The organism is Actinoplanes solisilvae (genome assembly GCF_003999975.1).
GTDB classification, from domain to species: domain Bacteria; phylum Actinomycetota; class Actinomycetes; order Mycobacteriales; family Micromonosporaceae; genus Actinoplanes; species Actinoplanes solisilvae.
The window spans coordinates 54,583-95,623 of sequence record NZ_RJAC01000027.1; the positions used below are offsets into that span (position 1 = coordinate 54,583).

Consider the following 41,041-nt stretch of genomic DNA (forward strand, 5'->3'; position numbering starts at 1 on the left):
CTGGATGAAGTCCCAGCGTGGCTCGATGCGGACGTACACGTGGGCTCCTCGCCCGCCCGAGGTCTTGGGGAAGCCCACCCATCCCAGATCGTCCAGCACCTCGTGCAGCACCGCCGCCGTGGTCGTCACGTCCGTGAACGAGTTCTTCGGCTGGGGGTCCAGGTCGATGCGCAGTTCGTCCGGGTTGTCGGGCGCGCCACCGCGCACCGGCCACGGGTGGAAAACCACCGTGCCCATCTGCGCTGCCCACGCCACGTGGGCCAGATCGGCCGGGCACAGTTCCTCCGCCGTACGCATGCTGGGGAACTTGATCGTCGCCGTCTGCACCCAGTCGGGGACGCCTCGGGTGGGGATGCGCTTCTGGTAGAACGCCTCGCCCTCGATGCCGTCGGGGAAGCGTTGCAGCGTCGTCGGGCGGTCATGGAGTGCGCGCATGATGCCGTCGCCGACGGACAGGTAGTAGTCGAAGACGTCCCGCTTGGTGTAGCCCCGCTCGGGGAACATCACCTTGTCGGGGCTGGTCAGGCGCACCTGGTGGCCGGCGATCTCGATCTCTTCCGCTGCGGGCTTGGGCATGGGACGACCATAAGCCCGGCGGGGATCTATTTGCGGACGCGATTGTCGAGCGGCTGGGGCTGGGTCGCCCACCATTCCGAGGGGACCTGGGCGTAGATCTCGTCGGCCAGTGCTTTCAGACGGTCGGCGGTGGGCTGGCCGTGGTGGGCGTCGGCGAGGCCTTTGATCCGCATGTACCACTCGGCGAGCTGTTCACAGTTGACCGATACCTGGTAGTCCATAGGGCCGACGGTAGGCCGCTCGGGTGCTGAACGCACTCGGAAACGCTCACCGGCACCCGCTTGGGCGGTGCCGGTGAGACTTTCGGGTCAGGCCGTCTTCGGGTCGAGCTTGATCGAGAGGCTGTTGACGCAGTGGCGGGTGTTCTTCGCCGTCATGTGTTCGCCGCGAAAGACGTGGCCGAGGTGGGAGTCGCAGCGGGCGCAGCGGATCTCGGTGCGGACCATGCCGTGGGCGTAGTCGTCGATCTCTTTGACGGCGCCGGGGATGGCGTCGTCGAAGGACGGCCAGCCGCAGTGCGAGTCGAACTTGTAGTCGCTCGGGTAGAGGGCGGCGCCGCAGGCACGGCACTCGTACATGCCCTCGGTCTTCGTGTCGACGTACTCGCCGGACCAGGGCGCTTCGGTGCCGGCCTGGCGCAGCACCCGGAACTCGTCGGGGGAGAGGCGGACCCGCCACTCTTGCTCGGTGGTGGGCAGGGTGGTCTCGTTCGTTGCCATGCATTAAAGGTACGTCGCACGGCGCGTGCGTCCGGGTCTTGCCGGCGGTCCGTTGAACCGGGGCATGGACCATGCATCTTTCCGGCCGACCTGGCAGCAGGCATTCGCGCACGGGCTCTATCTCGGTGGGATCGCCGCGATCGGGGTGTTGCTTCTCACCGCGCTGCTGGCCCTGGCCGGCGCGTTCGAACCGCCCGGTGAGCTGTGGCTGGCGGCGACTGTGGGGCTGCCGGTGGCGGGAGCGGTCCTCGGGTTGCTCGTGGGGCGGGTGACCGGGACGCAGATCAGCGCGCGCGGCATTCGTACGGGCTCGGTCGTCGCTCCTTGGGATGAGGTCGTCGACCTGCGGGCGGAGCGGCGTGGCGGGCGGACGGTGGTGTCCGTTTATCTCGACTCGGGGGCGAGTGTGCAGCTCCAGGCCCCGTACAGCGGTGAACTCTTCGCAGTTGACCCGAAGTTCGAGGGGAAAATGTTCACTTTGTCCCATCTGTGGCGTAGTCACCGTTTCGGTGGTCTTCCGGGATGATGACCCGCCGACGCCGCTTAACGGGTAAATCGGGCATTTGCCGCTAAGCTCCCTTCCTGACCTGGAACACCGGAACAGGAATGGATAACTCCTCATGAGCTCAATTCGCCGGATTGTCGCCGTCGGGCTGCCCGTCGCCGGCTTCACCGCCGCTCTCGCGCTGGGCGTCTCCCCGGCGCTGGCCACGGAGGCCACCGTCGACCAGGCCGCGCGCCCGGTCGTCGCCGCGACCGGATACGGAACGCCGGACGCCACCGAGCCGGACGCCACCGAGCCGGTCACCACCACGGACGACGAGGCCCCGACCCGCGGACAGGGTGGCTACGGCACCCCGACCCCGGCCGGTGAGTCGCCGGACACCGACACGCCGACCCGGGGGAACCCCGGCTACGCGCCGTCCACGCCGGCCCCGTCGGTCAGCGTCGCCACCGTCCCGACGACCACCCCGGGCACGGCTCCGGCCACGACGGCTCCGGGCGTCAAGGACGCGACGCTGCCGGTGACCGGTTCGCCGATGACCGCCGTCATGACGGCCGGCGGCCTGCTGGTCGCGGCCGGCGCGGCGTCGGTCTGGTACACGCGTCGCCGCCGCGGCGCCTGACCTCAGCGCACGTGACAATGGCCGCCCCCACAAGGGGCGGCCATTTCGTGTGTCAGAGAACGAACGCGTCGGTCCAGAGCTGGCGTGACTTGCCCGACAGGGCCTGCATCAGCCCGACCGCCTGGTTGTCGGTCAGCCCGGCCACGAAGTCGACCACCGCACGGCCGCGGGCCCGGTCGAGGCGCTCGGGCGTGCCGTCGGGCAGCTCGGCCTCGGCCAGCTCGACCAGGTCGCGCAGCCGGCTCGGAATGCGCTCCTCCTCGTCGGGGTCGACCAGCCAGGCGATCAGCGCCTCGACCAGCGAGGCGACCAGCCGGCCCTGGCCGCGCTGGTGCAGCGCCAGGTCGGGGCGGGCCAGCACGAACCGGTTCTGCACGAACTTGAGCACCTGCACCTCGTGCCACTGGGCCTGAGCGAGCTGCACGTGGCCCGAGCGCACGGCCGGGTCGGCGATCGTCTCGACCGACTCGACCAGGCGCCGCGTCCACGTCGCCGCGAACGCCGCGACCTGGGCCTCGGCCTCGAGCGAGCCGTCGAACGGCCGGGCCAGCAGGCCGTCGACCAGTTCGGCCCGCACCAGCTCGACCGCGGCGGCGAACGCGTCGTCGTCGGCCATCCAGCCGTCCTTGCGGTGCAGCTGCCGGCGCAGCGACTCGATCGCGCCGCCCGCCCGGGTCAGATCGGTCGACGGGCCCCAGCGCTGCCACGCCATCAGCTCGGTGGCCACCGCGCCCTGCTGCAGCACGCCGACCCGGTGCACGTCCTCCAGATCGTGGATCGCGTACGCGATGTCGTCGGCCGTGTCCATGACCGAGGCCTCGACGGTCTGCTGCCAGTCGGCGACCCGCCCGGCGAACGGCGCGCGGGCGGCGTGCATGTCGGCCGCTTCGGTCGAATAGGCCCCGAACTTCAGCGAACCACCCTCGGGGTCGTCGGGCGGCGGGGCGGCGCCGCGCGGTGCCGGGTCCATGAAGCGCTGCGGGTCGCGCCGGGTCCACGGGTATTTCAGGATCGCGGCCCGCACGGCGTTGGTCAGGTTGAGCCCGATCGTGTGCTGGCCGCGAATCTCGGTGCTGGTCACGATGCGATAGGACTGGGCGTTGCCCTCGAAGCCGTCGCGCAGCTTCAACCGCTGGCGGGCGACCCGGTCGAGCACGCGTTCGCCCAGGTGGCCGAAGGGCGGATGACCCAGGTCGTGGGCGAGGGCGGCCGCCTCGACCACGTCGGGGTCGCAGCCGCCCAGCTTGTCGGCCAGGCCGTGGTCGACGCGCTCGGCGATGGCCCGGGCCACCTGGGCGACCTTGAGGCTGTGGGTCATGCGGTTGTGCACCAGCAGGCCGGCGCCCCCAGGACTGATCACCTGGGTGACGCCGGCGAGCCGGGCGAAGAACGGCGACGCCACGATGCGATCGCGGTCGACGCGGAACGGGCTGGTGGCGAGGTCGCCGGGGGCGACCAGCCGATCGCCGAAAAGGCGCTGAGCCCGGGGATCTTCCATCCCGGAAAGGCTACCGGGCCTGCAGGGCGTCCAGCGCGACGGACATGGCGGCGACCAGGCGGCGGTCGACGCGCGGGTCGTGGATGGTCACGACGTAACGGTCGCGCAGGCCCCACTTCTTCACCACGGAGAACACCGGACGCTCGTCCATCACGAAGTCGAAGTGGTAGGGCAGCCACGACAGCGACTCGACGAAGCGGCGCAGCACGGCCACCCACACGTTGGTCTCGCGGCCGATCATCTCGCCGAAGCCGGGCTGCTCCAGGTGCCAGGTGGAGCGGATCAGCGACTCCTTGAAGTTCTTGCGGAACAGCCCGATCGGGGCGCCGGCGGCGTCGGTGACGTCGTAGGTGGCGCCCAGGTCGATCACCTGGCGGGCCTTGAAGCCCAGCACGGGGGTGGTCTTCTGGTCGTCGGTGTAGAGCGTGACCTGCTCCTTGAACGCCATCCGCTTCTGCTGAGCGAAGGCGAGGAGCTCGGCCTCGCTGCCGTCGGGGGCGACGGCGTGGATCTCGTATTGGTTGACCATGAGCCGCACGCGCTGACGCACGATGAGCTGCTGCTGGGTTTGAAGAACATCGACAGTCACGGCGATGGAGTGTGTCACACCTGGCAACCGGTGGCGGGACCCCTGTCCGGGCCGTCAGACTGGTCGAATGGCGAAGCGAGGACGTACCGGATCATTGATCGCGCTGGCCCTCGGGGCGGTGGCGGTCTGGGCCGCGCGGGACATCCCGCGCCAGATGGGCGCCCGGGCCAAGGGCGAGCGGCTCGAGCGCATGCTGGCGTCGCCCCAGTTCGCAGACGGCAAGTTCCACAACAGCGTCCCGGCCACCATGCTCGCGGCCTCGTCGATGCCGAAGATCTTCGCCGAGACGCTGCGCGACCGCGAGCGCCGCCACCCGCGTCTGCCGATCCCGGTGATCACTCCCGACCCGGGCGCACCGGCCGACGGGCTGCACGTCACGTGGTACGGGCACTCCTCCGCGATGATCGAGATCGAGGGCCGGCGGGTGCTGCTCGACCCGGTCTGGAGCGAGCGCTGCTCACCGTCGCGGCTGTCCGGCCCGCGCCGCCTGCACGAGCCGCCGGTCGCCCTGCGCGACCTGCCCCCGCTCGACGCCGTGCTGATCTCCCACGACCACTACGACCACCTCGACATGGAGACCATCCAGAACCTGGTCGACCTGCAGGCCGCGCCGTTCCTGGTGCCGCTGGGCGTGGGCGCCCACCTCGAACGCTGGGGCGTCCCGGCGACCCGCATCGTCGAGATGGACTGGAACGACACCCACCGCATCGGCGGCCTCGAGTTCATCTCCACCGCCGCGCGGCACTTCAGCGGGCGCGGGTTCGGCCGCGACGGCACGCTCTGGACCAGTTGGGTGATCAACGGGCCGGGCCGCAAGGTCTTCTACTCCGGCGACACCGGCTACTTCCCGGGCTTCGCCGAGGTGGGCCAGGAACACGGACCGTTCGACGTGACGCTGGTGCAGATCGGCGCCTACAACGAGGCCTGGCCCGACATCCACATGTTCCCCGAGGACGGCGTCGCCACCCACGTCGACGTGCGCGGCGGCCTGATGATCCCGGTCCACTGGGCGACGTTCAACCTGGCCCTGCACGACTGGTCCGAGCCGGCCGACCGCACGTGGCGCGAGGCCAAGGCCCGAGACGTACGCCTGGCCGTCCCGCGCCCGGGCGAGCGCGTCGACGTCGACAACCCGCCCGCGGTGGACGGCTGGTGGCAGCAGATCGCGTAGCGGCCGCGCTCCTGGTCCTCGGCAACGGCCTGACCCCGGGCCCCGCGCTCTCGGCGGGGAGCCTGGCCCGGGTGCGAGCCGCCGTCGACTACGCCCCGACCGGCCGGGTCGTCTTCACCGGTGGCTGGGAGCAGGTCCGGACCGGCGCGCCCGAACCGCCGCACGGCTGCCGTGAGGCCGACCTGATGCGCCGCGCGGCTCTCGACCTGGGGCTCGACGCCGATCTGCGGATCGAAAGCCGCTCGCGCAGCACGCTCGAGAACTTCCTGCACGTCGCGGCGGACGGGTTGCTCGACGGGCTCGTCTTCACCCCGTCGCGGCCGCTCGGGCTGGTCACGCATCGCTGGCATCTGCCGCGGGCCCGCTACCTCGCCGGCAAGGTTCTCGGCCTGAGAAGCGAGGCGCTGCTCGATGTGCCGGCGGGTGGTCCGGTCCGCCTCTCCGAGTACGCCGTGAGGGCCGCGTCCCGGCTGGCCTTCCTCGGCGCCCGTGATCCGGCGACGCTGCTGAGGCGGGAGCGTCGCGTGGTAACGATGTTGCGACGCGGGGTATAGCAGGCGGCATGGTGCTGCTTTTGCCGGTTTTCCAACCGGGTGACGGGTTGCCGCGGCTGGTCGCCGACGTGCGGAAGGCCGGCTTCGACGACGCGATCGTGGTGGTCGACGACGGCAGCGATCACCCGGTCGACGTGCCCGGCTGCACGGTGCTGCGGCATCCGGCCAATCGCGGCAAGGGTGCGGCGTTGAAGACCGGCTTCGCGTACGTCACCACGGCGCACCCGGGTCACGAGGTGGTCTGCGCCGACGCGGACGGGCAGCACAGCGTCGACGACATCCTGCGGGTCGCCACCCGGGTACGAGACTCGGGCGCGACCGTGCTCGGAGTTCGGCGGGTGCGGCGCATGCCGCCGCGCAGCCAGGTCGGCAACGCGATCACCCGCGTGCTCTTCCGGGCCGCGACCGGGCGCTGGGTCGGCGACACCCAGACCGGGCTGCGCGGTTACCCGTCCACCTTGCTGTCCTGGCTGGTCACGGTGCCCGGCGAGCGGTTCGAGTACGAGATGAACGTGCTGCTCGCGGCGGCCCGCGCCGGCCACGCGATCGAGCAGGTCGAGATCGCCACGACCTATTTGGACGGCAACGCGTCGTCGCACTTCGGCTCGGTGCGCGATGCCGTCCGGATCTATCGCGCGCTGCTGAGGTTCGTCGTGCTCGACCGTTGAGCCGGCACGAGGATCTTCACGGCGCCCGGCGCGACCTTGGCCGTGAACGACTTCGTCCGCGTACGGGCTCCGCCGTCCAGTTCGTACTCCATCTTGGACTTGAGCTTGACCTCGATGCGGCGGGCGCGCGTGGTGCGTACGAAGGGGGAACTGTCGCTTCTTCCGACGGCCATCGTGCCTAGCGCCCGCGCCCATTGCAGCGCGCCCTGGGCCGTGGCCACCCCGACGTCGAGCCAGCCGTCGTCGGGTTTCGCGTCGTCGAACGCCTTGATGCCGCCGGTGATGCGGCCGACGTTGCCGATCAGCACGCAGCTCGCCTCGTCCTCGAACCACTTGGTGCCGTCGATCGTGATCGTCGCGGTGGCCGCTTCGCCGTTCACGTGCCGAAGGCCGGCCCAGACGTACGCCAGCTTGCCGAGCCGGTCCTTCATGTTGCGGTCGGCGTCGTTGATCATCGCGCCGTCGAAGCCGATGCCGGCCATCACGCCGAAGTATTCGCCGGCGAGTTTGCCCAGGTCGACGCGGTGCGGTTCGCCGTGCAGCGCGACCTCGACCGACTCCTCCAGCGTGGTGGGGATGCCCAGGTTGGTGGCGAGCAGGTTGCCGGTCCCGGCCGGGATGATGCCCAGCGGCACCTGGCTCTTGGAGTGGGCCAGCACGTCGAGCGCGCGCTGCACCATGCCGTCGCCGCCCCAGACGATCAGCCGGTCGACCTTCGCGTCGATCGCCTTCCGCACTTCCTTCGGCGCCTTCTTGCTCTTCGGCACCTCGAACCAGAGCAGGTCGTCGATGCCCGCGTCGGTCAGGCGGCGGCGCAGTTCGTCCAGGCCGCCGCCCAGCGACTTCTTCTGATGCGCGACTACGGCGATTTTGCGGGGGGTTCGCATGGACAGCGGACTACCCGAATCGATGGAACGATAATCAGCTGACCGTCTCGCGCATGCGCTGCTCGGCGGCCGCGCTGCGGATCACCATGAGGCGCAGCTCCAACTCGTCGGAGACCATCGCGGCCAGGTTCTCCAGGGCCTTGAGCTGGCGTTTGGTGGCCTCGCGGGGCCGGTTGTCGATCACGTTGACGGTGCCGAGGCGGTACCCGTCGTGGGTGCGGATCGGCGCGGCCGCATAGAAGCGCAGGCCCAGTTCGCCGCGGACGAGCGGGTGCTCCAGCGTGCGCGGGTCGACGGCGGCGTTGTTGATCACGTAGACGTCGTCCTGGGCGATGACCGACGCGCAGAGGCCCGGCTCCTTGCCGACCTCGCGTACCCCGCTGAGGCCCTGGCAGGCGGCGAGCCAGACCCGGTCCTGCTCGACCAGCGACACCGTCGCGATCGGAGTGTCGAAGATGGCGCCGGCGACGAACGCGATCCGGTCGTACGCGTCCTCAACCGGCTGATCGACCAGCCGGTAGCGGCGGACGGCCTCGAGCCGCGCCTGCTCCTCGGGGCCGACGTTGTCCAGATACTCGTACGCGTTCGACGACACGGGATTGCTGTTCGTCATTTCGAGTGATCCCCCTCACAGTGGCAACCGTGCATGCGAGCCTAGGAAGGGCATCGGTGTCCTGCAATGCTCTTGATGGGCGAATTCGGTTCACAGCGAAGCCTCAGGGGTGAAAATCGCACAAGCAGTCAGTCGCTGGGTAAGAGAGCGACGTGCGACAACCGACCGCGGCCGTGATCGGCCCACCCGAGCCCTGGGCTGTCCGCGAGCGCGGCGCCCCCGTCGAGGAGGACGGCGCTCTCCGCCAGGGAGAGTCGATCTTCGCGCTCGCCAACGGCCACATCGGACTGCGGGCCAACCTCGAGGAACCCCACCCCGGAGGCATGCCGGGCACGTTCCTCAACTCGCTCTTCGAGGAGCGCGACCTGCACTACCCCGAGGAGGCGTACGGCTTCCCGCAGCGCACGCAGACGATCGTGAACGGCCCCAACGGCAAGCGAATCGCGCTCTTCGTCGACGGCGAGCACTGATGGACGACAATATCTACACCAACCTGATGGCCCAGCGGAACCTGCGCGCTGCGCCCAATGGCTTCTCGAAGCTGGCCGACTGCCTCAACATTCCGTACGACGAGGGCCGCGGGGTTCACGAGCAGTCCGCCGGATTCACCCGGCTGCCCGAGTGGGACTTCGGCGATCAGGACTATCCGCTGATGCTGGGCCACCACTACCTCAACCTCTATCGCAAACAGGTCGTGAAGCAGGCCGACCTGGTGCTGGCCATGATGACCAACGGCGACGCGTTCACCCTCGACGAGAAACGCCGCAACTTCGCCTACTACGAGGCCCGTACGGTGCGCGACTCTTCACTGTCGGCGCCGATCCAGGCAGTGCTCGCGGCCGAGCTGGGACACCTGTCGCTGGCCCACGACTACCTGGCCGAGGCGGCGCTGCTCGACCTGCGGCGCGGCGGCGAGTCCGGCGGCGACGGCCTGCACATCGCGGCGTGCGCGGGCGCGTGGATCGCCCTGGTCATGGGCTTCGGCGGCCTGCGCGACCACGACGGTGAGCTGTCCTTCGCCCCGCGCCTGCCCCCGCTCCTGACCCGCCTGGCCTTCCGCCTGCACTGGCGAGGCGCCGACCTGCGGGTCACGATCACCCGAGGCTCGGTGACCTACGCGTCCGACGGCGACATCACCTTCCGCCACGAGGGCAAAGAGATTCACGTACGAGCCGATGAGCAGACGAGGTTCACAGTGGACCCGATCGGCGACGCCCCCGCCCCGCCGTCACCGCGGCCCCCGAAGCGCCACACGGTCTGACCGCTGTCACTGCGGGCCCGCGTAATGGGCGACGGTCAGCAACAGGCCGAGGGCCGCGGCGAAAGCGCCCCCGGCGGTGAGGATGGCGGTGGGGACGTTGTTCTCCCCCGCGAGAGACAGCAGGGCCGCAGCTCCACTGACGACCGCGGCCACGGCCACCATGAGCAAGACCTTGGCACGACGCGGCACCCTAGGCTGCGGCGAAGGGAGGGGCGGCGTCTCGGTCGTGGGAAGCGGGGTGTGTGAGGCCCTGTCGATCATAGCTACCACCAGAGTGTCTAGTTGACTACCCTGAGTGTTGATTCAAGGTTCGCGAATTTTCCACGTGTATTCACATGGCGTGAAAGAATCACGCTCCACTTACCGGCTATATGGCAGATTGATAGGCTGCAGACTGCCAGTTGGATGCCTGACATCTACCACCAAAGGCCGGTGTCTGATGTCCGGCTTGTCATCATTCAGACACGGATTTTCTCACCAAAACGGGCAACCCAGACTCCGTCTAAATTATTCTTTCGGTTGTGAATAATGGAGGTCAAGAGATCGACGCTAACGAAGCGGCCGAACACGCTAAGTCGTTCGGCGCCCTGCGAACGATCGCCAACCAATGCGCCAGCGGATCGTGTCCCACCGTCTTTTACGCGACCGGTTCCGGCACCCTGATCGTGCAGGGCTACCGGGTGTGGGCCGATCAGGCCGGCGTCGAAGTGCCCGAGGGGGAGTCGCTGGTGGAAATCCCCCTCGACCTGCTGGCCGAGGCCGTGCGCAACCTGCCCTGAGAACCGCTCGTCGTTTCACGTCGTGGGGAGGTGTCCAGATGCCACCGGATCCGGACACCCCTGATCTCGAGGGTGAGCCGGTCGGCGCCGCCCTGGCCCGGATGCGCCGGCAGAAGCGGCTGACGGGCGCCAAACTCGCTGCCATCGTGCGGATGAGTCAACCCAAAATTTCCCGCATCGAGCGAGGAATAGGCCTGGCTGACCCGGAAGACATCGGGGCCATCGCTCGTGCCCTCGGCGCCGATGAGAACAACGTGGCCGAGTTGATGGCCCGGGCCGAGCGGTCCCAGGATCGGATGACCGACTGGCGGCCGGCGACACCGAGCCTCGCCGGTCGGCAGAAGACCATGATGGACTGGGAGTTGACCGCCCAGTCCTTACGCGCCTTCGAACCGGTCCTCGTGCCCGGTCCGCTGCAGACCAGTGGCTATGCGAAGCTCGTGCTCCGGACCTTCCAGCGCCTGGCGCCGATGACCGCCGGCGATCTAACCGAGCCCGCGCTGCTGGCCGCCGTCTCGGCCCGGCTACGGAGGCAGGAGGTGCTGGCCGACCGGTCCAAGACGTTCCACTTCATCATCGGTGAGGCTGTCCTGAAACGCCGGCTCTACCCGCCGATCGAGATGCTGGCTCAGATCCATCACCTTCGCGAGGTCATCGCACGGAGCGACAACGTTCGCATCGGGATCGTTCCCGAAGAGGCACCGATCGACATTCCCCTGATGCACAACTTCTTCCTCTACGACGATGATCTCGTCGTGGTCGATCTCTACAACACCGGGCTCATCTCGCGCAGTCATCGCGACGTCGAAAGTTATCGCGGTGTTTTTGACGCACTTGACGCGGAGTCGACCGAGGTCGCACCGTTCCTCGCCCGATATGAGCAGAGCTACATCAAGCAGCTTCAATCGCCGGGTTAGTGGTGGCCCTCGCCGAACTCCTCGGCCCAGACGCGCCAGTTGTCGAGGACGCCGTAGAGGGCCGGGGTCAGCCAGCCCGGCGCTGAGCGGCGGAAGACGCCCGGGTCCATCGCGCCGGCGCCGTCGGGGAGGGCGCCGATCAGGTGGGGCACGAGCTCGCTGAGGTTGGCCCAGTGGACCAGTTCGGGGTCGGCGGGCCAGGCGCCGATGACAACCCCGGCCGGTACGCCCCGGCGGGCGAGCGCTTCGAGGGTGAGCGCGGTGTGGTTGAGGGTGCCGAGGCCGGCGCGGGCGACCACGATGGTGCTGATGCCCAGCGTGGTGGCCAGGTCGGCGACGGTCCACGACTCGCCCGAGGGCCGCACGCCCATCGGCACGAGCAGACCGCCGGCGCCCTCGACCAGCACGAGGTCGTGCTTGTCGGCCTCGGCCCGGATGGCATCGACCACCTCGTAGAGCTCGAGCGGCGGCAGCGAGGCCACGGTGGCGGCGGCCAAGGGGGCCATCGGTTCGGGATATTCGGCCAGCGTGCGGGTGGTGTCCGGCGCGGCCAGGCGGGTGATGGTCTCGATGTCGGTGGGGGCGCCGGTTGCGATGCCGGTCTGCCCCGGCTTGATCACCGCGACGCGCAGCCCGGAAGCCTGCGCCGCCGCGGCCACGGCGGCGGTGACGATGGTCTTGCCGACGTCGGTGTCGGTGCCCGTGACGAGCACGACGCCCCGCCACTCCCCGGCCTCGGGCCGCCGCGGCTGGGGCTGGGCCTGGGCGGAGAGTTCAGCCGCGATCTCGGCGCCGAGTTCTTCGCCGCTGGGAAGCACCTCGTCAGCCAGCGCCGAGCCGGGAGCCTCCGGCGCGGGGGAAACGGGAGCGGGCGAAGCGGGCTCGGGCCCGACAGGCGCAGGGCTGACGGGCGCGGGGCTGACGGGCGCCGGCGTGTCGGGGGCGGGGCTGACAGGGGCGGGGCTGACAGGGGCGGGGCTGACAGGGGCGGGGCTGACGGGCGCCGGTGCATCGGGTGCGGGGGAGACCGGCGCGGGAGAAACCGGCACAGGAAGATCTGGCACAGGATGGCCCGGGGAAGGAGAAGCGGGCGGCGCTTGCTCGGGGGCGAGCGGCTCGGGCTCGATCGGCGGGGCCGTGCTCGTCGGAGCGACGGGCTCGGGGACGACGACCAGCTCGGGGAGCTCGTGGCCGTTGCCGCGCTGAAGAGGGAGCGGCGCCGCGGTGACAGCGGATGGCTCGGCCGGGGCGACGAGGGCCTCCAGATCGATCGGGGTGAGGAGCAACTCGGGACCGACCAGGGCGATCGGGGCGGAGCGGCCGAGGGTAAAGCCCTTCGGGCAGGCCGAGAGGATCACATTCGCGGCCGGGAGGCGGGTCAGCACCTCGCGGAGGTCGGCGGAGGCGGCGGCGGAGCGATGGGGGCGGGTCACGGTGAGCACTCCACGATCACGTCCAGGGCGCGGGCGAAATCGCCGTCGGGGATGCCCGCGTTCAGGGTGAGGCGCAGGCGGGAACTGCCGTCGGGGGTGGACGGCGGGCGGAAGCAGCCGACGGCGATGCCGTGGTCGCGGCAGTCCTCGGCCCAGGCGAGCGCCGCCTCGGGGCCGGGGGCCATGACCGACAGGACACCCGCGGCCGGCTCGGAGACCTGCAGCCCGGCCTCGCGCAACCGCGAGACGGTCAGGGCGCCGCGGGAGGTCAGGAGGGCACGGCGGTCGTCGGCGGCACGGGCGACGTTGACCGCCTCGAGCACCCCGGCGGCGACGGCGGGCGGTAACGCGGTGTCGTAGATGAACGTGCGGCCGCTGTCGACCAGGTGTTGCACGAACGGGGCGGGACCGGCGACGACGCCGCCCGCGCCACCCAGCGATTTGGACAGCGTGGCGGTGATGATCACGTCGTTGCGGCCGGCCAGCCCCGCCGCGACCACGCCGCCGGCGCCGGACGGGCCGAGCAGGCCGAGGGCGTGGGCGTCGTCGACCAGCAGCAGCGCGCCGCGGGACGACGTCACCTCGTGGAGCGACGCGAGTGGGGCCAGGTCGCCGTCGACCGAGAAGATCGACTCGGTGATGACGAGCGCACGGCCGGGGTGGGTGTCGAGGATCTCAGCGACGCCGGCCGGGGAGTTGTGGGGCGCGACCACGGTGCGTACGCCGGAGATCTTGCAGCCGTCGATCAGCGAGGCGTGGTTGTAGGCGTCGGAGACGATCAGGTCACACACGCCGGCGAGGCTGCGCACGGCCGCGAGGTTGGCCAGGTAGCCCGACGAGAAGACCAGCGCGGACGGCGAGCCCAGCCAGTCGGCCAGCGCACACTCGAGCTCGGCATGGGACGTCGTCGATCCGCGGACGAGGCGGGAACCGGTGGCGCCCAGCCCGTACGCGGAAAGACCTTGGACTGAGGCGTCGATCACCCGAGGGTGGGTGGCCAGGCCGAGATAGTCGTTGCCGGCCAGATCGACGACGGGGTCGCCGGCCGGACGCGGGCGCAGCCGACGGGTCAGCCCGGCCTTGGCCCTGCTTGCGGCCAGGCCTTCCAGGGCCTCCAACCAGTCAGCCAAGGCGCCCTCCAGCGATCACGAGAATGGAAAACTACCACCCACCACCGACACTGTTTCCGGCCCCGAAGCCCCCGGCCCACCCCAGAAGAACCGCCTGAGCGCTTCCATCCAACCGCCCCGCCCACCACCCAGGACCGGACTGAAGGCTTCCATCCAACCGCCCCGCCCACCACCCAGGACCGGACTGAAGGCTTCCGTCCAACCGCCCCGCCCACCACCCAAGACCGGACTGAAGGCTTGCTACCGTTCGGGCATGTCAGAGATCCTCGACCGGGCCCGCGCCCAGGTTCTTACCGACGGTGTCGGCCTCGACGAGGCGCAGATCCTCGAGGTGCTGCGGTCGCCCGACGAAGATCTTCCCGAGCTGCTTCAGCTGGCTCACGACGTACGCATGAAGTGGTGCGGACCCGAGGTCGAGGTCGAGGGCATCATCTCGCTCAAGACCGGCGGCTGCCCCGAGGACTGCCACTTCTGCTCGCAGTCCGGCCTGTTCGCGTCGCCGGTGCGCTCGGTCTGGCTCGACATCCCGTCGCTGGTCGAGGCGGCCAAGCAGACCGCCGCCACGGGGGCGACCGAGTTCTGCATCGTGGCCGCCGTCCGCGGGCCCGACAAGCGGCTCATGCAGCAGATGCGTGAGGGCGTCAAGGCGATCAAGGCCGAGGTCGACATCCAGGTCGCGGCCAGCCTCGGCATGCTCACCCAGGAGCAGGTCGACGACCTGGTCGACATGGGTGTGCACCGCTACAACCACAACCTCGAGACGTGCGAGTCGCACTTCCCGAACGTGGTGACCACCCACACGTGGGAAGAGCGCTGGAGCACCCTCAAGATGGTGCGCGACTCGGGCATGGAGGTCTGCTGCGGCGGCATCCTGGGCCTCGGCGAGTCGCTGGAGCAGCGGGCCGAGTTCGCCGCCCAGCTGGCTCAGCTCGACCCGCACGAGGTCCCGATGAACTTCCTCAACCCGCGGCCGGGCACGCCGTTGGGTGACCAGCCGGTCGTCGAGGGCAAGGACGCACTGCGTGCCATCGCCGCGTTCCGCCTCGCCATGCCCCGTACGATCCTGCGGTTCGCCGGCGGCCGGGAGATCACCCTGGGCGACCTGGGTACGCGCGACGGGCTGCTCGGCGGCATCAACGCGGTGATCGTCGGCAACTACCTGACGACGCTGGGCCGCCCGGCGACCGCCGACCTCGAGCTGCTGCAAGACCTGAAGATGCCGGTCAAGGCGCTGTCGGCGACGATCTGAGATGTACTGCGACCGGTGCGGCCAGCTCACCTCTGAGGGTGATCACACGGCGTGTGCCTCGGCCCGCGAGCTGGAGCCCCCTCGCTTCTGCCCCGACTGCCGCCGGCGCATGAGGGTGCAGGTCGTGCCGACCGGGTGGACCGCCACCTGCGTCGAGCACGGCACCCGTACGTCATAGGCGGGACGTCTCTTTGCCGGCCTCACGGTGACCGGCGATCGGCAACGTCACACTGACGAGCGTGCCGTCGCGCTCGACCGGGCCGGCCCCGAGACGCCGCAGGGTGCGCAGCATCGCCACGTTGTCGGCGGCGGTGTGCGCGACCAGCGCGGCGAAGTGGGTGTGTTCCGCATAGGCCCGCACCCGGCGCAGCAGGGCGGTGCCGATGCCGCGGCGCTGCCAGTCGTCTTCCACCAGCATCGCGATCTCGCCCAGGTCGCCCTCGACGAGCAGGTTGGCCATCGCCACGACCCGGTCGCCGGCCAGCGCCAGCAGGGTGCGGCCGTCGTCGACCGGATCGAGCAGGCGGGCCAGCCGTGTCTCGTTCGGCGGTCCGCCGCCCAGGTAGCGGCGCTGGACGGTCTCGGCCGAGCTGCGCTCGTGCAGGCCGCGGACGGCCTCGAGGTCGTCCGCGGTGGCCGCCCGGATCAGCAGCTCGGTGCCGTCGGGCAGCAGCAGCGTGGTGTGCTCCTCCTGCCGGTGCAGTATCGCGCCGGAGAGCTCGACCAGAGCCTGCGCCCGCGCGTATTCGGCCGGGGTGAAGGCCGGGATCGCGCGCAGCACCTCGAACGAGCCGCCGGTCGGGTCGGCCAGCGTCATGCGCGAGGCGTCGTAGCCGGGGCGGGTGGCCGGCGACTCGGGCCGCCAGCGCACCTCGGTCGCGTCGAGCAGGGCGACGAGCGCCTCGCCGAGGGTGTCGGGATCGTGCACGAGCCGGCCGGCCAGCGCGAGCGCCCGGGTCGGCTGGTCGACCAGGCCCTGCGCTTCGGCCCGGGCCACGAACGCGTCGCGGCCGCGGCCCTTGGCGATCGCGGAGAGCAGGTCGGACTCGGTCATCGAGTCGGGCGCGTCGATCAGGAAGTCGTCGACCGCGCCCTTCTCGGTCGTGTGCACCTGGACGGCGAGGATGTTCACCGATTTCAGGGCGAGACTGGCGGTCAGAACGGAGAGGTAGCCCGGCCGGTCGTCAACCGTGGCCCGGATCCGCCACAGTGCCATGCGTGGCACTCCTTTCGGCGAGTCACATCAGTTGTACCGCCTTCAATCTTCCTCGTGAGCTGTTAAGCGGACATTGCTTGAGCTGCGCTTTCGGCGAGAGACCGATCACAGCGGCGACGGCACGGCGGCCGCGTCGAGCCGGTCGCCGAGGATCACCGCGGCCGCCTTGACGAGCTGGGCGACCCGGTCGACCTCGGTGACGTGGAAGGCGGCCGGGGGCAGCTCCTCCTCGTCGGAGCGGGCGAGGACCAGCACGAGGCCGGCCCGACCGAACGGGGCGATCGCGTAACGGGTGCTCTCGGCGCCGGAGAGCGGCCGGGCCCGCAACGGGGTGATCTCGGGCAGCACCAGCGGGGACGGAGCGCGCCAGCTCGCGTACGCCACGGCGGGCTCGGACGGCAACGTGCGGGGCTCGGCCGAGCGGGCGGCCCAGTCGGACGGGACCACGGCGGCGGCGGCCCAGTCGGCCGCGAGCAGGCCGGGCACGGCGTCGACCAGCGTGGCGAGACCGTCGGCCGGGTTCGCGGCGACCTGGGCGAGCAGTTCGGCGTCGTGACCGCCCGAGATGGGGGCACCGATCGCCTTCCACACACCGTCGACCTGCACACCGGGGATCGCGGCGAGACCGGCGAGGAGCCGCTCCACGCGAGAGGCCCCGGGCCACACGACGGTGAAGTCGTCGACGGCGCGGCCGCCGAGCCGTTCGAGGACCACCACCTGCACGATGTCGGCGCCGGCGACGCCCAGCGTGCGCGCCACCTGGCCGAGAGCGCCGGGGCGGTCGGGCAGGGTAACTCGAACTCGCAGCAACATGCGGCTTCTCCCGTCTGACGGCACGACGAGGCCGTCCCCGTAGGCGTACAGCCTGACAATTCGGCGTTTCGCCCTGGTTGCGACGTCATGTCTGAAGGGGTCAAGTGCCGAGGATCACATCAGCGTACGAGTAGGGTCTCAGACGTGATTTGTCAGGCCTGCCGGGAGCGGCGGCACGAGGAGTGCCGGGGCGGCTCCTGGTGCGACTGCCAGCACAAGGCGCCCGAGCCGACTCCGCCGGTCACCGGCCCACCCGGCTCATGACCGCGTTCACCGCGTGGCCGTCGTCGCCCGACGGACTGGTCGAGCTCTACCCACGGTTGCCCGAGCCGGCGTTGCGGGTCAACTTCATCGCCAGCGTCGACGGCGCGGTCACGGTCGACGGGCTTTCCGGCGGCCTGCACGGCCCCGGCGACAAAGAGATCTTCGAGTCGCTGCGGATGGTCTGCGACGCGCTGATCGTGGCGTCGGGCACGGTCAAGGCGGAGAACTACGACGCGCTGCGGCTGACCCCCGAGGCCCGCAAATGGCGGCTCGACCACGGCCTGCCCGAGTTCCCGCTCATGGTGATCGTCTCGCGTTCGCTGAACCTCGACCTCGACCAGCTCGTCTTCTCGGACGCCCCGATCCGCCCGATCGTGCTGACCTGCCGCGGCGCGCCGGCCGAGCGGGTCGCCGAGGTGGCCGACGTCATCGCGGCCGGCGATGACCGGGTCGACCTGGCCGCGGGGGTCGCCGCCCTGCACGAGCGGGGCGCCACTCAGCTTCTCAGCGAGGGCGGCCCCCACCTGCTCGGTTCACTGATCGAGGCCGACCTGGTGACCGAGCTGTGCCTGACCGTCTCGCCGATGCTGGTGGGCGGCGGCCCGGGTCGAATCGCGGCCGGACCCGCCACCCCGCAGCCGCGGAGCATGTCCCTGCGCCACGTGCTCACGCTCGAGGACATGCTCTTCCTGCGTTACGGCCGCTGACCGGCCCCGTCCACGATCGCGACCTTGAGCTGCGCCGTCCACCCCACAACAGAGCCCTTCGGGTACGGAACCACGTCGTTCACGGCCACCTCACGCTCGCCCAGGAACCGGTACGTCGTCGCGTCGAAGATGAGGTCGCTGCGTAGCCCGCCGTCGGTGCGGGACACCGCGATCCCACGCCGCCCGGCCAGGTCGATCTGCTTGACGACCGAGGTGCCCGGGATGGTGGCCGCCGCCTCGAACATCGCCGACACCGCCGCCGGCGCCAGGTACTGCTCGCGCAGCGTGTCGCCGATCATGGTCCAGGCCCGGCGGTCCTCCGGATTCTTGTTGTCGGGGCCGTTGTAGAGCCATTCCCGCATCTTCGCGGGGTCGGTGGGCAGGTCGGTGAGGTAAGCCGGGGTGACGCCCCCGTCGATGGGCACGTCCATGTTGAATTCGTCGCCCGGCCTGTCCGCCCTCTCCCGGACCCAGCCCTTCTGGCTGCCGTCGACCGACAGCCAGATCTCACGATGCTTCTCCACCGGTGGTTGGTAGGTCGTCTTGCCGTCCGTCAGGATGCTTCCCGCCCAGGCGACCTGCGACTCGACGTACACGAACTGGTCGGGCCGGGCGGACAGGACCGGCTCCCGGCGGGCCTCGGCCGCGGCCAGGCGCAACACCTGGACGGCCTCGGCGTCGGGCGGAGCCTGAACCGCCTCTCGCGGCCTCGTCACCACGACGGCCACGGCGACCGCGACGGCCAGGGCACCGACCGGCAGCAGGCTCCGCATCCATCGCCTTCGCGGCTTTGCCGTCTCGGTGCGGAACATCGCCGCGCGAGCGTCGGCGAGCACTTCCGGGTCGGGCGGGGTGGCCTCGTCGCGGAACCCCTTCATCAGATCCAGGTCATTCATCGTCGATCCCGTTCGTGAGGTCGAGGTGGGGGAAGTCGTGCAGGGCGGCGCGCAGGCGCTTGCGGGCGCTGTGCAGGCGGGACCGGACGGTGCCGATCGGGATGTCCAGGGCCCGCGCCACCTCGGGGTAGCTGAGCTCGGCCTGGCTGTACAGAGTCAGGACGTCGCGCTCGCCCGGGTTGGGCTTGGCCAGCACGCCGGCCAGGGCCCGGACGTGCCCGGCCGCGGTGACCTGAGCGAGAACACGGTCGTCGGGGGCGTCGAGCGCCGGGTCGACGCCGGTGCGGGCCAGGGCCCGGTATTGCCGCAGCTCGGCGCGCTGATGGCCGCGCAGCAGGTTGGCGGCGATGCCGTAGAGCCAGGGCAGGGCGTCCGAGCGGCTTACGTCGTACCGTGTGCGGCTCTTGAAGGCGGTGAGGAACGTCTCGGCGGTCAGGTCGTCGGCCAGCGATCGCCCGGCTCGGCGGGCCAGATATCGGTGGAGCGTGGCGGCGTGCCGGTCGAAGACCGCGCCGAACGACTCGGGGCGGTCATGCGACAGCCGGATGAGGTCGCTGTCGGTCAACCCGGCCTGCGTGGCCGTCATGTGGGCCCTTTCGCGTCGGAGGGCATCTGTCACCCGGCCTTTGGCCGATCGGCTCATATTGGTTCGCGCCGTGGCGTGTCTCCACCGTCGGGGCAAGATCTTGTGGATAACTCTGTGTATGACCACCAGAAGTTGTGGACAACGCGTGCCAACCGATGGGCGATGCGAGTTCTGTCGTACCCCTGGTGCACGATGATCGGCGTGTCTGACGAAGCTGTGCCTCCCCGCGGCGGAAAACAAAATGAAAAATCGAGTGGTGACCCCGTCGGGCGGGTGCTCGGAACGGCGGATGCAACACCGCTGCAGTTCTGGACGGCCGTGACCCCGGGCAGCTATCTACAGCTCGACGACGTGGTCGTCACCAAGCGTGATCTGCCGGACCGTGAACCGGTCACGATCGCCGGGGTGGTCACCCAGGTACGAGCCAGACACGAGGGCGCCCAGTTCGACTCGGACGTGTTCGCCATCGCCGACGGCACGCTGCCCGCCCTGGTGCAGGAGGCGGCCGAGATCACCACCACCCGGGTCGACCCCGAGCTCTACGTGCCGCCCTCGCCCGGCGCCGTCGTGCACCGGGCGACCGGCGCGGCCCGCGACGCTGCCCTGCACTTCGACCGCATGGACCGGCGCATCCCGATGGGCACCGGCCGCGACGGTGTGCCCGTCTTCCTCAACGCCGACTTCCTCGACGGCACCCGCGGCGCGCACGTCTCGATCTCCGGCATCTCGGGCGTGGCCACCAAGACCAGCTTCGCGACGTTCCTGCTCTACTCGGTGTTCCGCTCGGGTGCGCTCGGCGCCGACGGCACCAACGCCCGCGCGCTGATCTTCAACGTCAAGGGCGAAGACCTGCTCTTCCTCGACCACCCCAACACCAAGCTCGACGACAGCACCCGCGCGGCCTACAAGCTGCTCGAGCTGCCCGCCACACCCTTCTCCGACGTACGGGTCTACGCGCCCCCGAGAGCAGGCGACTCGTCGGGCACCCCCGACGTGAGCAGCCGGCTCACGGGTGTCGACACGTTCTACTGGACGCTTGAGGAGTTCTGCTCGCTGCGCCTGCTGCCCTACGTGTTCGCCGACGCCGACGACGAACGCCAGCAATACACGATGGTCGTCCACTCGGTCACCGCTCATCTGAACCGGCACGCCGTCCCGGCCGAGGGTGGCATCAGCATCGACGGCCGCCGCATCAGCTCGTACGGCGATCTGGTCGACCACGTCGTCGAGCAGCTCACCGACGACGAGACCCGTTCCACCTGGGCCGGCAGCGCGGTCAACATGGGTACGGTCAACGCGTTCGCCCGCCGGCTGATCGGCAGCAAGCGCGACCTGGCCCGGCTGATCCGCGGCGACCTCGCCCAGCGCCGCCCGCACGCGATCAAGACGGCCGAGTCGGCCCAGGTCACCGTGGTCGACCTGCACAACCTGCCCGACCGTGCCCAGCGGTTCGTGGTCGGCGTGACGCTCAAGACCGAGTTCGAGGAGAAGGAGAAGGCCGGCACGGGTCGTCCGCTGCTCTTCGTCGTGCTCGACGAGCTCAACAAATACGCGCCGCGCGAGGGCTCGTCGCCGATCAAGGAGGTGCTGCTCGACATCGCCGAGCGCGGCCGTTCCCTCGGCGTCATCCTGATCGGCGCCCAGCAGACGGCCAGCGAGGTCGAACGCCGCATCGTGACCAACTCGGCGATCCGGGTGGTCGGCCGGCTCGACCCCGCCGAGGCCGCGAGACCCGAGTACGGGTTCCTGCCGCCCGCGATGCGTCAGCGCGCGCTGCTCGCCCGGCCGGGCACGATGTTCGTCAACCAGCCCGACATCCCGGTTCCGCTCTGCGTGGAGTTCCCGTTCCCGGCCTGGGCGACACGCAAGTCCGAGTCGGGGCCGCCGCCGGCCGAGACGATGCGCTCGATCGTTCAGGGCGCCGATCCGTTCGCCGTCGTGGGCGGTCGCGGCGGTTCGTCCGACGACGACATTCCGTTCTAGAGCCGACGTAAGGTTTCGCGATGCGCATCCTGCACACGTCCGATTGGCACGTCGGCAAGGTCCTCAAGGGCCGCAACCGGCACGAGGAGCACATCCGCGTGCTCGGCCAGGTCGTCGAGATCGCCCGCGCCGAACGCCCCGACCTGGTGATCGTCGCCGGTGATCTGTACGACACCGCGGCCCCGACGGCCGACGCGACGCGGGTCGTCACCCGGGCGCTGACGGCGCTGCACCAGACCGGCGCGCAGGTGGTCGTGATCGGTGGCAACCACGACAACGGCCCTGCTCTCGACGCGCTGCGGCCCTGGTCCGAGGCGGCCGGCATCGTCGTACGCGGTGCCGTGCGCGACAAGGCCGACGAGCTGCTGATCACCGGCGAGACGGCCGACGGTGAACGGTGGCAGCTCGTCACGCTGCCGTTCCTGTCGCAGCGTTACGCGATCCGCGCCGCCGAGATGTACGAGCTGACCGCGGCCGAAGCGACGCAGACGTACGCCGATCACATCGCCCGGCTGATCGAGCGGCTCAGCGACAAGTTCGACCAGCCCGGCGTCATCAACCTGCTGACCGCTCACCTGACCGTGGTGGGCGCCGCGGCCGGGGGCGGCGAGCGCGAGGCGCACACGGTCATGGGTTACGCCGTGCCGGCCACGGTCTTCCCGCGCAACGCCCATTACGTGGCGCTCGGTCACCTGCACCGTTCCCAGCAGGTCATCGCGCCGTGCCCGACCCGCTACAGCGGCAGCCCCCTCGCGGTCGACTTCGGCGAGGAAGAGAACGTGCCCTCCGTCGCGATCGTCGACGTCGCCGTCGACAAGGCGGCCCGTGTCCGCGACGTGCCCATCACGTCGGCGCTGTCCCTGCGTACGGTTCGCGGCACGCTCGAACAGCTCGCCACGGTCAACCTGCCCGAGGCTTGGCTGCGAGTCCTCGTACGGGAGAAGCCCCGGGTGGGCCTGCGCGAAGACGTGCAGGAACTGCTGCCCAACGCCCTCGAGGTGCGCATCGATCCCGAGATGCTGCCGCAGCGCGCGGGGGAACGGGCAGCCCAGCGAGCCGGCCGATCGCCGCGCGAGCTCTTCGGCGACTACCTCGACAGTCGCGACAACGCCGAGGACGGCGTCCGTGAACTCTTCGACGAGCTGTACGACGAGGTGAGCACCCACTCATGAGTGAGCGCAGCGAACGCAGCAAGCTCAGTGGCCAGGTCTCTGGTTCGGTGGAGCGCAGCGGAGCCGGATCATGAGACCAATTCGGTTGGACATGGCGGGGTTCACGGTGTTCCGGGACGAGACCACCGTCGACTTCACCGACGCCGACTACTTCGCGCTGGTCGGGCCTACGGGCTCGGGCAAGTCGACGGTGCTCGACGCGGTCATCTTCGTGCTCTACGGCACCGTTCCCCGCTGGGGCGGCACCCGGGGCATCGGCAACGCGCTCGCCCCGTCGGCGGCCGAGGCCCGCGTGCGGCTCGTCTTCGAGTCGGCCGGCGACCGCTACGTAGCCACCCGGGTCGTGCGCCGCGACGGCCGCGGCAACGTCAAGACCGCGGGCGCCGGGCTGCAGCTCATGCCGCCCGGCTTCGACGTCTCCAAGCTCGACACCGGCATGGACCTCGACGACCTGGGCGACGTGCTGGCCGGCACCCCGGCCGAGATGGACGAGGCCGTGCTCGGCGCCGTCGGCCTGCCGTTCGAGCAGTTCACCAGCTGTGTGGTGCTGCCGCAGGGCCAGTTCGCCGACTTCCTGCACGCCAAGCCGGCCACCCGCCAGCAGATCCTGGTCAACCTGCTCGGTCTGCACATCTACGAAGACGTGCAGACGCGAGCTACCGGCCGGGCGCAGACCGCCGAGGGCAAGCTCGCCGTCGTCGACCAGAACCTGGCCGGGCTCACCGACGCCACCGACGAGGCTGTCGAGTCGGCCGAGCAGCACGTCACCCGCATGCGCGAGCTCACCGCCGCGGTCGAGCAGGCCGTTCCCGGCCTGCGTACCAAGCGGAACGCCGAGGCTGCGGCCGCTGCCGGCCGGGATGCGCTCGACGCCGAGGTGCGACTGCTCGCCTCGGTGCGTACGCCCGCTGGAAGCGTGGAGACCGCGGGCGTGACGGCGGCCGCCCGGGCGACCGCTGCCGAGGCCGCGGAAGAGGTTCGCGCAGCCGAGGAGAAGGAAGAGAAGGTCCGCGGCGAACTGGCCGCGGCCGGCGACGCCGGATCGCTGAACCTGATGCTCGACCGCCACGCCGAGCTGGAGAAACTGACCGGCCAGGCGGAGTGGTTCGCCGGCGAGGTGTCGGTGGCCGAGGTCGAGTACAAGGACGCCGCGACCGCCGCCGAGATCGCCCACAGCGCCTCCCTCGGCGCCGCCCAACTGCTGGAACAGGCACGGCTCGACTACACCGAGGCCCAGCGCATCGACCGGGCCGCCGCCCTGCGCTCCCACCTGGCCGTCGGCGACCACTGCCCGGTGTGCGAGCAGACCGTGAGCACCGTTCCGCCGGTGCCCGAGGAGTCCGCGGTGCGGGCCGCCGAGACCACCGGCAAGGCCGCCCGCGCCGCCGCCGAGGTCGCCGAGAAGGGCTGGCAGCAGCGCGACGCGGTCGCCCGCAAGCTCGAGAGCAACCTCGAACGCAAGCGCGCCCAGCACGAGCACCATCTGTCGCGGCTGGCCGAGGCGCGCGCCGCGGTCGCCGAGTCACCCGGCGTCGAAGCGCTGCGGGCCCGCCTGGCCGAGCTCGACAAGCTGCAGAAACAGCTCGACCAGGCGAGCACGGCCATGCGTACGGCCCGGACCGCGAACCGGCAGGCGCAGGCCGCGGTGATCGCCGCCGAGGACCGCCAGCGCACCGCCTGGCGCGAGTTCGACACCGTACGGGACCAGGTCGCCCGTTTCTCACCCCCGCCGGCCGACCGTGACGACCTGGCCGGCGCGTGGTCGGTGCTGGTCGCGTGGGCCGCCGGTCAGAGCACCGAGCGTGCGGCCGCCCGCGACGAGGCCGAGACCGCGGTCGCCGCCGCCCACCGCGCGACCGCCACGGCCCTGAGCGAGATCGCGGCGCTGTTCATCGCGGCCGGTCTCAGCGCCCCGGCCGGGGACGACTCCGCGCTGATCCGCGCGGCCGCCGTCGCCGTCGAACGGGCCGAGGCGGCCTGGCGCCGGCTGGCCGACCGTCGCGAGCAGGCCGGCGCGCTCACCGAGCAGCGGATGACGCTGCAGCGCGAGATGCGGGTGGCCAAGGCGCTCTCCGGCCACCTGCGGGCCAACAACTTCGAGCGGTGGCTGCTCGAGGAGGCGCTCGACCTGCTCGTCGACGGCGCGTCGAGGATCCTGCGCGAGCTGACCGCCGGGCAGTACGACCTGATCCACGACAAGGGCGAGTTCTTCGTGATCGACCACCACGACGCCGGGCTGCGGCGCGGAGTGCGCACACTGTCGGGCGGCGAGACGTTCCAGGCCTCGCTGGCCCTGGCGCTCGCCCTCTCCGAACAGCTCGCCGGCATGTCGACCACGGCGGCCAGCCTCGAGTCGATCGTGCTCGACGAGGGCTTCGGCACGCTCGACGCGGCCACCCTCGACGTGGTCGCCGCCACCCTGGAGAACCTGGCCGCGCGCGGCGACCGCATGGTCGGCGTGGTCACCCATGTCAACGCGCTGGCCGAGCGGGTGCCGGTGCGGTTCGAGGTGCACAAGGACGCGCGAACAGCGCACGTGGCGAGGGTGGGCCTTTGACCAGAGTGTTTGTGGACGCGTGGGACCCGTCGTACGGGGCGTCCTTCGAAGGTGGTTCGGCCGACGGTGACGGTCCCGCCTCGCCCAGCAGCGCCCAGGTCGATACCGACGTCGAGGTGCCCGCGGCCGAGTGGGCGCCGATCGACGTGTCTCCCTCCGTACGCCGTCCCGACGTCGTCTTCCTGGTCGACGGCGTGCGCCGTAACGACGCGGCGTTGTGGACGGCTGAGGAGGACGGGACCTCGTATGCCGCGCTCGCTGCCTCGTACGCGGCCGGGGTTGTCCGTTGTGACCTGCGGCGGGGCGCGGCCGAACTGGTGGGCTGGCACATCAGTCGTGGGCTGTTCACGGCGAGCCCGTCGATCGAGGACATGCGGGCGGGCTCGGTGCTCTACGAGGTGCACCGCATCCACGGAACCGGTGAGGCGAGCAAGCTGCCGGCGGCGGTGCAGCCGAACCTCACCGCGCTGGAGATCGAGATCTCGGCGAAGGCGCGGCAGACCGGCTCGGACGGCGCCGACCTGCTGGTGGTGGACGGTCCGCTGCGCAACCGGCGCCAGTTGCCGCGCACGATCGGCTATGTGAAGACCCAGCAGAAGCAGTATCTGCCGGCCGCGCTGACCACGGTGGTGACGTCGCTGCGTCCGGGGCAGCGCACGCCGGTCTTCCACCTCGGCACGGTGTGGGGCGGCTGGTCCTGGTACCTGCGTCTGCCCGGCGCTTCGGGGGCGCCCTGGTCGGGAATCGTACGGGTGGAGTGCTCGCCCGATCTGTCGGCCGACGAGGCCATCGAGCTGGCCGAGATCTCGGGGGCGACGCTGCCACGGTTCGCGTCATCGGCCTACAAAGACCCGCGGGCGCCGCAGAACCTGGTGCCGATCGCCGGGCTGGAGAGGCGGCTGCGCGGTTTGCTGGGCGACGCGCGGGTGCTGCACCGGGCGCTGACGCAGGCGACCGCCGCCACGCGCTGAGAGGTTCAGCGCAGGATCGCGGCGACGAGATCGTGGACCTCGGGAGATGTGCCCTCGCGGTCCGCGAGAACCAGATGGGCGGCGCCGACGAGGGTGAGGGCCAGCGTCTCGACGTCGGCCTCGTCGGGGACCCGGCCGGTCTGCTGCTCGGCGACCAGGTAGGCGGCGAGGACGGCGGTCGTTTCGGCGAGCAACGGAAGGCCCTTTTCATTACGCAGCCGGCCGCGTAGCCCGTCGCGGGCGATGATCAGCGAGGTCAGCCCGAGCCCGACCGGGTCGAGGGCGAGCAGCAGCACGTCGGCGATGTTCTCGGCCACGACGCCCGAGCCGGCCGTGCTCACCATGGTGGCGCCCCAGCCCTCGACGCCGTCGACGCGTCGCCGCACCAGCGCGGCGAGAAAGTCGTCGAAGTCGTCGAAGTGCCTGTGCAGGACGCCCTTGGCGCAGCCGGCCTCGGCGGTGACCGCGCGGCTGGTCAGGGCGCCCGGCCCGTCGCGCAGCAGCACCCGCTCGGCGGCGTCGAACAACTGCTGCCGCACGTCGCGCAGCGCCACCCCGGTCGGCACCCACTGTCTCCTCTCGCGCCCCCGCCAAGCCTTGCACACCGGGCCGGCCGGGCCATGCCTCGCCGCACTCCTCTTTCCGCCCCGCATGCACGCTTGACCTTAGTGGGCGCCTGCCCACTAGAGTGGGCGCATGCCCACTCCGAAGGACGTCTTCCGTCAGCGCCGCACAGCCGAGTCGTTCGGGGTCGACGCCGAGCGGTACGACCGCGCTCGGCCGCGCTATCCCGCGGAGCTGATCGACCGCATCGCCGCCACGGCGCCAGGGCCCGCCGTGCTCGACGTGGGCATCGGCACCGGCATCGTGGCCCGCCAGCTTCGCTCGGCCGGCTGCCGGGTCACCGGTGTCGAGCCCGACCCGCGGATGGCGGCCGTCGCCCGCGACAGCGGTTTCGAGGTCGACGTGGCGACCTTCGAGGAGTGGGAGCCATCCGGCCGCACCTTCGACGCGGTGGTCGCGGGCCAGACCTGGCACTGGGTCGATCCTGTGGCCGGCGCCGCGAAGGCCGCCTCGGTTCTGCGCCCCGGCGGTTGGTTGACGCTCTTCTGGAATGCCGCCCAGCCCTCACCCGACGCGGGGGCCGCCTTCTCCGCGGTCTTTCAACGGTTGATGCCTGAAAGCCCGCTCGCCCGCGCGACCGGCCTTTCCGCCGCTCAGGGCTATTCAAGATTGCTCGACCTGGCCGACGAGGCGACCCGCGCGACGGGCGCGTTCGCCGCCCCGCAGCGGTGGGCCTTCGAGTGGGAGCAGACCTACACCCGCGACGAGTGGCTCGACCAGTTGCCCACCCAGGGCCTGTTCACCACCCTCCCGCCCGACGAACTGGCCACACTCACGGCCGCCATCGGCGCGGCCGTCGACGCCCTCGGCGGCAGTTTCCGCATGCACTTCACAACGCTGGCCACCGCCGCCACGAAAGCGACCTGAGGCGCAGTTCCGGTCTGGAGCCTCCGGTTGGCTCGCGCGATCGGGACCTGTCGCCGGCCTCGTCCCCGGCCCCGACACCCGCCTCCGGCTTGACCATTTGTCAGCGCAACGGGCGGCGCCGCTCGGCACCGCGATGTCGGCCCGCCCGGGGTTGCCGCCCGCTATCCGGCCCACCCGCCCGGGGTCGCCGGGGCGTCGGGGGCGACCCTACGCCACGGGAAAAGCGCACTCCGTGTTGTCCGCAGGCGCCGTCTCTTCAATCTTCGAACCCTCCCGCCAGATCCGACAGACCGCTCTAATCCGGGCGCATCGGTCTTCGATCGCCCCGAACGGGCCGGATGTTGGCCAGACATCCCCCGAACGGGCAAGACACCCCCACCGAACCCACCCGGGAGCGCTCCCACTCCCGCGGACCGAAACGCTGCGTCGGGGCTTGCCTACTTAGCGGTAGCGCCGCACCGCCAGTGCGTCAGCCCTGCTCAGTTGCGTATTTCATGGGGCGCGTGTGGCTGAGTATTATTCGGCTGCCCAGGCAGTCATATCGGTGCAGATCGATGGATTCACATCGCCCCACCGAAGTGCCTCGTGACCCCCCACACGAGACCGGAGGATCGTTTGAGACCGCTCCCGGAAATTTTCCCGTCCGCGTTGATCCCGAGGGCTGTCCCCAGCCGTATCTCAGGCGACGGGGAAAGCTTCGGGCGGAGGTATCGATGCATGCGGTGGCCGAACCTTGGCTGGCGCCGGGCGGAGTGCGCCTGATGACTCAGCAGCGTTCCGGTGGACGGTGGCAGGCAGCCGACGGAGGCCGTGGTGCGAACGATGGTGGTTCTGTGATTCCCAAGCAGGCGCCGCGGCACGAGGCCGCGACTCCCGGCGGCGCGAGTCACGAGGACACTCTGGTCCGGATGCTCTACGAGGAGCACGCCGGTCCCTTGCTCATGTTCGTGCTGCGTCTGACCGGCGGTGACCGGCAGCGCGCCGAGGACATCGTGCAGGAGACCCTGCTGCGGGCCTGGCGCAACGCGCACCGGCTCGGGGCTCAGGGCCAGCAGTCCCTGCGTCCGTGGCTGGTGACGGTCGCGCGGCGCATCGCGATCGACGACCACCGCAGCGCGAGCGCCCGGCCGGCCGAGACCTACGACCGCGAGCTTGAGAGCTTCCCCAGTCAGTCCGACGAGACCGATCGCGTCCTCCAGTCGATGACGGTCTCCGACGCGCTTCGCGAGCTCAGCCAGTCGCACCGCGAGATTCTCATCGAGACCTACTTCCGGGGCCGCACGGTGCCGGAGGCGGCGGAGAAGCTCAACCTTCCGTTGGGTACCGCTAAGTCACGGGTGTATTACGCTCTGCGTGCACTGCGAACCGCGTTGCAACAGCGGGGGGTGACCGAGTGACCCAGGAAGATCACTTCGACGTCGCGTCGTACGCGTTGGGTGTTCTCGACGAGCGGGACGCCTCGCTCTTCGAGGACCACCTCATCGAGTGCCCGCGCTGCGCGTACGAGCTGGAGTCCTTTGTCGAGGTCGCCGAGCTGCTCGCCGACGTCGACGCGAACGCCGTGATCGCCGCGGAGGAGAGCCGGCGCGACGGCTTCATGCTGCAGAAGGTGATCGGCGAGGCCAGCCGCGAGCGGCACCGCGCCAACAGTCGTCGGCTCTACTCGCTGGCCGCGGCCGTCGTCGTCTTCGCGATGCTGTCGATCGGCGCGTTCTTCGTGGGCGGTCAGGTGATCGGCGACAAGGGCACCCCGGCCACCACCAACACGGCGCAGCGCGACGGCAACCAGCGCGATGGCAACCAGCTCGACCCGCTGCCCAACACGGCCGACGGCCCCGGCATCGGCGGTCCCGACCTGACCGGCGAGCGTCTCGACGGCACCGACCCGCGTACGGGTGTGTCGGCCTCGGTCGGCTTCGAGAAGAAGGCGTTCGGCACGCAGATCTCGTTCGCCATCTCCAACATCACCGGGCCGAAGGTGTGCCGCCTCGTGGCCGTGCACACCGACGGCACCACCGAGCCGCTCGTCTCGTGGCAGGTCGGCGAGAAGGGCTGGGGCACCGCAGCCAACAGTGAGCCGCTGCTGCTGCAGGCGATCACCGCGACCCCGCGCGACAAGATCGCTCACATCCAGGTGCAGGAGGTCGCCGCGAACGGCACCGACAAGACCCTGGTGCGCGTTCCGTAACGGATCTTGCACGGATAAGGATCCCGGCCGAATGGCCGGGATCCTTTCTTTTTGCTTAGCCCAGCAGCTCCCGTGGGGTCCGCCGAAAAACTCGGAAATTGGTGGGAAGTTTCTTCAACCGCGACGCTCCGGCCCGCGTACTACTGCGCGGAAACGCTTGATACAGAAAAACAGCCTGGAGGGCACGTGGTACCGGAGAAGCGAAAGTTGATGGTCGTCAGCGCCGCAATCGCCGCGGCGTTCGCACTGTCCGCATGCGCCCCGGCCGGATCCAACGCCGCCGCCGATTACGGCAACGCCGCGGAGCCCGCTTCAGAAAACGTGGCGGCCACCCCCGGCGCCACCGCGGACCCGTCCGCCACCGGCGCTCCCGACCCGGACGCCACCGCCCCGCCGGCCGCCGCCAACGCCGCCCCGAAGCTCAGCGAGGAGGAGGCGACCGAGAAGCTCAGCGGCAGCAAGGTCGCCCGCATGGGCAAGGTCGTGGTGAACGAGAAGGGCTTCGTGCTCTACCGCTTCGACAAGGACGGCAACAAGCCGGCCAAGACCAACTGTGTCGGCGACTGCGCCGAGGTCTGGCCGCCCGCGCTGACCAACGACGGCAAGCCGACCCTCAAGGGCGTCAGCTCCGACCTGGTGGGCACGGTCACCCGGGCCGACGGCAGCAAGCAGCTCACCCTCAAGGGCTGGCCGCTCTACACCTACGTGGGCGACACCAAGCCGGGCAGCTGGAAGGGCCAGAACGTCAACGGCACCTGGTTCGTGATTCAGCCCGACGGCGCCAAGAACCTCACCTGCCTGCCGAAGATCTCGAAGCCCGTCGCGCCGCCGGCCGACGATTCCGCGGGCGATTCCGCCGGTGACTCGAGTGACGCCGGTGGCACGGGCAGTGACTACAGCTACTGACTTAAAAGTCCTTTAAGAAATCGCTGAGACCGGAGGTAGAGAGAAAATGCGTACGCGCCGTTCGTCGCGTTGGTTGGTAGGCATTTCGGCAGCGTTTCTGGCCTTCTTGGTCTCGCCGATCGCCCCGGCCCACGCCGCCCCGGGCGACGGTGTTCCGGTGCCGCCGAAAACGGGCCTGACGGACAAGGGCGTCGGCGCGGTCAGCGATGCCGACAAGGACTTCGTCATCAAAGTGCGTCTGGCCGGTCTCTGGGAGATCCCGGCCGGCAACATGGCGGTCGAGAAGTCGAACGACCCGAAGGTCGTCGCGATCGGCAAGGCGATCGCGGCGCAGCACGTGGTCCTCGACAAGCTCGACCGGGACGCGGCCGCGAAACTGAACATCGACCTGCCGAACACGCCGAACAGCGACCAGATGTTCTGGCTGCAGGAGATGCGACAGGCGAAGGGCCAGCAGTTCGACCAGATCTTCGTCGACCGGCTCCGCGCCGCGCACGGCAAGATCTTCCCGGCCATCGCCACGATCCGGGCCAGCACCCGCAACGACGCCGTACGCAAGCTGGCGCAGGAGACGAACCAGTTCGTCCTGACCCACATCACGCTGCTGGAGTCCAGCGGCATCGTCGACTACGGCTCGCTTCCCACAGCTCCCGCCCCCGCGAACCCCGGCAGTGGTCCGGTCCCGGTGGACGGGCAGATGCTCGCGGCCGCCAGCACCAGTGGCGGCATCCCGGGCGTCAGCACCACCGTGATCCTGATCGTCCTCGCCGCCGCGCTCGTCGTCGGCGTCATCACGTCAATGCGCATCTTCCGGGCGCGGTAGACCTCAACCGCGCAGAGTCGCGTAAGAGAAAGGTGTCACCCCCATGCGAAGGTCCAAGTACCGGCGCGCATCCAGTAGGAACAACTGGTTCTCCGGCAAGCGCCGCATCATCGCGGTGGCTGCCACGCTGGTGGCCTTCGGCGGCATCGTGACCGTCACCCAGGTCTCCAACGCGAGCACCGACCGGAACCAGAAGAAGGCGCTCGCCGCGTGCGACGGCATCAAGGCGCCCGCTCGGTCCGACCTGTCCACCGAGACGCGCAAGGGCACCTACACCACCAACAACGGTTCGGTGACCCAGCACGCCGACGACGGTGCCGGTGAGACGGTGTCGACCCAGACGCTGCGCACCCGCTGCCGCAACTGGGTGATGAACAACGTCGGCGACACCAAGGACGACGAGGCCACCACGCCGCCCACCGAGCCCGCGACCTCCGCCCCGGCGGCGGACCCGAGCGAGAACCCCGCTGAGAACCCCAGCACCGAGCCCAGCGAGGGCGCCGGCAACGGCGAGCAGGGCAACGGCGGCGAGCAGGGCAACGGCGGCGACAACGGCCAGGGCAACGGCGAGAACGGCAACGGCCAGGAGGGCAACGGCGGCGACAACCAGCAGCCCGACCCCCAGCCGACCGAGTCGCAGACCACCCCGCCCCCCGGCGCCGGTCTGGGCGTGCTGACCAACAGCTGCGACACCAGCCAGCTGGCGCCGCACACCGGTTTCCAGGACGGCAACCGCTGCGTCTCGACCGAGTTCGGTGAGGTCGGCGAGGCCGCGAGCAACCCGAGCCTGCTGATCACCCGCGCCCCGCGCCAGGTGAACGTGAACCAGGCGTTCACGCTGCGCGTCAGCACCCGCAACCTGATCCGTGACCGCTTCCTCGCGGCCGGCAAGGGTGGCTACTACGTGGAGAGCTCGGTCCTGAAGGACGGCCTCGTCCGCGGTCACTTCCACACCGCCTGCCGCATGCTGGCGAACACCAACTCGGCTCCCGCGCCCGACCCGGTCCCCGCGTTCTTCGTGGCTACCGAGGACAGCAAGGGCAGCGCGACCCCGGACTCGGTCGACATCCAGGTTCCTGGCCTGCCGACCGCCGGCACCGCGCAGTGCGCCTCGTGGGCCGGTGACGGCTCGCACCGCATCCCGATGATGCAGCGCGCCAACCAGACGCCGGCCTTCGACGTCGTCCGGATCACCGTTCGCGGCGGCCGTCGCTGATCGGCGGGCACCACTGATCCAGGAGCTTCGCCGCTGAATCCCGGAGCGAACCCGGACGGGACGGGCCACCGACATGGCTCCGTCCCGGACGGGACCCCCCGTCGACTCCGGGCCGGTCGCCCTTCCCCCTGATGGACGACGACAGCGGACGGCTCCGTGGGCGTTCCGGACCACTCGGGTGTCCGGCGCCCTCTCCGATGGCCCTGACCGGGAGCGCGGTCAGGGCCATCGGCCTGCCCGGACCACGGCGAGGTGGGCAAGGGCCCGCGAAGGTGTCACAGTGTTCCGGTGACCCGCAGGCTTGAAACACCGGAGCGCTACCACTTCGGTACGTCGATCCGCCCGCTGCTGGTCCCCAAGTTCGACCCGTGCGCCCGTTTCACCGGCGACGATCTCTGGCTCGCCGCCCGCACCCCCGACGGCCCCGCCACGCTGCACCTCGCCCGCGCCGGCACCGACCTGGTCGCCACCGGTTACGGCCCCGGTGAGCAGTGGATCGTGGACCGTGCCGACGCGATCGCCGGCCTGCGCGACGACCTCACCGGCTTCGCCGACCTCGCCGCGGCCAATCCGTTGATCAAGCGGCTGGCCCGCACCTTCGCCGGCGTTCGAATGCCCGCCACCGGCCTGGTGTTCCGCAGCGTCCTGCGCGCCGTCCTCGAGCAGAAGGTCACCGGCAAAGAGGCCCACCGGGCCTACCGGCTGATCTGCTCGAAACTCAGTGAGCCGGCCCCGGGCCCGGTCGAGCTGATGCTGCCGCCCGACCCTGAGGTGATCGCGGCCACGCCCTACTGGGTCTTCCACCCGTTCGGCGTCGAGCAGCGCCGCACTCAGGCCCTGCAGCGCGCCGCCGTGGTCGCCGCCCGGCTCGAGCGCTGCGCCGACTCAGCCGAGGCCACCAAGCAGCTCACCGCCCTGCCCGGCATCGGGCCCTGGACCGCCGCCGAGGTCGTCCGGGTCGCGTACGGCGATCCCGACGCGGTCAGTGTGGGCGACTTCCACATTCCCAACACCGTGGCGTGGGCGCTGGCCGGCGAGGCGCGCGGCACCGACGCGCGCATGCTCGAGTTGCTCGAACCGTTCCGAGGGCACCGGGGCCGGGTCTGCGACCTTCTCGCGTACGGTGGCCTCGGCGCCCCCAAATTCGGCCCGCGCATGCCGATCAGATCGTTCGCCCGCTTCTAGACCGTTGCCGGTTCGCCTCGTAGAGGACGACCGTGGCCGCCGTCGCCGCGTTCAGCGAGCTGGCCGCCCCGGTGATCGGGATGCGTACCAGCACGTCAGCCGCCGACTTCCAGGCCGCGCTCAGCCCGCTCGTCTCGTTGCCGATCAGCAGCGCCGTCGGCCCGGTCAGATCGTGATCGGCCACGTCGACCGCGCCGTGCTCGTCCGTGCCGACGAGCTGTACACCCGGGAACAGCGGAAGCACGTCTTCGGGCGCGTCGGCGTGGATCACCGGCAGCGCGAAGATCGAGCCCGTGCTGGCCCGTACGGACTTGGGGTCGTACGGATCGGCGGCGTGACCGGTCACCACGACGGCCGCGGCGCCGAACGCGTCGGCCGAGCGGATCAGCGTCCCGATGTTGCCCGGCGTGGTCGGCCGATCGAAGATCACCACGAGCAGGTGGGGGTCGTCGGGCGAGGGCAGGGGCGGCTGCTCGGGCAGGCCCACCACGGCGATCAGCTCGGCCGATTCTTTGCCGGCCAGCTCGGCGACCAGTTCGGGGGCCATCGCGACCGGGCGGGCGCCGCTGCGTTCCAGCATCTCGCGCGCCCAGCTCGACAGGGACTGCCGGTCGGGGTAGATCAGGTCGCGGATCTCCCAGCCGTGGTCGACGGCGAGCGAGATCGGGCGTACGCCGTGCACCAGGAACTCCCGGGCGCGGTGACGCTTCGTACGGTTCGTCAGCAGCGCCTGCCACTGCTGGAAGCTCGCGTTGCGGGTGGTCACCCGGACAGCCCTGGACATCGCCGCACGATACCGGGTCACAATTGCTGTGCGAGGAGGTGTACGCCATGCAAACTGGCGGCGTGGCTTTCACCCTCACCATCGACTGCGGTGGCGGCGGCATCAAGGGCTCAGTCCTCGACGAGGCGGGGACCATGCGGGCTCAACCGTTGCGCGTCCCCACCCCGTACCCGTTGCCCCCCGAGCTTTTCGTCAAGACCCTGGTCGAGCTGGGCGCGCGTCTGCCCGCTCACGACCGGGTCACCGTCGGGATGCCCGGCATGCTCCGGCATGGTGTCGTCGTCGCGACCCCGCACTACATCACCCGCAGCGGCCCCCGCACCAAGATCGACCCTGAGCTGCAGGCGGCCTGGTTCGGCTTCGACGCCCGCACCGCGCTCGAGGACGCGTTCGGCCGCCCCACGCTCGTGCTCAACGACGCCGAGGTGCACGGGGCCGGCGTCGTCGCGGGCACCGGCTGCGAGCTGGTGCTGACCCTCGGCACGGGCCTGGGCTGCGCGCTCTTCGACGGCGGCGCCCTCGCGCCCCACCTCGAGATGTCACAGGCACCCGTACGGTGGGGCATGTCCTACGACACCTACATCGGCGAGCATGAGCGCCGCCGTCTGGGTGACGCGCTCTGGTCGCGCCGGGTGCGCAACGTCGTCGAGGGGCTGCGCCCGGTCTTCCTCTGGGACCGGCTCTACCTCGGCGGCGGCAACTCCCGCCTGATCACGCCCACACAGCTCGCCCGGATGGGCGACGATGTGATCGTGGTCCCGAACACGGCTGGAATCGTCGGTGGCGTCCGCGCCTGGACGCTGGGCCCCACGCGCTGACATGCGACCGGCTGCGATCCTGCTCGACTTCGGGGGAGTGCTGGCGGACGCCCCGCCTCAGCGCACCGCTCCGCCCGGCCTGGTCCTGCGCATCTTCAACCTGATCAAGGGCACGATGAAGCCCGGCGAGATCCAGCGCTCGCTCACCGACGGCGCTGCCGCCTATGCCGCCTGGCGCGACGAGGACTGGCCCGACGAGTTGAGCCAGGCCGAGGTGTGGGAACGCTTCATCCTGCCCGGCTGGCCGCCGGTCGCCCGGGTGCCGGTGCGGGGTGCCGCCCGCAAGCTGAGCTACGAGTGGGCCTGGCGCGACACGTGGGCCCTGCGGCCCGGCATCCCCGAGGCGTTGCACGCCGCGTCGGCCGCCGGCATCCCGCTGGCCGTCGTGTCGAACACGATCTCGGGCGCGGCCCATCGCGACTTCCTCGACAAGGCCGACATCGGTCACTTCTTCGCCGTGCAGATCTACAGCGATGAGGCCGGGGTCCGCAAACCCAACCCCCAGATGATCTGGAACGCGACCGACGAGCTCGGCCTGCCCCCGGAGGAATGCTGGTTCGTGGGCGACACTCCGCGCCGCGACATCGTCTGTGCGCGCCGCGCGGGTGTCGCCCGCGCCATTCTCATGCCCTCGCCGCGCACCGTGCTGGAGCCGGACGGCCCGCTTCCCGACGTGACGGTCGAGGACGGCTTCGGCTTGCGCGCGCTGCTCGAGAAGAACCTTTAGGCAAGAGCGGCCAGTACGGAAGCCTCGGCCGTCGGCTTGTCGACCTCGAGACCGGTGCCGCCGAGTTCGAGCAGCGCGAGCAGGATGTGCTCGGTACCCACGTGCGCGTGGTTCAGCCGCAGGGACTCGCGGAAGGTCAGCTCCAGTGCCTTCTTGGCCTGCGCGTCGAACGGGATGAGGGCCGGGACGGAATCGGCCGCGGGTGGCAGGGTCGCGACGGCGGACCGGCGTACGGCGTCAAGGTCTGCGCCTTGAGCGACCAGAGCGCGGGCACCGAGCGCGGTCGGGTCGGCCACCAGCCCGAGGATCAGGTGGGCCGTGGTGATCTCGCTGTTGCCCGCGTTGCGCGCTTCTTCCTGCGCCGTCACGACGACCTTGCGGGCGCGGTCGGTGTAGCGGCTGAACTGCTGGGCCGCGTCCAGATCGGTTTTGGGCACGAAGCGCTTCTGGGCCGCCTGCTTGGTGACGCCCATGCTGCGGCCGATGTCGGTCCAGGAGGCGCCGGATCGGCGGGCCTGGTCGACGAAGTGACCGATCAGATGGTCGGCCACGTCACCGAGGTGGTCGGCGGCCAGCACCGCGTCGCTGAGCTGGTCGAGGGCGCCGGTGTGGGTCTTCTTGATGGCTTCGATCAGATCGTCGAGCCGCACGGAGCTGGTGGCAGGTGTCGTCATGCCGTCAACCTTAGGTTGACGAAATCGTGGACGTCAACCCAGAGTTGACGAGTTGCCAGACTTTCGTGTGCCGGGTGGGGACGCTCTCCAGGGAGACCGGCACCGGGATGTCGTAGGCGGCCCGCTCGATCAGGCCCGAGTCGGGCAGGTAGGCGCGGCCGGGGTCGCCGATCAGCACCAGCGCTCCGCGGCCGGCCGCCCGGCGCAGGAATGGGAGCACCCGGGCAGCCATCTCGCGGCTGTAGAAGACGTCGCCGGCCAGGATCACGCCGTGGTCGTCCTCGGTGTCGAGGATGTCGGCCTCGAGCAGGCGTACGGGGACGTTGTTGGCGGCGGCGTTGGCCTCGGCGGCGGCCAGCGAGTAGGGATCGATGTCGTTGGCCGTGACGGGCGAGGCGCCGGCTTTGGCCGCGGCGACGGCGACCAGGCCGGAGCCGGTGGCCAGGTCGAGCGCCGAGCGGCCGGCGACCAGGTCGGGGTGGTCGAGCACGTGGCGGGCCAGGGCCTGACCGCCGGCCCAGGCGAACGCCCAGAACGGTGGGGGCTGCTCGCCGCCGGACTGCTCGGTCTTCTCCCACAGCGCGATCGGCTCGTCCGCCTGGAAGAGGGTGATCTCGGGGACGAACGGGACGGGGGCGGGGGTGGTGTTGCCGCGAATGAACTCCAGGAGCACCCACCGATTGTGCCCGGTTGCTCAACTCGGCCCGCGGCCGACCGATCAGGCACGGGCAGGAGATTCGGACGAGCAAAGGAACGCGCATGCCCCCACGGTGGGTCGCCGCGATGTTCGGCGGCTGGATGGCGGTGCTCGCCCTGCTGTTCGTGCCGGCGTCGCCCGGCGAGCAGTCGGTGCTGCGCCTGGTGGCCGGGGCCACAGCGATCGCCGTCGTCGGGCTCGGCGTACGGCGGCACCGGCCGGACCGGCGTCTGCCGTGGCGTCTGCTGGCGAGTGGCATCGCGCTGTCGACCGTCGGCACCATCCTCTACCAAGCGCCGGAATGGGCGACCACCAACGCCCATGGGTTGTCCACCGCCGGTACGGTCCTGGCCATCGCCGCCTATCCGGTGTTCGCCGGGCTGCTCGTCGTGCTGCTGCGGCGTCGTACGGCCGGTGAAAAGGACCACGGCGCCCTGCTCGACGCCCTGACGCTCACCTCCGGTGTGGCCCTGCTGGCGTGGAGTTTCCTGATCGGGCCGAACCTGGGGCGGACCGACCTGTGGGCCACCGTGGCCGTTCCCCTCGGCGACCTGCTGCTGCTCGGCGTGCTGGCCCGCGTGCTGTTCAGCGACCGTCCCGTTCCCGCCGTACGGATCCTCGGCGCGGGTTTCGCCACGTTGCTGATCACCGACATCGGCCACGAGCTGGGTCTCTTCGAGGGGACCGTCGTGGGGCTGGGCCGGTTCGCGCTCTACGCCGCCGCCGGTCTGGCCGCCCTGCACCCGTCGATGGCCCGCCCCGGCGAACCGCCCTCGGGTCAGCTCGGCCGGGGCCGCCTGGTCCTGCTCGGCGTCGCCTCGATGGTGGCCCCCGCGGTGCTCGTGGTGCGGCTGTTCCGCGACGGCGAGGTGCCTGACCTGACCGTCGTCGCCGCCCTCAGCGCGCTCACGTTCCTGCTGGTCCTGGTGCGCATGGCCGGGATCATGGCGAGCCACCGGCAGGCGCTGGCCCGGGAGCGGGCGCTGCGTGAGGCGTCGGCGGCCCTGGTGAGCGCGGCCCACGTCGACCAGGTCGGCGACGCCGTGCGCACGGCCGTCGCGCACCTGCTGCCCCCGGACACCCAGCACGCCGTCGTACTGGCCGTGACGATCGCCCAGCCGGCCGAGGCCGCGGCCACCACCCAGGCCAAGCTCGACCGCGAGGCCGGGACTGCCGCTCGGCTGGTCCCGACCCGCGACGTCGACTGGGCCGTCTCGGTGCGGCTGGCCCACTTCGCCATGACCCTGCGCTGCCCGATGGTGCTCGCCGACCGTCCGACCGGCGACCCGCTCGTCGGCGTGCTGCACGTCGCCGCTCCCACCCCGTCCCTGAACGGCCTGCTGCGGGCGATCGAGGTGCTCGCCACCCAGGCCGCCCTGGCCCTGGAACGCATCGGCCTGAGCCAAGAGGTGATCCGCCGCAACAGCGAGACCTATTTCCGTACGCTCGTGCAGAAGACCTCCGACGTCATCCTCATCGTCGACGAGGACGACCTCATCCGGTACGCCAGCCCGTCCGCGAGCACGGTGCTCGGCGCCGACCCCACCGGCGGTGCGATGGCGTCCGTCGTCGACCCGGCCGAGCACGCGCGCCTGGCCGAGGTGCTGAACGCGCTGCGTACCGGCGACACCATGCAGGACGGCCTCGACTTCCAGGGCCGGGCCGACGTCGTGCTCGAGATGCACGGCCAGGACCTGCGCAGTGAACCGACCGTCGCCGCGCTGGTGCTGACCCTGCGCGACGTGACCGAGCGCCGCCGGCTCGAGCGCGAGCTGACCCACCGGGTGTTCCACGACTCGATGACCGGGCTGGCCAACCGGGTGCTGTTCCACGACCGGCTCGGTCACGCGCTGGCCCGCGGCGCCCGCGACGGCTCGGTGGTCGGCGTCCTCTTCATCGACCTGGACGACTTCAAGAAGGTCAACGACACGCTCGGCCACGCCGTCGGCGACCAGTTGCTGATCGGTGTGGCGAACCGGATCGCGGGCGCCCTGCGCGCGGACGACACCGCGGCCCGCCTCGGCGGGGACGAGTTCGCCGCCCTGATCGAGAACGTGCAGGACCCGGGGGCCGTCGAGGAGACCGCCCAGCGCATCCTGACCGCGCTGGCCGAGCCGATCCTGCTCGATGACGGCTCGACGCTGACCGCGGTGGCCAGCATCGGCATCACCACCACGCCCGAGGCCGACACCGCCGACGAGCTGCTGCGCCAGGCCGACCTGGCCCTCTACGTCGCGAAGGGCGCAGGCAAGAACCAGTGGCGCCGCTACCAGGGCCACCTGCACGAGACGATGGTCGAGCGGCTGGAACTGCGGTCGGCACTCGATCACGCTGTGCATGAGGGGCACTTCCTGCTGGCGTACCAGCCGATCGTCGATCTGCGGACCGACGAGCCGGTCGGTTTCGAGGCGCTGGTGCGCTGGCACCACCCGAGCCGCGGGATCGTGCAGCCGGCTGAGTTCCTCGAGGTCGCCGAGGAGAGCGGGCTGGTCGTGCCGATGGGCCGCTGGGTGCTCGACCAGGCCCTGCACACGGTCGCGCAGTGGCGGCGCATCCTGCCGCACGGCCGCCGGCCCTACGTGAGCGTCAACGTGTCGGCCCGCCAGTTCCGCGAGGGCACCTTCGTCGAGCAGGTGAAACAGGCTTTGGCGTACGCCGGGGTGCCGGCGCGGGCGCTCATGCTGGAGCTGACCGAGGAGCTGCTGACCGACGCCATCCTCGAGGACCTTGTCGCGCTGCGTGAGTTGGGCGTCCGCATCGCCGTCGACAACTTCGGGGCCGAGGAGCTCCCGGTCGACGTCGTGAAGATCGACAAGGCTCTCGTCGACGGGATGACGGCCAACGCCCACCAGCTGGCCCTGGTCACCGGCATGATCAGCCTCGCCCGCACCCGGGGCCTGACCGTGATCGCCGAGGGCATCGAGTCGGCCGGCCACCGCGACCTGCTGGTCCGGCTCGGCTGCCCGTTGGGCCAGGGCTACCTCTATTCGAGCCCGGTCGACGGCACCGAGGCCCTGAGTCAGCTCACCGACCGTGAGCCGCTGGCGGTCTAAGCGCCTGATCAGAAGTTCTGTACCTAACTCACTCGGGAAGAGGGACGTAGCGACGTAAAAACCTCGTCGTGGGTTCGGATCGAGTTACCACACACGACCGAAACCCCCGACGAGGTCACCGCCAGTATGCGCCCTGCGCACGT

The 41,041-nt window shown here is 70.6% G+C and carries 43 protein-coding genes and 1 pseudogene (1 of these 44 cut by a window edge); 26 read left to right on the plus strand and 18 right to left on the minus strand.

Going from position 1 to position 41,041, the window contains the following annotated elements; all coding sequences use genetic code 11:
• The 3 genes from ligD to msrB all read right to left on the minus strand — a co-directional run.
• Nucleotides 1-576, minus strand: partial view of a non-homologous end-joining DNA ligase gene (ligD, locus tag EER30_RS39600; protein WP_127506752.1) — the 5' portion only. Its footprint begins 447 nt before the window's first position; the window shows 576 of its 1,023 coding nt (coding positions 1-576); its start codon is at nucleotides 574-576; the stop codon falls past the left edge of the window.
• A gap of 26 nt (nucleotides 577-602) precedes the next feature.
• Nucleotides 603-797, minus strand: coding sequence for a hypothetical protein (locus EER30_RS39605; RefSeq protein WP_127506754.1), 195 nt, complete (start codon nucleotides 795-797; stop codon nucleotides 603-605).
• Between the two features lie 87 nt (nucleotides 798-884).
• Nucleotides 885-1,295 carry a peptide-methionine (R)-S-oxide reductase MsrB gene (msrB, locus tag EER30_RS39610; protein WP_127506756.1) on the minus strand — a complete coding sequence of 137 codons (411 nt, stop codon included), beginning with the start codon at nucleotides 1,293-1,295 and terminating at the stop codon, nucleotides 885-887.
• Nucleotides 1,296-1,359: 64 nt separating this feature from the next.
• Between msrB and EER30_RS39615 the strand changes: the two genes are divergently transcribed.
• Both EER30_RS39615 and EER30_RS39620 read left to right on the plus strand, forming a co-directional pair.
• Complete coding sequence (locus EER30_RS39615; protein WP_127506758.1) at nucleotides 1,360-1,821, plus strand: hypothetical protein; 462 nt, start codon at nucleotides 1,360-1,362, stop codon at nucleotides 1,819-1,821.
• Nucleotides 1,822-1,915: 94 nt separating this feature from the next.
• Complete coding sequence (locus tag EER30_RS39620; RefSeq protein WP_127506759.1) at nucleotides 1,916-2,422, plus strand: LPXTG cell wall anchor domain-containing protein; 507 nt, start codon at nucleotides 1,916-1,918, stop codon at nucleotides 2,420-2,422.
• Between the two features lie 52 nt (nucleotides 2,423-2,474).
• Here EER30_RS39620 and EER30_RS39625 read toward each other — a convergent pair whose 3' ends face one another.
• Nucleotides 2,475-3,920: a deoxyguanosinetriphosphate triphosphohydrolase family protein gene (locus EER30_RS39625; protein ID WP_127506761.1), complete on the minus strand. Its 1,446-nt coding sequence runs from the start codon at nucleotides 3,918-3,920 to the stop codon at nucleotides 2,475-2,477.
• A gap of 10 nt (nucleotides 3,921-3,930) precedes the next feature.
• Nucleotides 3,931-4,509 carry an LURP-one-related family protein gene (locus EER30_RS39630; protein WP_127506763.1) on the minus strand — a complete coding sequence of 193 codons (579 nt, stop codon included), beginning with the start codon at nucleotides 4,507-4,509 and terminating at the stop codon, nucleotides 3,931-3,933.
• Between the two features lie 67 nt (nucleotides 4,510-4,576).
• Between EER30_RS39630 and EER30_RS39635 the strand changes: the two genes are divergently transcribed.
• From EER30_RS39635 to EER30_RS39645, 3 genes are read left to right on the plus strand one after another with little or no spacing between them, the layout of a single operon-like run.
• Nucleotides 4,577-5,680 carry an MBL fold metallo-hydrolase gene (locus EER30_RS39635; protein WP_127506765.1) on the plus strand — a complete coding sequence of 368 codons (1,104 nt, stop codon included), beginning with the start codon at nucleotides 4,577-4,579 and terminating at the stop codon, nucleotides 5,678-5,680.
• Complete coding sequence (locus tag EER30_RS39640) at nucleotides 5,662-6,234, plus strand: YdcF family protein (RefSeq protein WP_240670593.1); 573 nt, start codon at nucleotides 5,662-5,664, stop codon at nucleotides 6,232-6,234. Before EER30_RS39635 ends, EER30_RS39640 begins: the two co-directional genes overlap by 19 nt.
• An 8-nt stretch (nucleotides 6,235-6,242) precedes the next feature.
• Nucleotides 6,243-6,902, plus strand: a complete 660-nt coding sequence (locus EER30_RS39645; RefSeq protein ID WP_127506767.1) for a glycosyltransferase family 2 protein — start codon at nucleotides 6,243-6,245, stop codon at nucleotides 6,900-6,902.
• Here EER30_RS39645 and EER30_RS39650 read toward each other — a convergent pair.
• Nucleotides 6,863-7,789: a diacylglycerol/lipid kinase family protein gene (locus EER30_RS39650; protein WP_127506769.1), complete on the minus strand. Its 927-nt coding sequence runs from the start codon at nucleotides 7,787-7,789 to the stop codon at nucleotides 6,863-6,865. The two genes, EER30_RS39645 and EER30_RS39650, sit on opposite strands and share 40 nt — an antisense overlap.
• Nucleotides 7,790-7,823: 34 nt before the next feature.
• The gene (locus EER30_RS39655; RefSeq protein WP_127506771.1) at nucleotides 7,824-8,402 is read right to left on the minus strand and encodes a GAF domain-containing protein; all 579 of its coding nucleotides are present in this window, start codon (nucleotides 8,400-8,402) and stop codon (nucleotides 7,824-7,826) included.
• A gap of 173 nt (nucleotides 8,403-8,575) precedes the next feature.
• Between EER30_RS39655 and EER30_RS39660 the strand changes: the two genes are divergently transcribed.
• On the plus strand, nucleotides 8,576-8,872 hold the full coding sequence (locus EER30_RS39660) for a hypothetical protein (RefSeq protein ID WP_240670596.1): 297 nt from the start codon (nucleotides 8,576-8,578) through the stop codon (nucleotides 8,870-8,872).
• Nucleotides 8,866-9,663: pseudogene (locus EER30_RS39665) on the plus strand (glycosyl hydrolase family 65 domain-containing protein); the annotation flags it as partial. The gene EER30_RS39660 and the pseudogene EER30_RS39665, both read left to right, overlap by 7 nt.
• 6 nt (nucleotides 9,664-9,669) lie before the next feature.
• Here EER30_RS39665 and EER30_RS47595 read toward each other — a convergent pair.
• Nucleotides 9,670-9,825, minus strand: coding sequence for a hypothetical protein (locus EER30_RS47595; protein WP_164842653.1), 156 nt, complete (start codon nucleotides 9,823-9,825; stop codon nucleotides 9,670-9,672).
• Nucleotides 9,826-10,184: 359 nt separating this feature from the next.
• Here EER30_RS47595 and EER30_RS39670 point away from each other — a divergent pair, with 359 nt between their 5' ends.
• Complete coding sequence (locus tag EER30_RS39670) at nucleotides 10,185-10,442, plus strand: hypothetical protein (RefSeq protein ID WP_240670594.1); 258 nt, start codon at nucleotides 10,185-10,187, stop codon at nucleotides 10,440-10,442.
• 38 nt (nucleotides 10,443-10,480) lie between these two features.
• On the plus strand, nucleotides 10,481-11,359 hold the full coding sequence (locus EER30_RS39675) for a helix-turn-helix domain-containing protein (RefSeq protein ID WP_127506776.1): 879 nt from the start codon (nucleotides 10,481-10,483) through the stop codon (nucleotides 11,357-11,359).
• Here the strand turns inward: EER30_RS39675 and bioD are convergent.
• The gene (gene bioD, locus EER30_RS39680; RefSeq protein ID WP_127506842.1) at nucleotides 11,356-12,144 is read right to left on the minus strand and encodes a dethiobiotin synthase; all 789 of its coding nucleotides are present in this window, start codon (nucleotides 12,142-12,144) and stop codon (nucleotides 11,356-11,358) included. The two genes, EER30_RS39675 and bioD, sit on opposite strands and share 4 nt — an antisense overlap.
• Nucleotides 12,145-12,788: 644 nt before the next feature.
• On the minus strand, nucleotides 12,789-13,922 hold the full coding sequence (locus EER30_RS39685; RefSeq protein ID WP_127506778.1) for an 8-amino-7-oxononanoate synthase: 1,134 nt from the start codon (nucleotides 13,920-13,922) through the stop codon (nucleotides 12,789-12,791).
• Between the two features lie 253 nt (nucleotides 13,923-14,175).
• On the opposite strand from EER30_RS39685, the gene bioB reads away from it, so the two are divergent.
• Nucleotides 14,176-15,171 carry a biotin synthase BioB gene (bioB, locus tag EER30_RS39690; protein ID WP_127506780.1) on the plus strand — a complete coding sequence of 332 codons (996 nt, stop codon included), beginning with the start codon at nucleotides 14,176-14,178 and terminating at the stop codon, nucleotides 15,169-15,171.
• A 1-nt stretch (nucleotide 15,172) separates the two neighbouring features.
• The gene (gene bsaP, locus EER30_RS50260) at nucleotides 15,173-15,349 is read left to right on the plus strand and encodes a biotin synthase auxiliary protein BsaP (protein WP_489884464.1); all 177 of its coding nucleotides are present in this window, start codon (nucleotides 15,173-15,175) and stop codon (nucleotides 15,347-15,349) included.
• On the opposite strand, the gene EER30_RS39695 is transcribed toward bsaP, so the two are convergent.
• Together EER30_RS39695 and EER30_RS39700 are read right to left on the minus strand one after the other, a co-directional pair.
• Nucleotides 15,344-16,387, minus strand: a complete 1,044-nt coding sequence (locus tag EER30_RS39695; protein ID WP_127506782.1) for a GNAT family N-acetyltransferase — start codon at nucleotides 16,385-16,387, stop codon at nucleotides 15,344-15,346. The two genes, bsaP and EER30_RS39695, sit on opposite strands and share 6 nt — an antisense overlap.
• Before the next feature lie 105 nt (nucleotides 16,388-16,492).
• Nucleotides 16,493-17,200, minus strand: a complete 708-nt coding sequence (locus EER30_RS39700) for an ACT domain-containing protein (RefSeq protein ID WP_127506784.1) — start codon at nucleotides 17,198-17,200, stop codon at nucleotides 16,493-16,495.
• A gap of 260 nt (nucleotides 17,201-17,460) precedes the next feature.
• Between EER30_RS39700 and EER30_RS39705 the strand changes: the two genes are divergently transcribed.
• Nucleotides 17,461-18,171 carry a pyrimidine reductase family protein gene (locus tag EER30_RS39705; RefSeq protein WP_127506844.1) on the plus strand — a complete coding sequence of 237 codons (711 nt, stop codon included), beginning with the start codon at nucleotides 17,461-17,463 and terminating at the stop codon, nucleotides 18,169-18,171.
• Here EER30_RS39705 and EER30_RS39710 read toward each other — a convergent pair.
• Both EER30_RS39710 and EER30_RS39715 read right to left on the minus strand, forming a co-directional pair.
• Nucleotides 18,159-19,067 (minus strand): CU044_5270 family protein, encoded by a 909-nt coding sequence (locus EER30_RS39710; RefSeq protein WP_127506785.1) that lies wholly within the window; start codon nucleotides 19,065-19,067, stop codon nucleotides 18,159-18,161. The two genes, EER30_RS39705 and EER30_RS39710, sit on opposite strands and share 13 nt — an antisense overlap.
• Nucleotides 19,060-19,653, minus strand: coding sequence for an RNA polymerase sigma factor (locus EER30_RS39715; RefSeq protein ID WP_127506786.1), 594 nt, complete (start codon nucleotides 19,651-19,653; stop codon nucleotides 19,060-19,062). The genes EER30_RS39710 and EER30_RS39715 overlap by 8 nt, the downstream gene beginning before the upstream one ends.
• 192 nt (nucleotides 19,654-19,845) lie before the next feature.
• Here EER30_RS39715 and EER30_RS39720 point away from each other — a divergent pair, with 192 nt between their 5' ends.
• The 4 genes from EER30_RS39720 to EER30_RS39735 all read left to right on the plus strand — a co-directional run bounded on the left by EER30_RS39720 (nucleotide 19,846) and on the right by EER30_RS39735 (nucleotide 26,336).
• The gene (locus EER30_RS39720) at nucleotides 19,846-21,636 is read left to right on the plus strand and encodes an ATP-binding protein (RefSeq protein ID WP_240670598.1); all 1,791 of its coding nucleotides are present in this window, start codon (nucleotides 19,846-19,848) and stop codon (nucleotides 21,634-21,636) included.
• Nucleotides 21,637-21,656: 20 nt separating this feature from the next.
• Nucleotides 21,657-22,808, plus strand: coding sequence for an exonuclease SbcCD subunit D (locus EER30_RS39725; RefSeq protein ID WP_127506789.1), 1,152 nt, complete (start codon nucleotides 21,657-21,659; stop codon nucleotides 22,806-22,808).
• Nucleotides 22,809-22,878: 70 nt separating this feature from the next.
• The gene (locus EER30_RS39730) at nucleotides 22,879-25,365 is read left to right on the plus strand and encodes an AAA family ATPase (RefSeq protein ID WP_127506791.1); all 2,487 of its coding nucleotides are present in this window, start codon (nucleotides 22,879-22,881) and stop codon (nucleotides 25,363-25,365) included.
• The gene (locus EER30_RS39735) at nucleotides 25,362-26,336 is read left to right on the plus strand and encodes a hypothetical protein (RefSeq protein WP_127506793.1); all 975 of its coding nucleotides are present in this window, start codon (nucleotides 25,362-25,364) and stop codon (nucleotides 26,334-26,336) included. The genes EER30_RS39730 and EER30_RS39735 overlap by 4 nt, the downstream gene beginning before the upstream one ends.
• 5 nt (nucleotides 26,337-26,341) lie before the next feature.
• Here the strand turns inward: EER30_RS39735 and EER30_RS39740 are convergent, their stop codons facing one another.
• Nucleotides 26,342-26,902 carry a TetR/AcrR family transcriptional regulator gene (locus EER30_RS39740; protein WP_127506795.1) on the minus strand — a complete coding sequence of 187 codons (561 nt, stop codon included), beginning with the start codon at nucleotides 26,900-26,902 and terminating at the stop codon, nucleotides 26,342-26,344.
• A gap of 130 nt (nucleotides 26,903-27,032) precedes the next feature.
• On the opposite strand from EER30_RS39740, the gene EER30_RS39745 reads away from it, so the two are divergent.
• The 7 genes from EER30_RS39745 to EER30_RS39775 all read left to right on the plus strand — a co-directional run bounded on the left by EER30_RS39745 (nucleotide 27,033) and on the right by EER30_RS39775 (nucleotide 34,145).
• Nucleotides 27,033-27,827, plus strand: a complete 795-nt coding sequence (locus tag EER30_RS39745; RefSeq protein ID WP_127506797.1) for a class I SAM-dependent methyltransferase — start codon at nucleotides 27,033-27,035, stop codon at nucleotides 27,825-27,827.
• Between the two features lie 713 nt (nucleotides 27,828-28,540).
• On the plus strand, nucleotides 28,541-29,224 hold the full coding sequence (locus EER30_RS39750; protein WP_205650624.1) for a sigma-70 family RNA polymerase sigma factor: 684 nt from the start codon (nucleotides 28,541-28,543) through the stop codon (nucleotides 29,222-29,224).
• A complete protein-coding gene (locus EER30_RS39755; RefSeq protein WP_127506801.1) occupies nucleotides 29,221-30,015 on the plus strand; it encodes an anti-sigma factor family protein in 795 nt (264 codons plus the stop codon). The genes EER30_RS39750 and EER30_RS39755 overlap by 4 nt, the downstream gene beginning before the upstream one ends.
• Nucleotides 30,016-30,225: 210 nt before the next feature.
• Nucleotides 30,226-30,921, plus strand: coding sequence for a COG4315 family predicted lipoprotein (locus EER30_RS39760; protein WP_205650625.1), 696 nt, complete (start codon nucleotides 30,226-30,228; stop codon nucleotides 30,919-30,921).
• 157 nt (nucleotides 30,922-31,078) lie between these two features.
• A complete protein-coding gene (locus tag EER30_RS39765; RefSeq protein ID WP_349290913.1) occupies nucleotides 31,079-31,744 on the plus strand; it encodes a DUF4142 domain-containing protein in 666 nt (221 codons plus the stop codon).
• 43 nt (nucleotides 31,745-31,787) lie between these two features.
• Nucleotides 31,788-32,960: a Pecanex-like protein 1 gene (locus EER30_RS39770; protein ID WP_127506807.1), complete on the plus strand. Its 1,173-nt coding sequence runs from the start codon at nucleotides 31,788-31,790 to the stop codon at nucleotides 32,958-32,960.
• 288 nt (nucleotides 32,961-33,248) lie between these two features.
• Nucleotides 33,249-34,145 carry a DNA-3-methyladenine glycosylase family protein gene (locus tag EER30_RS39775; RefSeq protein ID WP_127506809.1) on the plus strand — a complete coding sequence of 299 codons (897 nt, stop codon included), beginning with the start codon at nucleotides 33,249-33,251 and terminating at the stop codon, nucleotides 34,143-34,145.
• Here the strand turns inward: EER30_RS39775 and EER30_RS39780 are convergent.
• Nucleotides 34,123-34,929, minus strand: a complete 807-nt coding sequence (locus EER30_RS39780; protein ID WP_127506811.1) for a TrmH family RNA methyltransferase — start codon at nucleotides 34,927-34,929, stop codon at nucleotides 34,123-34,125. The two genes, EER30_RS39775 and EER30_RS39780, sit on opposite strands and share 23 nt — an antisense overlap.
• A gap of 62 nt (nucleotides 34,930-34,991) precedes the next feature.
• Between EER30_RS39780 and EER30_RS39785 the strand changes: the two genes are divergently transcribed.
• Nucleotides 34,992-35,747: an ROK family protein gene (locus tag EER30_RS39785; protein WP_127506813.1), complete on the plus strand. Its 756-nt coding sequence runs from the start codon at nucleotides 34,992-34,994 to the stop codon at nucleotides 35,745-35,747.
• Between the two features lies 1 nt (nucleotide 35,748).
• Entirely contained in the window at nucleotides 35,749-36,474 is a 726-nt protein-coding gene (locus EER30_RS39790; RefSeq protein ID WP_127506815.1) for an HAD family hydrolase, read from the plus strand.
• On the opposite strand, the gene EER30_RS39795 is transcribed toward EER30_RS39790, so the two are convergent.
• On the minus strand, nucleotides 36,471-37,148 hold the full coding sequence (locus tag EER30_RS39795) for a Clp protease N-terminal domain-containing protein (RefSeq protein ID WP_127506817.1): 678 nt from the start codon (nucleotides 37,146-37,148) through the stop codon (nucleotides 36,471-36,473). The genes EER30_RS39790 and EER30_RS39795 overlap by 4 nt on opposite strands.
• Nucleotides 37,149-37,158: 10 nt before the next feature.
• Entirely contained in the window at nucleotides 37,159-37,821 is a 663-nt protein-coding gene (locus tag EER30_RS39800; protein ID WP_127506819.1) for a class I SAM-dependent methyltransferase, read from the minus strand.
• A gap of 86 nt (nucleotides 37,822-37,907) precedes the next feature.
• On the opposite strand from EER30_RS39800, the gene EER30_RS39805 reads away from it, so the two are divergent.
• On the plus strand, nucleotides 37,908-40,898 hold the full coding sequence (locus tag EER30_RS39805) for a putative bifunctional diguanylate cyclase/phosphodiesterase (RefSeq protein WP_127506822.1): 2,991 nt from the start codon (nucleotides 37,908-37,910) through the stop codon (nucleotides 40,896-40,898).
• Nucleotides 40,899-41,041 lie beyond the last annotated feature (143 nt).

Coding starts and splice junctions, on each gene's coding strand:
- EER30_RS39750 (WP_205650624.1), top strand. CDS start 28,541: ATGCATGCGGTGGCCGAACCTTGGCTGGCGCCGGGCGGAGTGCGCCTG.
- EER30_RS39650 (WP_127506769.1), bottom strand. CDS start 7,789: ATGCGAACCCCCCGCAAAATCGCCGTAGTCGCGCATCAGAAGAAGTCG.
- bsaP (WP_489884464.1), top strand. CDS start 15,173: ATGTACTGCGACCGGTGCGGCCAGCTCACCTCTGAGGGTGATCACACG.
- EER30_RS39700 (WP_127506784.1), bottom strand. CDS start 17,200: ATGTTGCTGCGAGTTCGAGTTACCCTGCCCGACCGCCCCGGCGCTCTC.
- EER30_RS39715 (WP_127506786.1), bottom strand. CDS start 19,653: ATGACGGCCACGCAGGCCGGGTTGACCGACAGCGACCTCATCCGGCTG.
- EER30_RS39720 (WP_240670598.1), top strand. CDS start 19,846: ATGATCGGCGTGTCTGACGAAGCTGTGCCTCCCCGCGGCGGAAAACAA.
- EER30_RS39675 (WP_127506776.1), top strand. CDS start 10,481: ATGCCACCGGATCCGGACACCCCTGATCTCGAGGGTGAGCCGGTCGGC.
- EER30_RS39705 (WP_127506844.1), top strand. CDS start 17,461: ATGACCGCGTTCACCGCGTGGCCGTCGTCGCCCGACGGACTGGTCGAG.
- EER30_RS39790 (WP_127506815.1), top strand. CDS start 35,749: ATGCGACCGGCTGCGATCCTGCTCGACTTCGGGGGAGTGCTGGCGGAC.
- bioB (WP_127506780.1), top strand. CDS start 14,176: ATGTCAGAGATCCTCGACCGGGCCCGCGCCCAGGTTCTTACCGACGGT.
- EER30_RS39725 (WP_127506789.1), top strand. CDS start 21,657: ATGCGCATCCTGCACACGTCCGATTGGCACGTCGGCAAGGTCCTCAAG.
- msrB (WP_127506756.1), bottom strand. CDS start 1,295: ATGGCAACGAACGAGACCACCCTGCCCACCACCGAGCAAGAGTGGCGG.
- EER30_RS39615 (WP_127506758.1), top strand. CDS start 1,360: ATGGACCATGCATCTTTCCGGCCGACCTGGCAGCAGGCATTCGCGCAC.
- EER30_RS39795 (WP_127506817.1), bottom strand. CDS start 37,148: ATGACGACACCTGCCACCAGCTCCGTGCGGCTCGACGATCTGATCGAA.
- EER30_RS39635 (WP_127506765.1), top strand. CDS start 4,577: ATGGCGAAGCGAGGACGTACCGGATCATTGATCGCGCTGGCCCTCGGG.
- EER30_RS39695 (WP_127506782.1), bottom strand. CDS start 16,387: ATGGCACTGTGGCGGATCCGGGCCACGGTTGACGACCGGCCGGGCTAC.
- EER30_RS39730 (WP_127506791.1), top strand. CDS start 22,879: ATGAGACCAATTCGGTTGGACATGGCGGGGTTCACGGTGTTCCGGGAC.
- EER30_RS39780 (WP_127506811.1), bottom strand. CDS start 34,929: ATGTCCAGGGCTGTCCGGGTGACCACCCGCAACGCGAGCTTCCAGCAG.
- EER30_RS39605 (WP_127506754.1), bottom strand. CDS start 797: ATGGACTACCAGGTATCGGTCAACTGTGAACAGCTCGCCGAGTGGTAC.
- EER30_RS39760 (WP_205650625.1), top strand. CDS start 30,226: ATGGTCGTCAGCGCCGCAATCGCCGCGGCGTTCGCACTGTCCGCATGC.
- EER30_RS39655 (WP_127506771.1), bottom strand. CDS start 8,402: ATGACGAACAGCAATCCCGTGTCGTCGAACGCGTACGAGTATCTGGAC.
- EER30_RS39770 (WP_127506807.1), top strand. CDS start 31,788: ATGCGAAGGTCCAAGTACCGGCGCGCATCCAGTAGGAACAACTGGTTC.
- EER30_RS39645 (WP_127506767.1), top strand. CDS start 6,243: ATGGTGCTGCTTTTGCCGGTTTTCCAACCGGGTGACGGGTTGCCGCGG.
- EER30_RS39805 (WP_127506822.1), top strand. CDS start 37,908: ATGCCCCCACGGTGGGTCGCCGCGATGTTCGGCGGCTGGATGGCGGTG.
- EER30_RS39710 (WP_127506785.1), bottom strand. CDS start 19,067: ATGAATGACCTGGATCTGATGAAGGGGTTCCGCGACGAGGCCACCCCG.
- EER30_RS39625 (WP_127506761.1), bottom strand. CDS start 3,920: ATGGAAGATCCCCGGGCTCAGCGCCTTTTCGGCGATCGGCTGGTCGCC.
- EER30_RS39745 (WP_127506797.1), top strand. CDS start 27,033: ATGCCCACTCCGAAGGACGTCTTCCGTCAGCGCCGCACAGCCGAGTCG.
- EER30_RS47595 (WP_164842653.1), bottom strand. CDS start 9,825: ATGGTGGCCGTGGCCGCGGTCGTCAGTGGAGCTGCGGCCCTGCTGTCT.
- EER30_RS39620 (WP_127506759.1), top strand. CDS start 1,916: ATGAGCTCAATTCGCCGGATTGTCGCCGTCGGGCTGCCCGTCGCCGGC.